This is a genomic window from Limimaricola cinnabarinus (assembly GCF_002723615.1).
GTDB classification, from domain to species: Bacteria; Pseudomonadota; Alphaproteobacteria; order Rhodobacterales; family Rhodobacteraceae; genus Limimaricola; species Limimaricola cinnabarinus_B.
In genome coordinates this window covers 109,293-158,886 of the sequence record NZ_KZ304956.1, presented here as the reverse complement: position 1 = coordinate 158,886, position 49,594 = coordinate 109,293, and the positions used below count along the sequence as shown (strand labels likewise).

55 protein-coding genes, 1 tRNA gene and 1 other RNA gene are annotated in these 49,594 nt (G+C 68.1%); 39 read left to right on the top strand and 18 right to left on the bottom strand.

The annotated features are described in order from the left end of the window. From CJ301_RS08765 to queE, 6 genes are all read left to right on the top strand, one after another. Positions 1 to 999: hypothetical protein (locus CJ301_RS08765; protein ID WP_216823270.1), on the top strand; the 999-nt coding region annotated here is incomplete at its 5' end. A gap of 70 nt (positions 1,000 to 1,069) precedes the next feature. Further along, positions 1,070 to 1,666: an exopolysaccharide biosynthesis protein gene (locus tag CJ301_RS08760; RefSeq protein ID WP_099276411.1), complete on the top strand. Its 597-nt coding sequence runs from the start codon at positions 1,070 to 1,072 to the stop codon at positions 1,664 to 1,666. A 69-nt stretch (positions 1,667 to 1,735) separates the two neighbouring features. Continuing rightward, positions 1,736 to 3,799 carry an NAD(+) synthase gene (locus tag CJ301_RS08755; protein ID WP_099276409.1) on the top strand — a complete coding sequence of 688 codons (2,064 nt, stop codon included), beginning with the start codon at positions 1,736 to 1,738 and terminating at the stop codon, positions 3,797 to 3,799. A 94-nt stretch (positions 3,800 to 3,893) separates the two neighbouring features. Beyond that, entirely contained in the window at positions 3,894 to 4,592 is a 699-nt protein-coding gene (gene queC / locus CJ301_RS08750) for a 7-cyano-7-deazaguanine synthase QueC (protein WP_099276407.1), read from the top strand. After that, on the top strand, positions 4,592 to 4,960 hold the full coding sequence (queD, locus tag CJ301_RS08745) for a 6-carboxytetrahydropterin synthase QueD (RefSeq protein ID WP_099276405.1): 369 nt from the start codon (positions 4,592 to 4,594) through the stop codon (positions 4,958 to 4,960). Before queC ends, queD begins: the two co-directional genes overlap by 1 nt. After that, positions 4,957 to 5,676 carry a 7-carboxy-7-deazaguanine synthase QueE gene (queE, locus tag CJ301_RS08740; RefSeq protein ID WP_173812339.1) on the top strand — a complete coding sequence of 240 codons (720 nt, stop codon included), beginning with the start codon at positions 4,957 to 4,959 and terminating at the stop codon, positions 5,674 to 5,676. Before queD ends, queE begins: the two co-directional genes overlap by 4 nt. Here queE and CJ301_RS08735 read toward each other — a convergent pair. After that, the gene (locus tag CJ301_RS08735) at positions 5,673 to 6,332 is read right to left on the bottom strand and encodes a hypothetical protein (RefSeq protein WP_099276401.1); all 660 of its coding nucleotides are present in this window, start codon (positions 6,330 to 6,332) and stop codon (positions 5,673 to 5,675) included. The two genes, queE and CJ301_RS08735, sit on opposite strands and share 4 nt — an antisense overlap. A 161-nt stretch (positions 6,333 to 6,493) precedes the next feature. Here CJ301_RS08735 and CJ301_RS08730 point away from each other — a divergent pair, with 161 nt between their 5' ends. From CJ301_RS08730 to CJ301_RS08675, 12 genes are all read left to right on the top strand, one after another. Next, complete coding sequence (locus CJ301_RS08730) at positions 6,494 to 7,504, top strand: cytochrome c oxidase subunit II (protein ID WP_099276399.1); 1,011 nt, start codon at positions 6,494 to 6,496, stop codon at positions 7,502 to 7,504. Next, the gene (gene ctaD / locus CJ301_RS08725) at positions 7,501 to 10,071 is read left to right on the top strand and encodes a cytochrome c oxidase subunit I (RefSeq protein WP_162620475.1); all 2,571 of its coding nucleotides are present in this window, start codon (positions 7,501 to 7,503) and stop codon (positions 10,069 to 10,071) included. Before CJ301_RS08730 ends, ctaD begins: the two co-directional genes overlap by 4 nt. A gap of 11 nt (positions 10,072 to 10,082) precedes the next feature. After that, positions 10,083 to 10,511 carry a hypothetical protein gene (locus CJ301_RS08720; protein WP_099276396.1) on the top strand — a complete coding sequence of 143 codons (429 nt, stop codon included), beginning with the start codon at positions 10,083 to 10,085 and terminating at the stop codon, positions 10,509 to 10,511. Further along, positions 10,508 to 11,101: a cytochrome c oxidase assembly protein gene (locus CJ301_RS08715; RefSeq protein WP_099276384.1), complete on the top strand. Its 594-nt coding sequence runs from the start codon at positions 10,508 to 10,510 to the stop codon at positions 11,099 to 11,101. Before CJ301_RS08720 ends, CJ301_RS08715 begins: the two co-directional genes overlap by 4 nt. Continuing rightward, positions 11,098 to 12,249, top strand: coding sequence for a c-type cytochrome (locus CJ301_RS08710; RefSeq protein WP_099276382.1), 1,152 nt, complete (start codon positions 11,098 to 11,100; stop codon positions 12,247 to 12,249). The genes CJ301_RS08715 and CJ301_RS08710 overlap by 4 nt, the downstream gene beginning before the upstream one ends. Positions 12,250 to 12,369: 120 nt before the next feature. Next, on the top strand, positions 12,370 to 13,581 hold the full coding sequence (locus tag CJ301_RS08705) for an ABC transporter substrate-binding protein (RefSeq protein ID WP_099276380.1): 1,212 nt from the start codon (positions 12,370 to 12,372) through the stop codon (positions 13,579 to 13,581). Position 13,582: 1 nt separating this feature from the next. Continuing rightward, positions 13,583 to 14,413 (top strand): ABC transporter permease subunit, encoded by an 831-nt coding sequence (locus CJ301_RS08700; RefSeq protein WP_099276378.1) that lies wholly within the window; start codon positions 13,583 to 13,585, stop codon positions 14,411 to 14,413. Further along, positions 14,410 to 15,207, top strand: a complete 798-nt coding sequence (locus tag CJ301_RS08695; RefSeq protein ID WP_099276376.1) for an ABC transporter permease — start codon at positions 14,410 to 14,412, stop codon at positions 15,205 to 15,207. The genes CJ301_RS08700 and CJ301_RS08695 overlap by 4 nt, the downstream gene beginning before the upstream one ends. Continuing rightward, positions 15,204 to 16,241, top strand: a complete 1,038-nt coding sequence (locus CJ301_RS08690; RefSeq protein WP_099276374.1) for an ABC transporter ATP-binding protein — start codon at positions 15,204 to 15,206, stop codon at positions 16,239 to 16,241. The genes CJ301_RS08695 and CJ301_RS08690 overlap by 4 nt, the downstream gene beginning before the upstream one ends. Before the next feature lie 100 nt (positions 16,242 to 16,341). Then, positions 16,342 to 17,097, top strand: coding sequence for a cytochrome c biogenesis CcdA family protein (locus CJ301_RS08685; RefSeq protein ID WP_099276372.1), 756 nt, complete (start codon positions 16,342 to 16,344; stop codon positions 17,095 to 17,097). A gap of 65 nt (positions 17,098 to 17,162) precedes the next feature. After that, a complete protein-coding gene (locus CJ301_RS08680) occupies positions 17,163 to 18,389 on the top strand; it encodes a hypothetical protein (protein ID WP_162620474.1) in 1,227 nt (408 codons plus the stop codon). Then, the gene (locus tag CJ301_RS08675) at positions 18,386 to 19,741 is read left to right on the top strand and encodes a cytochrome P450 (RefSeq protein WP_099276368.1); all 1,356 of its coding nucleotides are present in this window, start codon (positions 18,386 to 18,388) and stop codon (positions 19,739 to 19,741) included. The genes CJ301_RS08680 and CJ301_RS08675 overlap by 4 nt, the downstream gene beginning before the upstream one ends. A gap of 45 nt (positions 19,742 to 19,786) precedes the next feature. Here the strand turns inward: CJ301_RS08675 and CJ301_RS08670 are convergent, their stop codons facing one another. The 7 genes from CJ301_RS08670 to ssrA form a co-directional block, all read right to left on the bottom strand. Beyond that, the gene (locus CJ301_RS08670) at positions 19,787 to 20,017 is read right to left on the bottom strand and encodes an N-(5'-phosphoribosyl)anthranilate isomerase (protein ID WP_099276366.1); all 231 of its coding nucleotides are present in this window, start codon (positions 20,015 to 20,017) and stop codon (positions 19,787 to 19,789) included. A gap of 23 nt (positions 20,018 to 20,040) precedes the next feature. Then, positions 20,041 to 20,259, bottom strand: coding sequence for a ribbon-helix-helix domain-containing protein (locus CJ301_RS08665; RefSeq protein ID WP_099276431.1), 219 nt, complete (start codon positions 20,257 to 20,259; stop codon positions 20,041 to 20,043). Continuing rightward, positions 20,252 to 20,428: a DUF4169 family protein gene (locus tag CJ301_RS08660; protein ID WP_099276364.1), complete on the bottom strand. Its 177-nt coding sequence runs from the start codon at positions 20,426 to 20,428 to the stop codon at positions 20,252 to 20,254. The genes CJ301_RS08665 and CJ301_RS08660 overlap by 8 nt, the downstream gene beginning before the upstream one ends. Next, positions 20,425 to 21,825 (bottom strand): class II fumarate hydratase, encoded by a 1,401-nt coding sequence (gene fumC / locus CJ301_RS08655; protein WP_099276362.1) that lies wholly within the window; start codon positions 21,823 to 21,825, stop codon positions 20,425 to 20,427. Before fumC ends, CJ301_RS08660 begins: the two co-directional genes overlap by 4 nt. A gap of 77 nt (positions 21,826 to 21,902) precedes the next feature. Then, on the bottom strand, positions 21,903 to 22,346 hold the full coding sequence (locus tag CJ301_RS08650) for an SspB family protein (RefSeq protein ID WP_099276429.1): 444 nt from the start codon (positions 22,344 to 22,346) through the stop codon (positions 21,903 to 21,905). 130 nt (positions 22,347 to 22,476) lie between these two features. Next, complete coding sequence (locus CJ301_RS08645) at positions 22,477 to 23,193, bottom strand: DUF1194 domain-containing protein (RefSeq protein ID WP_367869642.1); 717 nt, start codon at positions 23,191 to 23,193, stop codon at positions 22,477 to 22,479. A gap of 85 nt (positions 23,194 to 23,278) precedes the next feature. Then, positions 23,279 to 23,634, bottom strand: a transfer-messenger RNA (tmRNA) gene (ssrA, locus tag CJ301_RS08640). 127 nt (positions 23,635 to 23,761) lie between these two features. On the opposite strand from ssrA, the gene acuI reads away from it, so the two are divergent. The 8 genes from acuI to CJ301_RS08600 all read left to right on the top strand — a co-directional run bounded on the left by acuI (position 23,762) and on the right by CJ301_RS08600 (position 34,748). Next, positions 23,762 to 24,751: an acrylyl-CoA reductase (NADPH) gene (acuI, locus tag CJ301_RS08635; RefSeq protein WP_099276358.1), complete on the top strand. Its 990-nt coding sequence runs from the start codon at positions 23,762 to 23,764 to the stop codon at positions 24,749 to 24,751. Between the two features lie 124 nt (positions 24,752 to 24,875). Then, positions 24,876 to 26,591, top strand: coding sequence for a BCCT family transporter (locus tag CJ301_RS08630; protein ID WP_099276356.1), 1,716 nt, complete (start codon positions 24,876 to 24,878; stop codon positions 26,589 to 26,591). A gap of 121 nt (positions 26,592 to 26,712) precedes the next feature. Beyond that, the gene (locus CJ301_RS08625) at positions 26,713 to 27,837 is read left to right on the top strand and encodes a mechanosensitive ion channel family protein (RefSeq protein ID WP_099276354.1); all 1,125 of its coding nucleotides are present in this window, start codon (positions 26,713 to 26,715) and stop codon (positions 27,835 to 27,837) included. A gap of 49 nt (positions 27,838 to 27,886) precedes the next feature. Further along, entirely contained in the window at positions 27,887 to 29,299 is a 1,413-nt protein-coding gene (locus tag CJ301_RS08620) for a cryptochrome/photolyase family protein (protein WP_099276352.1), read from the top strand. A 141-nt stretch (positions 29,300 to 29,440) separates the two neighbouring features. After that, entirely contained in the window at positions 29,441 to 29,881 is a 441-nt protein-coding gene (locus CJ301_RS08615; protein ID WP_099276349.1) for a TrgA family protein, read from the top strand. After that, positions 29,878 to 31,011, top strand: coding sequence for an NUDIX domain-containing protein (locus CJ301_RS08610; protein ID WP_099276347.1), 1,134 nt, complete (start codon positions 29,878 to 29,880; stop codon positions 31,009 to 31,011). The genes CJ301_RS08615 and CJ301_RS08610 overlap by 4 nt, the downstream gene beginning before the upstream one ends. 51 nt (positions 31,012 to 31,062) lie before the next feature. Continuing rightward, positions 31,063 to 32,097, top strand: a complete 1,035-nt coding sequence (locus CJ301_RS08605) for a cysteine synthase A (protein ID WP_099276345.1) — start codon at positions 31,063 to 31,065, stop codon at positions 32,095 to 32,097. Continuing rightward, a complete protein-coding gene (locus CJ301_RS08600) occupies positions 32,094 to 34,748 on the top strand; it encodes a DUF3772 domain-containing protein (protein WP_099276343.1) in 2,655 nt (884 codons plus the stop codon). Before CJ301_RS08605 ends, CJ301_RS08600 begins: the two co-directional genes overlap by 4 nt. A gap of 27 nt (positions 34,749 to 34,775) precedes the next feature. Here the strand turns inward: CJ301_RS08600 and CJ301_RS08595 are convergent, their stop codons facing one another. Continuing rightward, complete coding sequence (locus CJ301_RS08595) at positions 34,776 to 35,840, bottom strand: AI-2E family transporter (protein WP_099276341.1); 1,065 nt, start codon at positions 35,838 to 35,840, stop codon at positions 34,776 to 34,778. A gap of 214 nt (positions 35,841 to 36,054) precedes the next feature. On the opposite strand from CJ301_RS08595, the gene CJ301_RS08590 reads away from it, so the two are divergent. The 3 genes from CJ301_RS08590 (at position 36,055) to CJ301_RS08575 (ending at position 38,606) form a co-directional block, all read left to right on the top strand. Continuing rightward, positions 36,055 to 36,144 (top strand) — tRNA-Ser (locus tag CJ301_RS08590). A 164-nt stretch (positions 36,145 to 36,308) separates the two neighbouring features. Continuing rightward, on the top strand, positions 36,309 to 37,565 hold the full coding sequence (locus CJ301_RS08585) for a site-specific integrase (protein ID WP_099276339.1): 1,257 nt from the start codon (positions 36,309 to 36,311) through the stop codon (positions 37,563 to 37,565). A gap of 180 nt (positions 37,566 to 37,745) precedes the next feature. Then, positions 37,746 to 38,606, top strand: coding sequence for a hypothetical protein (locus CJ301_RS08575; RefSeq protein WP_162620473.1), 861 nt, complete (start codon positions 37,746 to 37,748; stop codon positions 38,604 to 38,606). A gap of 86 nt (positions 38,607 to 38,692) precedes the next feature. On the opposite strand, the gene CJ301_RS18710 is transcribed toward CJ301_RS08575, so the two are convergent. The 3 genes from CJ301_RS18710 to CJ301_RS08565 all read right to left on the bottom strand — a co-directional run bounded on the left by CJ301_RS18710 (position 38,693) and on the right by CJ301_RS08565 (position 39,566). Further along, positions 38,693 to 38,860 (bottom strand): hypothetical protein, encoded by a 168-nt coding sequence (locus tag CJ301_RS18710; protein WP_162620472.1) that lies wholly within the window; start codon positions 38,858 to 38,860, stop codon positions 38,693 to 38,695. Positions 38,861 to 38,973: 113 nt separating this feature from the next. Continuing rightward, entirely contained in the window at positions 38,974 to 39,234 is a 261-nt protein-coding gene (locus CJ301_RS08570; protein WP_099276335.1) for a hypothetical protein, read from the bottom strand. A 62-nt stretch (positions 39,235 to 39,296) separates the two neighbouring features. Further along, entirely contained in the window at positions 39,297 to 39,566 is a 270-nt protein-coding gene (locus tag CJ301_RS08565) for a hypothetical protein (RefSeq protein WP_162620471.1), read from the bottom strand. 148 nt (positions 39,567 to 39,714) lie between these two features. Between CJ301_RS08565 and CJ301_RS08560 the strand changes: the two genes are divergently transcribed. After that, entirely contained in the window at positions 39,715 to 40,305 is a 591-nt protein-coding gene (locus CJ301_RS08560; protein ID WP_099276331.1) for a hypothetical protein, read from the top strand. A 5-nt stretch (positions 40,306 to 40,310) separates the two neighbouring features. Here CJ301_RS08560 and CJ301_RS08555 read toward each other — a convergent pair whose 3' ends face one another. The 6 genes from CJ301_RS08555 to CJ301_RS08540 all read right to left on the bottom strand — a co-directional run bounded on the left by CJ301_RS08555 (position 40,311) and on the right by CJ301_RS08540 (position 43,099). Continuing rightward, the gene (locus CJ301_RS08555; RefSeq protein ID WP_099276329.1) at positions 40,311 to 40,676 is read right to left on the bottom strand and encodes a hypothetical protein; all 366 of its coding nucleotides are present in this window, start codon (positions 40,674 to 40,676) and stop codon (positions 40,311 to 40,313) included. After that, positions 40,673 to 41,101 carry a hypothetical protein gene (locus CJ301_RS08550; protein WP_099276327.1) on the bottom strand — a complete coding sequence of 143 codons (429 nt, stop codon included), beginning with the start codon at positions 41,099 to 41,101 and terminating at the stop codon, positions 40,673 to 40,675. Before CJ301_RS08550 ends, CJ301_RS08555 begins: the two co-directional genes overlap by 4 nt. 63 nt (positions 41,102 to 41,164) lie before the next feature. Continuing rightward, positions 41,165 to 41,329 carry a hypothetical protein gene (locus CJ301_RS18705; protein WP_162620470.1) on the bottom strand — a complete coding sequence of 55 codons (165 nt, stop codon included), beginning with the start codon at positions 41,327 to 41,329 and terminating at the stop codon, positions 41,165 to 41,167. Next, positions 41,329 to 41,754 (bottom strand): tellurite resistance TerB family protein, encoded by a 426-nt coding sequence (locus tag CJ301_RS08545; RefSeq protein WP_216823268.1) that lies wholly within the window; start codon positions 41,752 to 41,754, stop codon positions 41,329 to 41,331. Before CJ301_RS08545 ends, CJ301_RS18705 begins: the two co-directional genes overlap by 1 nt. A 176-nt stretch (positions 41,755 to 41,930) precedes the next feature. Then, the gene (locus CJ301_RS18700) at positions 41,931 to 42,434 is read right to left on the bottom strand and encodes a hypothetical protein (RefSeq protein ID WP_162620469.1); all 504 of its coding nucleotides are present in this window, start codon (positions 42,432 to 42,434) and stop codon (positions 41,931 to 41,933) included. Continuing rightward, positions 42,431 to 43,099 carry a helix-turn-helix domain-containing protein gene (locus CJ301_RS08540; RefSeq protein ID WP_099276323.1) on the bottom strand — a complete coding sequence of 223 codons (669 nt, stop codon included), beginning with the start codon at positions 43,097 to 43,099 and terminating at the stop codon, positions 42,431 to 42,433. The genes CJ301_RS18700 and CJ301_RS08540 overlap by 4 nt, the downstream gene beginning before the upstream one ends. A 377-nt stretch (positions 43,100 to 43,476) precedes the next feature. On the opposite strand from CJ301_RS08540, the gene CJ301_RS08530 reads away from it, so the two are divergent. The 9 genes from CJ301_RS08530 (at position 43,477) to CJ301_RS08490 (ending at position 49,402) form a co-directional block, all read left to right on the top strand. Then, entirely contained in the window at positions 43,477 to 43,929 is a 453-nt protein-coding gene (locus CJ301_RS08530; protein WP_099276319.1) for a hypothetical protein, read from the top strand. Between the two features lie 39 nt (positions 43,930 to 43,968). Continuing rightward, positions 43,969 to 44,184, top strand: a complete 216-nt coding sequence (locus CJ301_RS08525) for a hypothetical protein (protein WP_099276317.1) — start codon at positions 43,969 to 43,971, stop codon at positions 44,182 to 44,184. Next, positions 44,181 to 44,375, top strand: a complete 195-nt coding sequence (locus tag CJ301_RS08520; RefSeq protein ID WP_099276315.1) for a hypothetical protein — start codon at positions 44,181 to 44,183, stop codon at positions 44,373 to 44,375. Before CJ301_RS08525 ends, CJ301_RS08520 begins: the two co-directional genes overlap by 4 nt. Further along, positions 44,375 to 45,226, top strand: a complete 852-nt coding sequence (locus CJ301_RS08515; protein ID WP_099276313.1) for a ParB/Srx family N-terminal domain-containing protein — start codon at positions 44,375 to 44,377, stop codon at positions 45,224 to 45,226. The genes CJ301_RS08520 and CJ301_RS08515 overlap by 1 nt, the downstream gene beginning before the upstream one ends. After that, entirely contained in the window at positions 45,223 to 45,771 is a 549-nt protein-coding gene (locus CJ301_RS08510; protein ID WP_099276311.1) for a hypothetical protein, read from the top strand. Before CJ301_RS08515 ends, CJ301_RS08510 begins: the two co-directional genes overlap by 4 nt. Further along, positions 45,768 to 46,097 (top strand): hypothetical protein, encoded by a 330-nt coding sequence (locus CJ301_RS08505; protein WP_162620468.1) that lies wholly within the window; start codon positions 45,768 to 45,770, stop codon positions 46,095 to 46,097. The genes CJ301_RS08510 and CJ301_RS08505 overlap by 4 nt, the downstream gene beginning before the upstream one ends. Next, a complete protein-coding gene (locus tag CJ301_RS08500) occupies positions 46,090 to 46,422 on the top strand; it encodes a hypothetical protein (protein ID WP_099276307.1) in 333 nt (110 codons plus the stop codon). The genes CJ301_RS08505 and CJ301_RS08500 overlap by 8 nt, the downstream gene beginning before the upstream one ends. A gap of 77 nt (positions 46,423 to 46,499) precedes the next feature. Next, a complete protein-coding gene (locus CJ301_RS08495; protein ID WP_254050109.1) occupies positions 46,500 to 47,549 on the top strand; it encodes a DUF7146 domain-containing protein in 1,050 nt (349 codons plus the stop codon). Further along, a complete protein-coding gene (locus tag CJ301_RS08490) occupies positions 47,546 to 49,402 on the top strand; it encodes a DNA primase family protein (RefSeq protein WP_099276303.1) in 1,857 nt (618 codons plus the stop codon). Before CJ301_RS08495 ends, CJ301_RS08490 begins: the two co-directional genes overlap by 4 nt. Positions 49,403 to 49,594: the final 192 nt, after the last annotated feature.

Genomic DNA, 49,594 nt, shown 5'->3' with positions numbered 1-49,594 from the left:
CTGTCCCCGGGACAGGCACCCGAAGCGCCCGCGCTCGCGGTTTCGCCGCTGGGCGCGGCGGCGGCGATCCTCGGGCGCGGCCCGGACCCGCTGGCCCCGGTGGGCGCGCTACGGATCGATGTCGAGACGCCCGCCGGGCACCGGCGCGCGCCCGCGCCCGAGCTTGCGGCGGGGCTGGCGGCGCAGGGCCATGCGCCCGATCGCATCGCCGCAGTGCTGCGCCATGTCGCGGGCCATGACAGCCTCGCCGCCGCCCCCGGCATCGATCACGCGGCGCTGAGGGCCTGCGGGCTCGACGCCGAGCAGATCGCCCGGATCGAGGCGGCGCTGCCCGAGGCGCGCGACCTGCGCGCGGTGATCACGCCCTGGCGGCTCGGGCGCGCCTTCTGCGAGGCCCGGCTCGGTCTCACGCCCGAGGATCTGGCCGGTCACGGGATGGGCCTGTTGGAGCGGTTGGGCTTCGACGCGGCGCGGATCGAGCGGGCGAACCGGCACGTCTTCGGCCATGGCACCGTGCGCGGCGCGCCGGGGATCACGCCCGCGCAGGCGGCGGCCTTCGACACCGAGGGCGGGGATGCGCGGGCGCGGCTGGCCATGGCCGCCATGCTGGCCGGGGTGATCGACGGGCCGGTGACGGCGCTTGTCGCCGCGCATGAGACCGCCACGCTGCCCGCCGCGCAGCGCAGCCTGCGCGCCGCGCGACGGGCCGGGCTGGCGGCGCTGGTGACGATGCCCGGCGGGGCGGGCGAAGAGCGCGAGGCAGTCCCGCAGATCGCGGCGCGGCTGCGCGAGATCATGGCCATGCTGCCGCCGGGCGCGCGCCCGGGCACGGCCCCCGCCGAAGCGATCGCGCTTCTGGACGCCGCCGGGCGCAGCCGCCCCGAGGCGCGCCGCCATGCGCGCGCGCTGCGCGAGCGCCTGCTGGGCCATCTCGTGCCGCGCGCCGCCTCCGCCGCCCCGCGCCGGGGCGAGGGGCAGGCAAGGCCCTTTCCGGGCTGATCCGGGCCGCGCGCGGGAACAGCATCGCCTTGGTGATGTTGGGACCTCGTGACACGACCGGAGGCCGGACATGGGCAGTTCATCGCGCGCGGTAGAGGAGATTCTCGACCGTCTGGAACAGGAGGGCCGCAATGACGATCGCGCCACGGTGGGCGACGTCACCGGCGCGCTGGGCGATCGCGGCTTCGGGCCGTTTCTCTTCGTGCCGGCGCTGATCGAGATCACGCCGATCGGCGGCGTGCCCGGCGTGCCGACGATTCTGGCCCTGATCATCGCGCTCTTTGCCGTGCAGATCGTCATGCAGCGCGACGAGATGTGGCTGCCCGGCTTTCTCGAAAATCGCTCGGTCTCGGGCGACAAGCTCGCCGAATCGGCCGACAAGCTGCGCGGCATCGGCCGCTGGCTCGACCGCTGGTTCCACGGGCGGCTCGAGGCGCTGACCGGACCCAAGGCCAGCCGCATCGCCGGGATCGCGGTGCTGCTCTTGTGCCTGACCGTGCCGCCCTTGGAATTCATCCCCTTCGCCTCGACCGCGCCGATGGCCGCCATCGCCGCCTTCGGCCTTGCCATGACCCTGCGCGACGGGCTGCTGATGGCGCTGGGCTTCGTGCTCAGCCTCGTTGCGGTGGGCGTGGGTTTTGGCATGATCGGCGGTGGCGGCGGCTGAACCGGAAGGCTGGAAACCCGAACCCGCGCGCGGCATGGTCGATGCGCCCGCACAGCTGGAGACGACGAGATGACGATGAAGCCCGAGGGCGCGAAGGCCTTTCATTCCCTGCACCGGCACGGCTTCGTGCGCGTCGCCACCGCGACGCCGCGGGTCCGGCCCGCCGATGTGAGCTTCAACCGCGACGCGGTGATCGCCGAGGCGCGGCGCGCGCATGACGCCCGCGCCGATCTCGTCATCTATCCCGAGCTTTGCGTCTCCTCCTACGCCATCGACGATCTGCACATGCAGACCGCGCTGCTCGACGCCGCCGAGGCGGCGGTGGAGCGGATCGCCAAGGAAAGCGCCAAGCTCGCGCCGGTGCTGCTCATCGGTGCGCCTTTGCGCCACGAGGGGCGGCTCTACAACTGCGCCATCGCGATCGCGCGCGGGCGCATTCTCGGCGTGGTGCCGAAAAGCTTCCTGCCCAATTACCGCGAGTTCTACGAGAAGCGCTGGTTCGCCGAGGGGCGCGGCGTCACCGGGCGGATGATGCGGCTCGGGGGCGCGGAGGTGCCCTTCGGCACCGACCTGATCTTCGAGGCCGAGGATCTGCCGGGGCTCATCTTCCACACCGAGATCTGCGAGGATTTCTGGGCCCCCGTGCCGCCCTCCAGCGCCGCCGCGACCGAGGGCGCGCTGATCCTCACCAACCTCTCGGCCTCCAACATCGTGATCGGCAAATCCGACGACCGCCACGTGCTGTGCCGCAGCCACGGCATGCGCAGCTTCGCCGCCTATGCCTATTCCGCCGCGGGTCCAGGCGAAAGCACCACCGATCTGAGCTGGGACGGGCAGGGGGCGATCTACGAGATGGGCGACCTGCTAGCGCAATCGGGCCGCTTCGACGTGGAGCCCGAGCTGTGCATGGCCGATGTGGACACCCAGCGGCTCTTGGGCGAGCGGATGCGCACCGGCACCTTCAACGATGCGGGCAAGGGGCAGGCCCCCGGTTTCCGCCGCATCCGCTTTGCGCATCAGCCGCATTACGAGGATGCGGGGCTTCTGCGCCCGATCCGCCGCTATCCTTACGTCCCCAACCGCGAGAGCCATCTCGATCTCGACTGCTACGAGGCTTTCAACATCCAGGTCGAGGGGCTGCGCCGCCGGATGGAGTCGATCGGCAACCCCAAGCTCGTCATCGGCATCTCGGGCGGGCTCGACAGCACCCATGCGCTGATCGTCGCGGCCAAGGCCTGCGACCGGATGGGCCTGCCGCGCGACACGATCCTCGGCTACACCATGCCGGGCTTCGCCACCGGCGACGCCACCAAGTCCAACGCGTGGAAGCTGATGCGCGCCATGGGCGTCGAGGCGGCCGAGCTCGACATCCGCCCCGCCGCGCGGCAGATGCTGACGGACATGGATCACCCGTTTTCGGGCGGCGAGCCGGTCTATGACGTGACCTTCGAGAACGTGCAGGCGGGGCTTCGCACCGACTACCTGTTCCGGCTGGCCAACCAGCATGGCGGCATCGTCGTGGGCACGGGCGATCTGAGCGAGCTGGCGCTGGGCTGGTGCACCTACGGCGTCGGCGACCAGATGAGCCATTACAACGTCAATTCCGGCGTGCCGAAGACGCTGATCCAGTACCTGATCCGCTGGTCGATCCGCTCGGGCCAGTTCGACGCGCAGGCCACCACCGACGTGTTGCAGGCGATCCTCGATACCGAGATCTCGCCCGAGCTGGTGCCGCAGGGCGAGGAGGAGGAGCTGCAATCGACCGAGGACCGGATCGGTCCCTATGCGCTGCACGACTTCTTTTTGTTCCACACCATGCGCTACGGCCTGCCGCCCTCCAAGATCGCCTTCCTCGCCTGGCACGCTTGGCGCGACGCGGAGCAGGGGCTCTGGCCGATCGGCTTTCCCGAGGAAAAGCGCCGGACCTACGATCTGCCCGAGATCCGCAAATGGCTGGAGGTCTTCGTGCAGCGCTTCTTCGGCTTCGCGCAGTTCAAGCGTTCGGCCATGCCGAACGGGCCCAAGGTCTCGGCGGGCGGATCGCTCAGCCCGCGCGGCGACTGGCGCGCGCCTTCTGATGCGAGTGCCGCGGTCTGGCTCGAGGAGCTGCGCGAGAACGTGCCCGAAGGCTGATCTTTCCCGTCCGCCCGGGATGCGTTAGACGGGGTCGCCCGGAATGGTCCGGGCACCGGTCGCAGCCTACCCGGTCAAAACAAGGACGGATCAAATGAAAACTTATGTCATCTGCTCGGGCGGGCTCGACTCCGTGTCGCTCGCCCACAAGGTCGCCGCCGAGCACGAGCTCGCGGGGCTGATTTCCTTCGATTACGGCCAGCGCCACTCAAAGGAGCTGGATTTCGCGCGCGCCTGCGCGGAGCGGCTCGGCGTGCCGTTCCACCTGATCGACATGCGCGGGATCGGCGCGCATCTCACCGGCTCGGCGCTGACCGACGATGTCGAGGTGCCCGACGGGCATTACGCCGAAGAGACGATGAAGAGCACGGTCGTGCCGAACCGCAACGCCATCATGCTCACCGTGGCCTTCGGCCTCGCGGCGGCGCAGAAGGCCGATGCGGTGGCCACCGCCGTGCATGGCGGCGACCACTTCATCTACCCCGACTGCCGCCCCGAATTCACCGAAAGCTTCGAGGCGATGCAGCGCCATGCGCTCGACGGCTACGCCGATATCCGGCTCTACACCCCCTTCGTGCGCGCGCCGAAATCGGCGATCGTCACCGAAGGGGCGAAGCACGACACGCCCTTCGCCGAGACGTGGTCCTGCTACAAGGGCGGCGAGAAGCAATGCGGCCGCTGCGGCACCTGCGTCGAGCGGCGCGAGGCGTTCCACCTCGCAGGCGTGGACGATCCGACCGAATACGCCGACCCGGATTACTGGGCCGAGGCCGTGAAGAAGGGGGCGAACTGATGTACACCATCACCAAGGAGTTCCACTTCTCCGCCTCCCACCAGCTATGCGGCCTGCCCGAGGATCACCCCTGCGCGCGGCTGCACGGGCACAACTACATCGCCGTGGTGGAGCTTCAGGCCGAGGAACTCGACGAGAACGGCTTCGTGCTCGATTACAAGGCGTTGAAACCGCTGAAGACCTGGATCGACGATCATCTCGACCACCGGCATCTCAACGAGGTGTTCGGCCATGACCGGGTGACCTCGGAAGTGCTGGCCAAGGAGATCTATGACTGGGCGCGCGCGCGCTGGGCACAGGTCAGCGCCGTGCGCATCTCCGAGACGCCCAAGACATGGGCCGAATACCGGCCCCGGAGCGCGGCATGAGCACGCTCAGGGTATCGGAGATCTTCGGCCCGACGATCCAGGGCGAGGGCGCGCTGATCGGGCAGGCGACGGTCTTCGTGCGGCTGGGCGGCTGCGATTACCGCTGCTCGTGGTGCGACAGCCTGCATTCGGTCGAGAGCGAATACCGCCACACATGGGCGGCGATGGAGACGGACGAGGTTTGGGCCAAGGTGGCGGAGCTGTCCGGCGGGCGGCCCCTCACCGTCACCATTTCTGGCGGCAACCCGGCGATCCAGGATTGCGGCCCGCTGATCGAGAAGGGCCGGGCGCTGGGCTATGGCTTCGCGCTGGAGACCCAAGGCTCGGTCGCGCGCGACTGGTTCTCGCGGCTGGAGCCCTTGGTGCTCTCCCCCAAGCCGCCCTCCTCGGGCGAGACGCCCGACTGGGACCGTTTCGACGACTGCCTGAAGGCTGCGGGAAAGGCGGAGGCGATCCTCAAGATCGTGGTGTTCGACGAGACCGATTACCTCTGGGCCCGCGGCGTGGCGGCGCGCTATCCGGACCTTCCGGTCTATCTGCAGCCCGGCAACCACACCCCGCCGCCGCCAGAGGCCGAGGATGCCGAAATCGACATGGACGGCATCACCGACCGGATGGACTGGCTGGTCAGCCGCACCCTCGCCGATGGCTGGTTCGCGGCGCGGGTGCTGCCGCAGCTGCATGTGCTGATCTGGGGCAACAAGCGCGGCGTCTAGCCCGCGAGGCCGCGCCGCGCCTTGATGAAGGCGCTCAGAAACGCGGCCTCGGCCAGAAGCTTGATGCTTTCCTCCGCGATCTCGCCCAGATCATGGGCGAGATCGGGCCGGGCGGAGATGCCCAGGGACATCACCCAGCTTGCATCGTTGAGCAGCATGTCGAGCGCCACCTGAAGCACCAGCAGCGCCGCGCCGATGCCGAGCCAGCCCAGCATCTGCGGAAAGCGCCGAAGCTCCGAGCGGCAGGCCCACATCACGCCCGCGCCGATGAGCCCGTAGGCAAGGATGATCAGGTCGTCGAGCCGGTCGGTGAGCGGCGTCTCCTCGATGCCCGCGAGACGGTGCAGCAGCCGGTCGAGATTCTCGTGGATCTGGGCGAGATCGTCGAGCGCCAGCCAGACGAAGCCCAGACCGATCGCCAGCCAGACGATGCGCGGATCGCGCCATGACCATCCGGCGCCGGCGCGGCGCAACCGGCCGATGCGCAGGCTCATCGCCGCCGTCAGCGCCAGCAGCGCGGCGGAGGTATAGGTGACGATGCCGCTTTCGCGGAACTGGTTGTCGAGATCGCCCAGCCCGAGACCGACCGCCACGCCCAGCGCGAGGGCGAGGCAGGCGAGGGCGAAGGCGTGGACGGGTCTGATCTTGTCGAGCATGGGGCATCCGCTGAGCTGGGGGCAGGGCGTCTTCGAAGGCGGTGGCCGCCGATTTCCCCGCTGGTCCGTGCCTTTAACGCCGCCGCGCGCTTGACCGCAACGCCGCGCGCCCTCTCATTGTCGTGACCTCCGCCCCCGCGCGCCTCTTTCACGGACGATGCATGACCCGCGACACCCGCGCCCGAAGAGCCCTGCCGCCCGGATCGTCGCGGCTGCTGCTTGCCTCGCCCCTGCTGCTCGCCGCCTGCGAGGGGCGGCAATCGGTGCTGGTCGATGGCGGCGCGGATGCGCGCATCCTGACCGATCTCTTCGTGGTCATGCTGGTGGGCGCGGTGGTGCTGTGGTTCGGCATGAACGGGCTGTTCTACTGGGCCACGCGGCGCAGCCCGGCGCCGCATTCGCAGCGCGTGGCCAACTGGCTGGTGGTCCTCGGCGGCATCCTGTTTCCGACCGTCACGCTCGGCGCGCTGCTGGTTTACGGCCTAACCCTCATGCCCGAGCTGCGCGCCACCGGCGACGGGCCGGTGATCCGCGTGACGGGTGAGCAATGGTGGTGGCGCGTCGAATATGAGCGCGAGGACGGCTCGACCGTCACCACCGCCAACGAGATCCGCCTGCCCGCGGGCGAGCGCTCGACCTTCCTTCTCGACAGCAAGAAGGTGATCCATTCCTTCTGGGTGCCGAGCTTGGGCGGCAAGATGGACATGTTTCCCGGCCGGGTGACCGAGATGACGCTCGGGCCGGAGAAACCCGGCATCTATCGCGGCCAATGCGCCGAGTTCTGCGGCGAGAGCCATGCCTGGATGGCCTTCGAGGCCGAGGTGATGGAGCCCGACGCCTTCGAGGCCTGGCTCGATGCCGAGGCCGAACCGGCGGCGGCCCCCGCCACGCCGGAGGCCGGTCGGGGTGCCGCGCTGTTCCTGACCCAGGGCTGCGGCGCCTGCCACACGGTGCGCGGCACGCCCGCCATGGGGCGGGTGGGGCCGGATCTCACCCATGTCGGCGCGCGCCATTCGCTCGCCGCCGGGCGGCTTGGCACCGGCGTCGAGGATTTCGCCAGATGGGTCGCAAATCCCGGCGCCTGGAAGCCCGGCGCCGAAATGCCCGCATACGACCACCTTTCGGACGCGCAGATCGGCGCGATCGCCGCCTATCTCGAGGGCCTCGAATGACCGACCGCCAAATCCCCGCAGGCGACCTCATGGCCGAGGGGGTCTATCCGCCGACCGAGGAGATGCTGAACGAGCCGGTGCCCGAAGAGGTGCAGAAGCGGCAGAAGGAGAACCTGCGCAAGGCCTGGAAGACGCCCGACGGCTGGCGCTACTGGACGGCGGTGAACAACTCCGAGGTCGGCGCCTGGTACACGATGACCGCCTTCGTCTTCATGCTGATCGCGGGCGTCATGGCGCTCCTGATGCGGTTGCAGCTCTGGGTGCCGGAGAACGACCTCATCTCGGCCGACATGTTCAACCAGCTCTTCACCATGCACGGCTCGGCGATGATGTTCCTCTTTGCCGTGCCGATGTTCGAGGCGATCTCGATCCTGATCCTGCCCGCTTTCCTCGGCGCGCGCGACATGCCGTTTCCGAGGCTTTCGGCCTATGGCTACTGGGCCTTCCTGATCGGCGGCATCTTCGTGATCGGCTCGATCCTGTTTTCCGCCGCGCCCAAGGCGGGCTGGTTCATGTATCCGCCCCTGGCCACGATCGAGCTCGGCATCGGTTCCGACATCTGGCTCCTGGGCCTGTCCTTCATCGAGATCGCCTCGATCGCCGCCGCGGTGGAGCTGATCGTCGGCGCGCTCAAATGCCGCCCGCCCGGCATGCGGGTCAACGTCATGCCGCTTTATGCGTGGTACGTCCTCGTGGTCGGCGGCATGATCCTCTTTGCCTTCCCGCCGCTGATCGCGGGCGATTTCCTGTTCGAGCTGGAGCGCTCGTTCGACTGGCCCTTCTTCGATCACACCCGCGGCGGCGATCCGATGCTCTGGCAGCATCTGTTCTGGATCTTCGGCCACCCGGAGGTCTACATCATCTTCCTGCCCTCGATCGCCATCGCGGCGATGATCGTGCCGACCGTCGCGCGCCGTCCGATCCTGGGCTATTCGTGGATCGTGCTGTCGGCGGTGGGCACCGGCTTTCTGAGCTTCGGGCTCTGGGTGCATCACATGTACACCACCGGCCTGCCCAATATCAGCCTCGGCTTCTTCTCGGCGGCCTCCGAGGCCGTCGTCATCCCGACCGGCATCCAGCTTTTCGCCTTCGTCGCCACGCTGATCGCGGGGCGGGTGAAGATGACGCTGCCGATGCTGTGGATCGCAGGCGCTCTGGCGATCTTCACCGCCGGTGGCCTGACCGGCGTCATGGTCGCGGTCGCGCCCTTCGACTGGCAGGTGCACGACACCTATTTCATCGTCGCGCATCTGCATTACACGCTGTTCGGCGGCATGGTGTTTCCGGTGATCGCGGGGGTCTATTACTTCTTCCCGTTCTTCCGAAAGAAGATGCTCTCCGAGCGGCTCGGGCGCTGGGCCTTCTGGCTGATCTTCACCGGCTTCAACGTCACCTTCCTGCCGATGCACCTCACCGGGCTTCTGGGCATGCCGCGCCGGGTCTATACCTATCCGGGCGGGCTCGGCATCGACTGGCTCAACCAGATCTCGACCGTCGGCGCCTTCGTCATCGCGGCGGGCTTCGCCATCTTTGCCTGGGACATCGTGCGCCCCAAGAAGGACCAGCCGCAGATCGCGCGCAACCCGTGGGGCGGCGGCACGCTGGAATGGAGCCACGAGATCCCCGAGACGAAATGGGGCGTCCGCTCGATCCCGCACATCACGACGCGCTACCCGCTTTGGGACCAGCCCAAGCTGGTCGAGCGGATGGATGCGGGGCGCTACTATCTCCCCGATGCCGAGGAGGGATACCGCGAGACCATCGTGACCAGCGTGATCGACGCGCGGCCCATACAGGTGCAGCGGGTCACCGGCCCGGCCTATATCACCATCATGGCCGCAGCCTTCACCGGCGGGGCCTTCATCTTTCCGACCTTCCACCTCTACACCCCGGCGATCATCTGCGCCGCCTTCGCCGTGGTCTCGATCATCTACTGGCTGTGGACCACGACCGCGCGGCCGCCGGAAAAGGACATGAAGGATGTCGGTCTCGGCCTGAGCCTGCCGACCTATGCGGCGGGGCCGCAGGCGGTGGGCTGGTGGGCGGTCTGGATCACCATGCTGGGCGACGCCACGGCCTTCGCCTCGCTGGTCTTCGGGGTGTTCTTCTACTGGACCTCCAACACCGCCTTCCCGCCGCCCGGCGCCGAACATGCCTCGGGGCTTTTCGTGGCGCTGGCCACCGCGGCCTTCGCGCTCTCATGGGCGCTGACCCGCGGCGCGCGCAGCCTCAACCGCGCGGGGCGGGTCGGGCTGGCACGGGCCGCGCTGGCGGCCGCGCCCTTGCTGACCCTGTCGGGCATGGGCGGCTTCATCCTCTCGGTGCTGGATCTCGACCCGACATCCCATGTCTACCCGGCGATGATGTGGGCGCTGATGGTCTGGGTGGTGGCGCATGGCATCGCGGGCACGATCATGCAGCTCTACTGCCTTGCCGGTTCGCTCTTCGGCAAGCTCACCCCGCGCTACGACGCCGATCTGTGGAACGTCACGCTGTTCTGGCATTTTCTCGGGCTGACGGCGCTGGTCACGGGCGCGATGATCGGCCTCGTGCCGCGGATGATGTGAGGGAGGGGCGCATGGACCGCGACGATCACGACCGCGAACCGCAGCCGCAGCCGCATGGCGACGAGCGCGAGTTCTCCGAAGAGCGCGAAAGCCTGTGGCGGATCGCCTTCGCGCCGACGATCTGGGCGTTTCACTTCATCATCAGCTACGCCGCCGTTTCGGTCTACTGCTTCAAGTTCGGGGCGCTGTTCGACATGAACACCCTGCGCTTTGCGCTGATCGCGATGACCGCCCTCATGCTCGCCGCCATCGCCTGGATCGGCTGGCGCGCCTTTCTGCGCTGGGACGTGCGCGACACGGGCGAATTCACCAACCCCGAGGGCAGCGCCGAGGACCGGCACCAGTTTCTCGGCCATGCGGGTTTTCTTCTGGCGATCGTCTCGTTCATCGGCGTGGTCTACGACACGCTGCCGCTGATCCTGCTGGGCAGCTGCCGATGACGCCCGGCGCGCTCAGGCCGGTGCCGCTGACCCTCGGGCTGGGGCTGCTGGCGGCGATCTGGGTCGCGCCGCGCTCCATGGGGTTCGACGCGCCCTTCGCCGGGCACATGCTGCGGCACATGGCGATCGTGGCGCTGGCGGCACCGCTTCTGGTGCTGGGCTGGCCCGCGCTGGGCCGGGCGCTGGCGCTCGGCCCGCTCATCGCCGCCGCGCTCGAATTCGCGGTGGTCTGGGGCTGGCACCTGCCGCGCGCGCATGGGCTCTCCTACGGCTCCGCGCCGTGGTTCGTGGCCGAGCAGGCGAGCTTTCTCATCGCCGGGCTGCTGGTCTGGGCGGGCTGTCTGCGGGCGGGGCATCCGCTGGCGGGGGCCGGGGGGCTCTTGCTCACCTCGATGCACATGACGCTTCTGGGCGCGCTGCTGATCCTCGCGCCGCGCGATCTCTATGCGGCGTGGTGCGGGCTGATGCCGAACCTCACGGGCCAGCAGATGGGCGGCATGATCATGCTCGGCCTCGGCACGCCGGTCTATCTCGTGGCGGGGCTGTGGCTCACCTCCCGCGCGGTGAATGAAAGGGAGGCCGCGGCATGAAGCAGCGGATGAAGACGGTTCTCTATACGCTGGGCGCGCTGGCCGTGGCGGGGGGGCTCGCCGGGGGCGCGACGGTGGCCTTCGGGCTCTACAACGTCTCGGCGCGGGCGGGGCATCTGCCGCCGACCTACTGGGCGCTGCACACGACCTATCGCAACGCGGTCGATCTCTATTCCGGCGCGCCCGAGACGCCCGCCCCCGATCTCGACGATCCCGCGCTGATCGAGCTTGGCGCGCGGCATGTCGAGAGCGCCTGCGCCATGTGCCACGCGGTGCCGGGAAAGACCCGCAGCGCCACGGTGCGCGGCATGAACCCCGCGCCGCCGCATATCACCGATGCGGTGGGCACGTGGAGCCCACAGGAGCTGCACTGGATCGTCTATGAGGGGGTGAAGATGTCGGGCATGCCGCAATGGCCCTCCTCGCGCGGGGACGACGTCTGGGCCGTGGTCGCCTATCTGCGCGCGATCCAGGAGGGCGAGGTGACGCCCGAGCGGCAGGCCGAAATCACCGCGCGCGCCGCGGCGGACGCGCCCGAGGGGGCGGCATGGTGCGCGGGCTGTCATGTCGAGACGCGGGCGCATGTGCCCCGGCTCGACATCTTCGACGCCGATTACATCGAGGCCGCGCTCATGGCCTACCGCGAGGGGCGGCGCGAAAGCGGCATCATGCAGCACGCGGCCTCCGAGCTGCGGCCCGAACAGCTGCGCGAGCTGGCCGAATGGTTCGCCGGGCGCGAGGCGGCGCCGAAAAGGTCCGGCAGGGCGGACCCCGATAGGCTGGCCTCGGGCGAAGAGCTGGCGCGCGCGGGCACCGACGACGTGCCCGCCTGCACCGCCTGCCACGGGCCGGGGCCGCGCGATCTCGAAGGTTTCGGCGGCGATGCGCTTGAGGGGGATTTCCCGCCGCTGGCCGGGCAGGACGAAGCCTATCTCATCACCCAGCTCAGGCTCTGGCGCGACGGCGTGCGCGGCGGCACCGAGGTCTACAACCTGATGCGCGTCGCGGCGCAGGAGCTGGAGGAAGAGGAAATCGAGGCGCTGGCCGCGTGGTACGCGGCGCTCGATCCGGGCACCGGAGAGATCGCCCCCTCCGCGCCAGCTTCGCGCGACCGGGTCAACCCGATGCGCCTGCCCGCCGATCACTGAGGCGCGCGGATATTGCAAGGGCCTGACATATTGGTGTGTTGCGCCGATACTGCCGCGCGGGCACACAGCCGGGCAGCAGGGCCGGGCGGCACGACCCGGCGGCATCGACGGGAGAACGGCATGAAGCGGATGATGACGGCAATCGGGGCGCTGCTGCTGGCGGGCACGGCCGCGGCGCAGGAGGGCGATGCGCTGCTCGACATGGGCTGGGACGAGATCGTCGAGACGGCGCGCGGCGGCGAGGTCAACATCTTCATGTGGGGCGGGGCCGACAACATCAACGCCTATGTCTCCGACTACATCGGCGGCATCCTCGAAGAGGAATACGACATCACGCTCAACCGCGTGCCGCTCAGCGACACGGCGGAGGCGGTGAACATCGTGCTGGGCGAGGTCGAGGCGGGGGCCGCCGAGGGCGCGGTCGACATGATCTGGATCAATGGCGAGAATTTCCGCACCATGAAGCAGGGCGACCTCGTCTGGTGCGGCTATGTCGACAAGCTGCCCAACGCCGAACTGGTCAATTTCGACAACCCCGCCATCGCCAATGATTTCGGCACGCCCGTGGAGGGCTGCGAGGTGCCATGGAGCCGGGTGCAGTTCGCCTTCGCCCATGACAGCGCCCGCACGCCCGCGCCGCCGCGCTCGATCCCCGAGCTGATCGACTGGATCGAGGCGAATCCGGGCCGCTTCACCTATCCCGCGCCGCCCGACTTCACGGGTGCCGCCTTCGTGCGCCATGTCTTCACCCATGTGGCGGGCGGCGCGGATGCGCTGGTCGGGCCCTTCGACCGGGAGACGTTCGACACGGTGGCCGGAGAGACATGGGAGATCCTCAACGATCTGGAGCCGCATCTGTGGCGCGAGGGGCGGACCTACCCGACCTCGATCACCCAGCTGCAGCAGATGTTCGCCAACCGCGAGGTGGATTTGTTCTTTACCTATGACCCGGCCGAGATCGGTACGGCGGTCGTCAACGGCATCTTCCCCGAGACGATGCAGTCCTACGGGCTGAGCGACGGCACGCTCGCCAACACCAACTACATGGCGATCCCGGTCAATGCCGCGAACAAGGCCGCCGCAATGGTGACGCAGAACCTGCTCTTGTCGGGCGAGGCGCAGCTCGAAAAGGCGCAGCCCGAAATCTGGGGCGCGGCCACGGTGATCGAGCCGGACCGCGCCCCGGACGAGGTGCAGGCGGGTTTCGCGGCGCTGGAGCGGCACCCCTCGGTCGTCTCGATCGAGGAGCTGGGGCAGGCGGCGCTGCCGGAGCTGACCCCCGACTGGACCTCGGCGATCGAGGATGGCTGGATCGAGAACGTCGGCAACTGAGGTGATCGGGCGCGGGCATCCATGGCTGTCGCTCGCGCCCGCGCTTTGCGTGATCGCGGTGCTGTTCGGCGGCGGTCTGGTCTTGGGCCTCGCGGGCTCCTTCGGCATGGGGCGCGGCGGCTGGTCGCTCGACGCATGGGCCGCCGTGCTGGGCGAGGGGCGGGTCTGGCGCTCGCTCGGCCTGTCGCTCTGGATCGCCTTCGCCTCGACCGCGCTCTCCTGCCTGATCGGTCTCGGCGCGGCGCTGCTTCTGCGCCGCCGCTTTCCGGGGCAGGGGCTGGCGCGGCTGCTGTTCCAGATCAACCTCACCATCCCGCATGCGGTGGGCGCGCTGGGCATATTGTGGCTGCTGTCGCAATCGGGGTTCCTCGCGCGGATCGCGGGCGGGGCGGGGCTGATCGATGGGCCGGCGGGCTTTCCGGCATTGACGCAGGACCGCCATGCCATCGGCATCATCGCCCATTACGTCTGGAAGGAGGTGCCCTTCATCGGGCTGATCCTGCTGGCCAACATGCAGTCGATCGGCGACGACCCCGAGGCCGCCGCCCGCTCGCTCGGGGCCTCGCCCTTCGCGGCGATGCGGCTGGTGCTGCTGCCGCTGCTGCGCCCGGCGCTGATCCGCGCGGGCGCCATCGTCTTCGCCTTTTCCTTCGGCGCGTGGGAGGTGCCGGTGCTTCTGGGCCAGAGTTCGCCGCCGGCGCTGCCGGTGCTGGCCTGGCAGCGCTTCACCGATCCCGACCTCGCCGCGCGCCCCGAGGCGATGGCCATCGCCATGCTGATCGCGCTGGTCTCGGCGCTCCTGATCCGCGCGGCCTTCGCGGGGCGCTCGTGAACGCGCGGGCGCGCATGGCGCTGGGCGCGCTGCTGATCGCGGCGCTGATGGCGCCCTTGGTGCCTCTGGCGCTGTGGTCGGTGGCGCGCGGCTGGTTCTTTCCGCAGATCCTGCCCGCGACATGGACGTTTGAGCCGTGGATGCGCGCCTTCGCAGCCCGTTCGGACATTCCGGGCGCGCTGATGACGACGACCTGCATCGCGCTCGCGGCCTCGGCCCTCGCGCTGCTCTTGGGCATCCCCGCGGGCCGGGCGCTCGGGCTCTACCGCTTTCGCGGCAAGACGCTGGTCGAGCTGGCGCTGCTCGCCCCGGTGATCGTGCCGGGCATCGCGGTGGGCCTGGGCATCCATGGCGTCTTCCTGCGGCTGGGGCTGACCAACTCCGCGCTGGGGGTGGTGCTGGTGCATCTCGTGCCGACGCTGCCTTACGTGGTCTTCGTGATGTCGGGCGTCTTTGCCAATTACGACGCCGAGGCCGAGGCGCAGGCAAGGAGCCTCGGCGCGAAACCCCTGCAGGTGCTGTGGCACGTCATGCTGCCCGCCATCGCGCCGGGGGTGATGGTGGCGGGGCTCTTCGCCTTTCTCGTCTCGTGGTCGCAATACATCCTGACGCTGACGATCGGTGGCGGGCGGGTGGTGACGCTGCCCCTGCTGCTTTATGCGCAGGCGGGCGCGGGGCGCAACGATCAGGCGGGCGTGCTGGCGATGCTCAGCCTCGCGCCCGGCCTCGTCATCCTCGCGCTGGTGGCGCGGCAGCTCGCCGGGCGCGGCATGACCATCGGAGGTACGCGGTGACGCGGCTGACACTCGACACCCTCGATCTGCGCCATCCGGGCACGGAACGCCCCGCGCTCGACGCGCTGTCGCTCGAGGTGGCGGATGGCGAGATGGTGGCGCTTCTGGGTCCCTCGGGCTGCGGCAAGACCACGGCGCTGCGCGTCATCGCCGGGCTCGTCGCGCCCGATGCGGGCGAGGTGCGCTTTGACGGCGTCTCGGTCGGGCATCTGCCGCCCGAGCGGCGCGAGGCGGTGCTGGTGTTCCAGTCGGGCCAGCTCTTCGCCCATATGGACGTGGCGGCGAATGTCGGCTTCGGTCTCAGGATGCAGCGCCGCCCGAAGCGCGAGATCGCCGAGCGGGTGGCCGAGGCGCTGGCGCAGGTGCAGCTCGGCGATCTCGGCCATCGCCGCCCGCACGAGCTGTCGGGCGGGCAGCGGCAGCGCGTGGCGCTGGCGCGCGCGCTGGTCCTGAAGCCCGGCCTCCTGCTGCTCGACGAGCCGCTCTCTTCGCTCGACGCGCATCTGCGCGGCGAGATGCGGGCGCTGATCCGGCGGCTGCAACGCGAGACCGGGATCACCACGCTCGTCGTCACACATGATCAGGAGGAGGCGGCGGTTCTGGGCGACCGGGTCGCCCTGATGCTGGGCGGGCGCATCCACCAGATCGGCGCGGGCGCCGCGCTGTGGAACCGGCCCGCCGATCTCGACGTGGCGCGCTTTTTCGGCGGCTGCAACTTCATCTCGGGCCGCTCCTCGGGCGGCGGGTTCGACTGCGCGCTGGGGCGGCTCTTGCTGCCCGAGGGCGCGCCTTCGGGCGAGGGCTGCCTGACGCTGCGGCCCGAGGCGATCGAGCCGGGCGAGGGCGAGAACGCCCTGACGCTGCGGGTGATCGAGACCCGCTTCGAGGGGCTGCTGACGCGGATCACCGCCGAAGGCTCCGGGCTGCGGCTCGAGGCGCTGATGCGCGCGGGCGCGGCGCGCGGCGCCGTGCCGGGGCAGGACGTGCGCTGGCGGCTGCCGCGCGAGGCGCTCTGGGTGCTGCCCGGCGTCTGACCCCCCATGCCTGACACAATGCCGCACAGCGAAGTGAGCCGCGCGGCAGTGACGCCCCTGCGCGCCGCTGATACCCTCGCCGGATCAAAGGAGTGCCCCCATGTTCTCAGCCGAGCTGATCCTCGACGCGACCCTGCTGCCCGCGATGATGATCGCGCTCACGGCGGGGCTTCTGTCCTTCCTGAGCCCCTGCGTGCTGCCGATCGTGCCGCCCTATCTGGCCTATATGGGCGGCGTTTCGGTGACCGATCTTTCGGCCCCGCGCAGCGACCGGCGGCGGGTGATGACGGCGGCGCTGTTCTTCGTGCTGGGCCTGTCGACCGTGTTCCTGCTGCTCGGCGTAGCCTTCTCGGCGCTGGGCCGGGTCTTCCTGCAGTTCCAGGACTGGTTCAACGTGATCGCGGGCGTGACGATCATGATCTTCGGCGCGCATTTCGCGGGCGTGATCCGCATCCCCTTTCTCGACCGCGAGGCGCGGGTTTCGGGCGGTGATCGCGGCGGCTCGGCCTTTGGCGCCTATGTTCTGGGCCTCGCCTTCGCCTTCGGCTGGACGCCCTGCCTCGGCCCCATTCTCGGCACCATCCTCGGCCTGGCGGCGACCGAGGCCGACATGACGCGCGGGGCGACGCTGCTTGCGGTCTATGCCGCGGGGCTCGGGATACCCTTTTTGCTGGTCGCGGCCTTCTTTCCCAAGCTTTCGGGCGCCATGGCCTGGATGAAGCGGCATATGGGCCGGATCGAGCGGACCTCTGGGCTGCTCCTGTGGACCGTGGGCCTGATGATGCTGACCGGGCAATTCTCGGATTTCAGCTTCTGGCTGCTCGAAACCTTCCCCTCGCTCGCGGCGCTCGGCTGAAGCCCTCATTCGGCCTTATGGTGGCCCGCTTCCTGCTCTAACCTGTCACCGAAAGGGGGCAGGCCATGGATGGATCATCGATGCGGCGGGTGCGCAGGCGGCGGGTGTTCTACATCCCCGGTTTCGACCCGATCCACCCGCGCCGCTACCGCGAGCTCTACCGCCGCGAGGGCGCGGCGCAGGCCGCGCTTTCGGGCTTCGATCTCTCGCTTTCGCCTGCCAAGGGGCGCCGCTTCGGCTGGGACGTCGCCGCCCGGATCGAGGGCGGCGAGGTGCGGGCCGAGTTCGAGGTGCTGGTCTGGTCGGACATCGTGCGCGAGCAGATGCAGGGCGGCGTGCTGGCGACCTATGGGCAGCTTCTGCGCACCGCCTGGACCTATATCGCCAGCGGCGCGCTGGGACGGTTGATGCGGCTCAGGAAGGGGCCGGTGATCGCGGCGCTCTACCCGGTGGTGATGCTGCTGGTGCAGCTGGGGCTTGCCTTGGGCCTCGGGGCGCTGGCGGGCGGGGGCGCGGCGCGGCTGGCGCTCTGGGCCGGGCTGCCCGGCTGGCTGGCCTTCTGGCCCGCGCTGGCGGGCGTGGCCGCGGCGGTGCTGCACTGGTTTCGCCGTCACGACCGCCGCTTCTTCGCCTATTACCTCATGCATGACTACGCCTTCGCGGCGCGCTGGCGCGGCGCCAACCCGGCGGCGCTCGAGGCGCGGCTGGCCTTGTTCGAGAACCACATCGCCGCGGCGCTGCGGGAGGATGTCGACGAGGTGCTGGTGATCGGCCATTCCTCGGGCGCGCATCTCGCGGTCTCGGTGCTGTCGGACCTCATCCGCGCGGGGCGGGTGCCCGAGGGCGGCCCGGCGCTCGGCTTCGTGTCGCTGGGGCAGGTGGTGCCGATGATGTCGTTTCTGCCCGAGGCGCGCCGCCTGCGCGCCGATCTCGCCTATCTTTGCGCGCGGGACGAGCTGACATGGCTCGACGTGACGGCGCCGGGCGATGGCTGCGCCTTCGCGCTGTGCGATCCGGTCGCGGTCTCCGGCGTCGCCACGCCCGATCAGCGCTGGCCGCTGGTGATCTCGGCCGCCTTCACCCAGACGCTGAGCCCCGCGCGCTGGCGCGAACTGCGCTGGCGCTTCTTCCGGCTGCATTTCCAGTATCTCTGCGCCTTCGACCGGCCCGGCGATTACGACTATTTCCGCCTCACCGCCGGGCCGCTGACGCTGGCCGAACGCTTTGCCGCCCGCGCGCCCTCGCGCTCCACCATCCGCCGGGCGCTGTCGCCGCATGTCGCCACCGCATGAGCCTGCCGCCCAAACCTGTCCCGCGCGCGCCGCGCGTGTCGCTCTGGCGGCATCTGAAGCTGTTTCGCGCCGACATCCTCTCGGCCCAGCCCGCGCGGATCTACCGCGCTTGGATGGCCGAGTTCCGCACGCCGTTCTTCCGCTCGGTGCTGGTCAACGACCCGGCATTGCTGCGATGCGTGCTGAAGGAGCGACCGCGCGACTTTCCCAAATCCGACAGGATCGGCGCGGGGCTGCGGCCCTTGCTCGGGGCTTCGGTATTCCTGACCAATGGCCCGCTATGGGCGCATCAGCGCCGGATCATCGACCCGGCCTTCGAGCGCGGCCGGCTGAAAGACAGCTTCGGCGCGATGCGCGCGGCCGGGGATGCGGCGGCAGACCGGCTCGCGCCGTTGGCCGATGGCCGCGCGGTCGAGATCGAGCCCCTGGCCAGCCACGCCGCCGCCGACGTGATCTTTCGCACGCTGTTTTCGATCCCGATCGAGCACGGGACGGCGCAGGCGACCTACCGGGAATTTCACGCGCATCAGCGCAGCCAGCCGCTTCTGAACCTCGCGGCCTTCGTGAAGGGGCCGGGCTGGATGCCGCGCCTTCATTCGCGCGAGACGCGGGCCACGGCGCGGCGCATCAGGGGGCTGATCGCGGGGCTTGTCGCCGAGCGCGCGGGCCGCATCGAAGCGGGCGACGCGCCGCGCGATCTCGCCACCCGGATCATGACCACGCCCGACCCTGAGAGCGGCGCGCGGTTTTCGCGCGAGGAGATGGTCGATCAGGTGGCGATCTTCTTCCTCGCGGGCCACGAGACCAGCGCCTCGACGCTGGGCTGGACGCTCTATCTTCTGGCCACCCATCCCGGGATACAGGAGCGCGCGGCGGCGGAGGCGAAGGCGTTTTCCGGTGCGTTCTCCGAGCTTTCCAAGCTGAAGCTCATCCGGGACATCACGCGCGAGACGCTGCGCCTCTACCCGCCGGTGCCGATGATGGTGCGCGAGACGACCCGGCCCGAGCGGTTTCGGAGCCGCGCGCTCGGGCGCGGCACGCAGGTGGTGCTGTCGCCGTGGCACCTGCACCGGCATGAGCGGTTCTGGCAGGACCCCGACGCCTTCGACCCGGACCGCTGGAGCCGGGAGGAGACGAAGGAGAGCGCGCGGCGGGCCTTCCTGCCGTTCAGCGCCGGGCCCCGCGTCTGCCCCGGCGCGGGGTTCGCCATGGCCGAGGCGGCGGTGCTGCTGGCGGCGCTGCTGGCGCGGTATCGCTTCGCGCCGGTCGAGGGCGACGTGCCGGTGCCGGTGGCGCATCTGACGGTGCGGTCGAAGGCCGGGATCAGGCTGCGGGTGACGGAGCGGCGATAGGCAAAACTCTTCGAAGAGTTTTGCACGTTCCTTCGAAGGAACGTGTCATCGCAGGGAGCGCAGCGGTTCGCGGTTGCAGAAGATCACGACCTGACCGGCGTTTTCGATGGCGCGAAACCCGCGCCGCTCGATCTCGTGCAAAAAACGCGAGCGCCCGACGATCCGATCGACATCGCGCAGACTGCGCCGGACGACGCCGCCGGAAGCGGCCGCCCGGGAGGCGAAGAGCTGGCATAGCCAGCGGTCGGGGCTGATCGTGGCGGGCAAGGCGGTCATGCGTCGAGCAAACCAGACGTGTCTTAACGCTCCATGAACCGCCGCAGCACGAAGACCCGGATCGCCGAGGCCAGCCCGACATCGCCGCGGCCCGCGTCGATCTCGGCGGCGAGCCCGTTGATCGTGCGTCCCTCGGCGGCGGCGATGTCGCGGAAGGCGCGCCAGAACACATCCTCCAAAGAGACGCTGGTCCGATGCCCCCTGAGCGTCAGCGACCGCTTGACGGGCCGGCCGTCACTCATCGTCGCGCCGATGCCCGTCGAGCCGCCGGGCAGCATTTTCGGCCTCGGTTGCGTTGCGTGCCTTGTCGGCCTTGCTGCGGCCGAACTTCAAAGCATTGGCATCGGCGCGGGCCGTCTTTTCGGCCCGCGCCTTCTTCTTCCTGAACTGGTTCAGGTTCACCGGCTTCATTTCGGGCCGATCATCTCCTCGGGGCGCACCACGCGCTCGAAGGTCTCGGCATCGACGAAGCCGAGATTGATCGCCTCTTCCTTCAGCGTGGTGCCGTTCTTGTGCGCGGTCTTGGCGACGGTGGTGGCGTTGTCATAGCCGATGGTCGGCGCCAGCGCGGTCACCAGCATCAGGCTTTCGCGCATCAGCTTGTCGATCCGCGCCTCGTTCGCCTCGATGCCCGCGACGCAGTTGTCGGTGAAGGCCACCGAGGCGTCGCCCAAGAGCTGCATGGATTGCAGCACGTTATAGGCCATCATCGGCTTGTAGACGTTGAGCTCGAAATGCCCCTGCGATCCGGCAAAGCCCACGGCGGCGTCATTGCCCATTACATGGGCGCAGACCTGCGTCAGCGCCTCGCACTGGGTCGGGTTGACCTTGCCGGGCATGATCGAGGAGCCGGGCTCGTTCTCGGGCAGCATCAGCTCGCCCAAACCGCAACGCGGGCCGGAGCCCAGAAGGCGGATGTCATTGGCGATCTTGAACAGCGAGCCCGCGACCACGCGCAGCGCGCCCGACATCTCGACCATCGCGTCATGGGCGGCCAGCGCCTCGAACTTGTTGGGCGCGGTGACGAAGGGCAGGCCGGTGATCCGGGCCATGTTCTCGGCCACGGTCTCGCCCCAGCCATGCGGCGTGTTGAGCCCGGTGCCCACGGCGGTGCCGCCCTGCGCCAGCTCGTAGATCGCGGGCAGCGCGGCCTTGATGCGGCGGATGCCCATGGCGACCTGATGCGCGTAGCCGCCGAACTCCTGGCCCAGCGTCAGCGGCGTGGCGTCCATGGTGTGGGTGCGGCCGATCTTGATGATGTCCTTGAAGGCCTCGGCCTTCTCGGCCAGCGCCGCGTGCAGCTTTTCCAGCCCCGGCAGCGTCACGTCGCGCGCGGTGGTGGCGACGGCGATGTGCATCGCGGTCGGGAAGGTGTCGTTCGAGGACTGGCCCATGTTGCAGTGATCATTGGGGTGGACCGGCTCCTTGGAGCCCATCTCGCCGCCCAGCATCTCGATCGCGCGGTTGGCGATGACCTCGTTGGCGTTCATGTTCGACTGCGTGCCCGAACCGGTCTGCCAGACCACGAGGGGGAAATGATCGTCGAGCTTGCCCGCCACGACTTCCGAAGCGGCGGCGATCATCGCATCGGCGATCTTCTCGTCGATCTTGCCGCGCGCCTTGTTGGCCTCGGCGCAGGCCTGCTTGATCACGCCGAGCGCGCGGACGATCGCCACGGGCTGCTTTTCCCAGCCGATCGGGAAGTTCATGATCGAGCGCTGGGTCTGCGCCCCCCAGTAGCGGTCCGCGCGGACCTCGAGCGGGCCGAAGCTGTCGGATTCGGTGCGGGTGGGGGTGGTCTGGCTCATCGCGGTCTCCCTGGTATGCCGTCGCATGCCATCTACCGCGCGGGCCGCCCCCTGGGCAATCGCCTAAATGTCCGGTTTCAGGACTTGCGGAAGCTGTCGAGGCTGACCACCTGGGCCTCGCCCTTCTTGGCGGGCTCCTCCTCGGGCTCGGCCATCTCCTGCATCGGCGCTTCCTCGTCCTCCTCCTCGTCGCTCTCGTCCTGGTTCTCGAAGCGCAGGCCGAACTCGACCGAAGGGTCGACGAAGGTGCGGATCGCGTCGAAGGGGATGTAGAGCGGCTCGGGGCTGTCGCCGAAATTCAGCGTGACGGAAAAGCCCTCATCGGTGACGGTGAGGTTGTCGAACCAGTGCTGGATCACGATGGTCATCTCGCCGGGATAGCGGTCCGAGAGCCAGTCGGCGATCTCGACATCGGGATGCATCGTGTCGAAGGTGATGAAGAAATGATGCTTGCCCGGCAGGCCCTCGACGGCGATGCGCTCCAGCACCTCCTGGATCAGCCCGCGCATCGCGCGATGCATCAGGTTTCCGTAGTCGATCGTGCGGTTGGCAGGGCGGGTCACGTTACGTCATCCTTTCGCGGTCGTGCCAAGCATAGGGGATTCGGAGACGGATGAAAGGGGGCGGGCCACGAGGGGCGGCTTTGCGGCGCTATCGCGCGCGGGGCGCGTGGCTTTGGCGCATCGGCGGCGCGGCGGGCGGGCCGTGGCCCAAGAGCCGGACAAGCTCGCGGCGCAGCTTGAGACGCATGGCGCGCGGGTAGTCGCGATGGCCGCGCGCGGTGATGACGAAGCCGTCGCGTGTCGCCACGTGGCGCAGGTAGAAGCCGGTGATCGCCTGGCCGAGGCTCTCGATGGCCAGCCCGTTGACGGTGACCCCCATCGCCTCGGCCCGCCGCCGCGCCACGCCGACATCGCCGCCGTCATTGGGCGTGCCGTCGCCCGAGACGTCGATCACCCGACGGTGGCAGTCGGGCGCACGCGCCATCAGCCCGAGCGCCGCCTCCAGCGCCTCGGCCGGGGCCGTGCCGCCCATCACGAAGGCCCGCGGCGTGGCCCGGACCTGCTGCGACAGCCGCGCGAGCGCCGCCCGGTCGCGCGGCTGGGTCCAGTCGAAGACGACGCGCTGCTGCCCCGCGGCGGACCATTGCAGCACCGCCAGCGCGACATCGCCGCCCAGCACCGCCTCGATCACCACGGGGTCCTCCATCGCATCGGCGAGGCCGTCGACCTGCAGCCGGTATTCGGCATCGTCGACCGAGTTCGAGACATCCATCGCCAGCACAAGCGCCGTCTCGCAGGCGCGCGACATCGCGGGCGACAGCGCGCAGGCGAGGGCGATGAGCAACAGCCGGGCCATGGCGTCCATGCTGCACCGGCCCGCCCGAAGCTGGCAAGAACCGTCTGACGCCCCCGAAGGCGGGGGTGGCGCGGCATGGCTGGAAAAGGGGGGAAGTGCAGGCTTCTGTTGCCAGGTGCCTGCGAACCCCGCCTAACGCGGCTAGGCGCTAGGGCTTAAGTTTCGGCGGACCGAGACTGCTTAGGCAGCCACAGCCATTGCCGGAGCACGGTTGTCGTTGGCAACTGTACAATTTTGGACCGATATCGGTGGTACCTCACCGAGACAAAGCAGACCTCTTTACACGTTCGTCGATCCTGTTTCGGCCCCATCTGCCCCCAACGAGGGATGTCTGGTGGAGCCGCCGGGTACCGCCCCCGGGTCCGATCCGCTTATTACAGGCGCGTTTATGTCCATAGTCCCCGAAGGGACAGGGCAGATATAGGCGCGCGGGGCGGCGTTGAAAAGGGGGGCCGGGCGCGAAAGACGGCGGGCTTTCCTTCGGGGCCTTCCTTCGCGCCGCATCGCCCCGATTGCGCCGCCCCGCGCGACGTGCATCATGACCGCCAAGACGCTTTTGCCCCGAGGGAGGATGCACATGTTCAAGGCGCTTTTGGTCGAAAAGGACGAGGCGGGCGAGACCCGTGCCTCGGTGCAGGAGCTCGACGAGGCGCGGCTGCCCGAGGGCGAGGTGACCGTGGCGGTGGAATATTCCACCCTCAACTACAAGGACGGGCTGTGCATCGGACCGGGCGGCGGGCTGGTGCGGCAGTATCCGCATGTGCCGGGCATCGATTTCGCCGGTACGGTCGAGGCCTCGGACGATGACCGCTACAAGCCGGGCGACAAGGTGGTGCTGACCGGCTGGCGCGTGGGCGAGGCGCATTGGGGCGGCTACGCCACCCGCGCGCGGGTCAGGGCCGACTGGCTGGTGCCGCTGCCCGAGGGGCTCTCGGCGCGCGACGCCATGGCGGTGGGCACCGCCGGGCTGACGGCGATGCTCGCGGTGATGGCGCTGGAAAGGCACGGGCTCAGGACCGGGCAGGGGCCGGTTCTGGTCACCGGGGCGGCGGGCGGCGTCGGCTCGGTCGCGACCGCGCTTCTTGCCTCGCTCGGCCACGAGGTCGCCGCCGTCACCGGGCGGCCCGAGACCGAGGATTACCTGCGCGATCTCGGCGCGGCCTCGATCGTGCCGCGCGCCGAGCTGAACGAGACGACGAAGAAGCCGCTGGAGAGCGAGCGCTGGGCCGCCTGCGTCGATGCGGTGGGCGGCGCGATGCTGGCGCGCGTGCTGGGGCAGATGCAATATGGCGGCTCGGTCGCGGCGGTGGGGCTCGCGGGCGGGGCGGATCTTCCGGCCAAGGTGATCCCCTTCCTGCTGCGCGGCGTCAATCTTTTGGGCATCGACAGCGTCATGCAGCCCTATGACAACCGCGTCGCAGCCTGGGAGCGGATCGCGCGCGAGCTGCCGATGGAGAAGCTGCGCTCGATGATCCGGCCTGCGCGGCTGGGCGATCTGCCCGAGCTGGGGGCCGAGATCCTCAAGGGGCAGGTGCGCGGCCGGGTGGTCGTCGACGTCGCGGGCTGAGCGCCCGCGGCGCGCGATGCCCCCCGGGGTCGCAATCCGGGCCCGCCTGTGACAGACGCACGAATTCTTGACCTTGGCCCATCGGGCCTAGGTTTTCGTGTGACAACTTGCATTGGGGGTGACGATGACGACGCCGGATACCGATCCAGACGCGACAGAGACGACACGTCTCATAGACGAGACCGATTACGAGGTCGGCCAGGACAACATCCAGACGAAGATCGGCCCCTTCGGGCTCGACATCCACAACCCGGTCTTCCTGATCGCGGGGCTCGGGATCGTCGCCTTCGTGCTGGGCACGCTGATGGTGCCCGAGGCCGCGACCTCCGCCTTCAGCAGCCTGCGCGACTGGCTGACGGGCAATTTCTCGTGGTTCTTCATCCTGGGCGGCAACATCTTCGTGCTGTTCGGGCTTCTGCTGATCGTGACGCCCTTGGGCTCGGTCCGGCTCGGCGGCGCGAGCGCGCGGCCCGATTACGGCTATGCGGGCTGGTTCGCGATGCTGTTCGCCGCCGGCATGGGCATCGGGCTGATGTTCTACGGCGTCTCCGAGCCGCTGTCGCATTTCTCGACCTCGGTGGCCGAGGGAGCGGGTTCGCCCGAAAGCTGGGCGCCGCTCGGCGGCGCGGCGGGCGATCCGCAGGCCGCGCGCGAGCTGGGCATGGCCGCGACCATCTACCATTGGGGCCTGCACCCTTGGGCGATGTATGCGGTCGTGGCGCTGGCGCTGGGGCTGTTTTCCTACAACCAGGGCCTGCCGCTGACCATCCGCTCGGCCTTCTACCCGCTCTTCGGCGAACGGGTCTGGGGCTGGACCGGCCATATCATCGACGTGGTCGCGGTCTTTGCGACGCTGTTCGGCCTCGCCACCTCGCTCGGCTTCGGCGCAGAGCAGGCGCTGGCGGGGATGAACTTCCTGTTCGGCGTGGGCGACACCATCGAGGGCAACCGCTATCTCTTCGGGCTGAGCTATGACAACCCGGTGATCGGCGCGGATGGCGAAGAGATCGGGCGCACCGGCGCCGGGCTCAAGATCCTGCTGATCCTCGGCATCACCGCGGTCGCGCTGGTCTCGGTGGTGGCGGGTCTCGACAGCGGCGTGAAGCGCGCCTCCGAGATCAACATGGTGCTGGCCTTCCTGCTGCTGCTCTTCGTGCTCTTCGTCGGCCCGACCGGCACCATCATCAGCACCTTCTTCGCCTCGCTCTGGGCCTATGTCACCAACTTCCCGGCGCTGAGCCAGCCCTTCGGGCGCGAAGACGCCAACTTCTCCCAAGGCTGGACCGCCTTCTACTGGGCCTGGTGGATCAGCTGGTCGCCCTTCGTCGGCATGTTCATCGCCCGCGTCAGCCGCGGCCGCACGGTGCGCGAATTCATGATCGCGGTGCTCCTCGTGCCCTCGATGGTCTGCGTGCTGTGGATGAGCGTCTTCGGCGGCACGGCGATCACGCAGGTGGTGCAGGACGGCTTTCAGGGCGCGGCCGAGGCGGCGCTGCCGGTGCAGCTCTACGAGATGCTGAGCCAGCTGCCCTTCGCGAGCATCACCTCGCTGATCGGCGTGGTGCTGGTGGTCGTGTTCTTCGTGACCTCGTCGGACTCGGGCAGCCTCGTCATCGACACCATCACCTCGGGCGGCAAGGTCGACGGTCCGCTGCCGCAGCGCATCTTCTGGTGCGTGTTCGAGGGTCTCGTGGCGATCGCGCTTCTCCTGGGCGGCGGCCTCGCGGCGCTGCAGGCGATGGCGGTGGCCACCGGCTTCCCCTTCGCCTTCCTGCTGCTGCTGATGTGCGTGGCGATCTTCATCGCGCTGAAGAACGAGCGCAAGAACCCGCTGCCGTAAGGCAGGATGCGGCGCGCCCCCGATCGGGGCGCGCCGCGCATGGCACCTTTGCGCCGCAACGCGGCGAAAGCGGGGACGGAGGGGCTTTCCGGCGCGGGACACGCGCCTATCATCCCCGCACATGATGCTGTTTCAGAACTTCTCCGACATCGGTCTGGGCTGGCTTCCGGCCTGGGCCGTGATCCTGATCGATTTCGGCCTCGCCATCGCGCTGGCCTGTCTCGTGCATGCGTCGATCTATGCCGGGCTGCGCCGTCTGGCGCAGGGCAGCGAGCTTTTCCGCCGCGAACTGGTATCCAAGACCCGCGGGCCGGCGCGGCTGGCGCTCATCTTCCTGTTCATCGCGCCCGCCGCCGCCGTGGCGCCGCTCTCGCCTTCGGACGAGCAGGGGCTGCGCCACCTCGTCCTGGTGGGCACGATCCTGCTTCTGGGCTGGATCGCGCGGATCGTGCTCGATGTCTGGGCCAAGATACATCTGCGCCGCTTCGCCATCGATTCCGAGGACAACCTGCTCGCGCGCAAGCATGTGACGCAGACCAAGATATTCCTGCGCGTGGCCTCGGTGCTGATCACCATCGTCGCCATCGCCGCGGCGCTGATGACCTTCGACGAGGTGCGCCAATACGGCGTGTCGCTGCTGGCCTCCGCCGGGGCGGCGGGCATCGTCGCGGGCCTGGCGCTGCAATCGGTCCTCAAGAACATCTTCGCGGGCATCCAGCTCGCCATGACCCAGCCCATCCGCATCGACGACGCGCTGATCGTCGAGGGCGAATGGGGCAATGTCGAGGAGATCACCTCGACCTATGTGGTGATCCGCATCTGGGACTGGCGGCGGATGATCGTGCCCTTGAGCTACTTCATCGAGAAGCCCTTCCAGAACTGGACCCGCGAGAATGCGCAGCTGATCGGCACGGTGCTGATCTATCTCGATCATTCCGCCCCCGTGGACCGCATCCGCGACAAGGCGCGCGAGATCGCCGAGGCGAGCGCGCTGTGGGATGGCGGGGTGTTCAACCTCGCCGTCACCGATTTTCGCGAGCGGGTGATGGAGCTGCGGGTGCTGGTCTCGGCGCGCAACGCGCCGCGCGCCTTCGACCTGCGCTGCGAGATGCGCGAGAAGCTGGTGGCCTGGATCCAGGCCGAGATCCCGCAGGCGCTGCCGCGCACGCGCGAGGAGCTGACCATCGAGCCGGGCCGCGCCGGCGCGGCCGAGCATCCGGGCCTGGCGGCGCAACGTCGCGCTTGATCGCCGGGGCGGGGCGCTAGCTCGCGGAAGGACCATGCGAGGAGTGCCCATGACCGCCCCGATCCTGATCTGGCTGCGCCGCGACCTACGGCTTGCCGACCATCCGCTCCTGAGCGAGGCCGTGGAAACCGGCGCGCCGCTGATCCCGGTCTTCCTGCATGACGAGGTGGTCGAGCGGCAGGGGGCTGCGCCCCGCTTCCGGCTCGGGCTCTCGGTCGAGAGCTTCGCGCGCGATCTGGAGGCGCTGGGCTCGAAGCTGATCCTGCGCCGGGGCCGGGCGTTGGACAGCCTGCGCGCCCTGGCCGCCGAAACCGGCGCGCGCGCCGTCTGGTGGAGCCGCGCCTACGACCCCGAGGCGCGGGCGCGCGATGCCGAGGCGATGGAGGGGCTCGACGCCGAAGGCATCGAGACCCGCGATTTCGAAGGCCACCTGCTGTTCGAACCCGAAAGCGTCGAAACCATGACGGGGGGCTATTACAAGGTCTATACCCCCTACATGAAGGCCACGCGCGACCGCGATCCGGGTGCGCCTCTGCCCGCGCCCGCGCGGCTGCCCGCGCCCGAAAGCTGGCCCGAAAGCGAGCGGCTCGAAGACTGGGACATGGCGCGCGACATGAGACGCGGCGGCGCGGTGGTGGCGAAATACTGCGTGGTGGGCGAGGCCGCGGCGCGCGAGAGGCTCGACCGCTTCATCGTCGAGCGGGTCGAGGATTACGGCCTCGCCCGCGACCGCCCCGACATCGAGGGCACGTCGGGCCTGTCGGAAAACCTCACCTATGGCGAGATCTCGATCAGGAGCTGCTACCGCGCGGCATTGCAGGCGCGCGAGGCGGGGGCCGAGGGGGCGGAGCATTTCCGCAAGGAGCTGGTGTGGCGCGACTTCGCCTATCACCTGCTGCACCACACGCCCCGGCTCATCTCGCGCAACTGGCGCGCGGAATGGGACCGGTTCCCGTGGTCCGAGGATGCGAGCAGCGCCGAGGTCATCACATGGCAGCGCGGACGCACCGGCATGCGCTTCGTCGATGCCGCGATGCGCGAGCTTTACGCCACGGGGCGGATGCACAACCGGTCGCGGATGATCGTGGGCTCCTATCTCACCAAGCACCTGATGACGCATTGGAAGATCGGCCATGACTGGTTCGCCGACTGCCTGATCGACTGGGACCCGGCCAACAACGCGCTGGGCTGGCAGTGGATCGCCGGTTCCGGCCCCGACGCCGCGCCCTATTTCCGGGTCTACAACCCCGAGAGCCAGCTGGCGAAATTCGACCCCGAGGGCGCCTATCAACGGGCCTGGATCGCCGAGGGGCAGGAGAACCCGCCCGAGACCGCGCTCGACTTCCTCGCCGCCGCGCCGCGCCGCTGGAAGCTGTCGGCCGACATGCCCTATCCCGACCCCATCGTCGATGCGGGCGAGGGCCGGGCGCGGGCGCTCGACGCCTACCGCGCGCGCGGCTGAGCCGCAGAAGGCGAGGGGGGCCGGGCGATGCCTTTTTCCGACGCTTCGGTGAAAAACCGGCCCGCCGGGCCGGCACCGGCTTTCGCTCGGGTGACGCTGGCGTTACCCAGAGTTGAAGACCCGCGCCGAGGAGCCACACGCATGCCAACTGCCGCCAAGCTCGTCGGAAGCCTGCTCTTCGCGCTTCTGGGCTTTCTCGTCACCCGGCTGGCGGAGCCGATGATGGAGGGGCTCTCGACCGTCTCCTCGGCGGCGATGATCAACGCAGCGATCGGCGCGGGCGTGGGCTGGTTCATCGCCGGGCCGCGGGCGGGCGGCGGCTGGCGCGCCGGGCTCGACAACGGGCTGACCACGACGATCTGCGGCCTGTTTCTGACGATCGGGGCGCAGGGGGCGATCTTCATGCTGCGCATGGCAATGCGCGGGCATTACCGCGACCCGATGGACGCGCTGGAGGCGATGGCTGATTACTGGCTCGCCGTCGCGGCGCGGCTGGCGGTGCCGCAGATCGTGCTGCTGCTGGTGCTGGGCGGCCTTGCCATCGGGCTGCTGCTCGAGGTCACGAGGGCGCGGGCCTCGTGAGGGGCGCGGCGCTGTTTCTCGCCGGTCCGCTGGCCGAGCCGGGCGTCTTCGCCGCCGTGACGGGCCACGCGGAGGGCGGCGCGCCCGCCCGGCTGCCGAACCATGCGCTCATGGGGGGCGGGGAGGCGCCGGTCGCCGTGCCGCGCGGCGGCGGCATGATCGAGGGGCGGCTCGTTTCCATGCCCGAGGGGGCCGCGCGCGACCGGCTCGACAGCTATGCCGCGACGCTGGCGCTGGTTGCGCGCGAGGTCGAGGTTTTGCGCGGCGCGGACCGGCTGCGGGCCGTGCTCTTGGAGGGGGCGGAGACGCCCGCCGGGGCGCAGGGCTGGAACGCCGGGGCATGGCGGGCGCGGCATGGCGCAAGCTGGCCGCTCATCGCCGCCGAGATCGCGGAGCACGCGCCGCCGCTGTCGCCGGGCAGCTTCGCGCGGCAAAGGACGATGATCGAGGTGCGCGCCGCGGCCCGGCTGCGCGCAAGCCGCGATGCGGCACCCGCGACGTTGCGCCGGACGGCCCGGCCGGAGGATTTCGCATGGTGCGCCGATGCGCCGCTGGCGGGGGCGTTCTTCAAGCTGGCGGGGATGCGCATGGATCATCTGCGCTTCGATGGCGGCCGGGCCGAGGCGCTGCCGCGCGAGGTTCTGGTGGGCGTCGATGCGACGCTGGTGCTGCCCTATGATCCGCGCCGCGACCGGGTGCTGCTGGTCGAGCAGTTCCGCACCGGGCCTGCGCGCCGCGGCGCGGCCAACCCCTGGACGCTGGAACCCGTCGCCGGGATCGTCGACCCGGGCGAAAGCCCGCGCGAGGCCGGTCTGCGCGAGACGCGCGAGGAGGCGGGGCTCGTGCTCGACAGCCTGATCCCGATCTTCGGCGGCTACCCTTCGCCCGGCTCGAACACCGATTTCTTCCACTGCTTCCTCGCCCTCGCCGACCTGCCGCAGGAGCGCAGCTGGCGCGGCGGGCTGGCCGAGGAGGACGAGGATCTGCGGCTGCACGCCGTCTCCTTCGACCGCGCGATGGAGCTGGTCGGCACGGGCGAGATCGAGGTGCTGCCCTTGCAGGCGATGCTCTACTGGCTTGCACATCATCGTGTAGAGCTGCGCGCCTCGGCACATCCGCCGGGTGCTTGAGTTTCGGACGCACGCTGCCTATTGCTCGGACAACACAGGAAAGGCTGCCCCATGGACATCAAATCCGACCTCGCCGCCGCCATCGGCAACACCCCCCTCATCCGGCTCAAGGCCGCCTCCGAGGCGACGGGCTGCGAGATCCTGGGCAAGGCCGAATTCCTGAACCCCGGCCAGTCGGTCAAGGACCGCGCGGCGCTTTGGATGATCCGCGACGCGGTTGAGAAGGGCACGCTCAAGCCCGGCGGCACCATCGTCGAGGGCACGGCGGGCAATACCGGCATCGGTCTGGCGCTGGTCGGCGCCTCGATGGGCTTCAAGACGGTGATCGTGATCCCCGAGACGCAGAGCCAGGAAAAGAAGGACATGCTGCGGCTTGCCGGCGCCGAGCTGGTGCAGGTCCCGGCGGCCCCCTACCGCAACCCCAACAACTACGTGCGCTATTCGGGCCGGCTGGCCGAGGAGCTGGCGCGCACCACGCCCGAAGGCGTGCTCTGGGCCAACCAGTTCGACAACATCGCCAACCGGCAGGCGCATATCGACGCCACCGCCCCCGAGATCTGGGAGCAGACAAAGGGCAAGGTGGACGGCTTCATCTGCGCGGTCGGCACGGGCGGCACGCTGGCCGGGACCGGGATGGGGCTTCAGCCCAAGGGCGTGAAGATCGGCCTCGCCGATCCCGAAGGCGCGGCGCTGCACAGCTTCTACACCACCGGCGAGCTGAAATCCGAGGGCGATTCGATCACCGAAGGCATCGGGCAGGGGCGGATCACCGCCAATCTCGAAGGCTTCACCCCCGATTACAGCTACAAGATCCCCGACAGCGAGGCGCTGCCGATCGTGTTCGACCTTCTGAAGCATGAGGGCCTCTGCCTGGGCGGCTCCTCGGGCATCAACGTGGCGGGCGCGATCCGGCTGGCGCGCGAGCTGGGGCCGGGGCACACCATCGTCACCGTGCTGTGCGATTACGGCACGCGCTACCAGTCCAAGCTGTTCAACCCCGACTTCCTGAAGTCCAAGGGGCTGCCCGCGCCGGACTGGCTCGATCGCGGCCCGTCCTCCATTCCGGGCGTCTTCGAGGACGCATGAGCGCCCGCCTTTCGGCGGCTCCGGCGGGGCCGCGTCTCGTGGCCGCGCTGCTGCTGTCGCTTTGGTGCGCGCTGGTGGCGGGGCCCGTCATGGCTCAAGGCATCGCGCCCGTGACGGGCGGGCTGTTCGGCACCGCCGAACCCGAGGCGGCCGAAGAGCAGGCCGCGCCCGACCCCGTCCCCTCCGATGCGCCCGCCGCCAGCGTCGAGGAGGCGCTGAGCCCCGAGGTGGTCCTGCCCGATGAGGGCGAGGCCGCCGGAAACGAGGCGGCCGGCGAAGACGAACCCGGCGAAGCCGAAACGACCCTGACCCCCGCCACGGCCTATGCCGCGGCCGACACGGCGCTGCCCGGCACCGGCCCGCTTGCGGCGGTGCTGGCCGAAGACGGCGTGAACTGGGAAAGCTGGGAGCGCACGGCGGCGCGCAGCGAGGCGCTGTCGCAGCGCGGGCAGGGCTCGGATTTCGCGCTGCAACGGCTGCGCGGCGATCTGGTGGTCTGGCGCGACAGGTTCCAGCAGGCGCGCGGCGCGAATGGCAGCCGCATCGGCACCGTCGAGGCGCAGCTCACCGCGCTGGGCGCCGCGCCCGAAAGCGGCGGCGAGGATGCCTCGATCGCCGAGCGGCGCGCGGCGCTCACCGAGCGGCTGATGCAGCTGCGCGCCCCGGTGCGGCTGGCCGACGAGGCCTATGCCCATGCCGACGGGCTGATCCGCGAGATCGACCGGTTGATCCGCGAACGGCGCGGGCGGGCGCTGGGCGATCGCGGCGTCTCGCCGCTCAATCCCGGCCTGTGGCCCGGCGCTCTCGTGGTGATGTATGAGCGCGCCGAGGCGCTGCGCGCCGAGCTCTGGCGAGGCTGGACCTCGCCCGCCGCGCGCGCCGCGCTCGGGCCGGTCCTGGCCGAGGCGCTGCTGCTGGGGCTGGCGGGCGGGCTTTTGATGCGCGCCGGTCTCTGGGCCCGCCGCCTGCGCCGCCGCATTCTCGAAGCCGACAGGCGCGGCTCGCGCGCGATGGCCTTCGGCGTCTCGCTGGGGCAGGTGGCGCTGCCCTTCGCGGGTCTGGTGCTGATCGGGCGGGCCTTCGATCTTGCGGGAATGGACGGGCCGCGGGCCGGGGCGGTGCTGATGGCGCTGCCGATGGCCGGGCTCGCGGTGCTGCTGGCGCGCTGGCTGGCGGGGCAGTTCTTCGGCCCCGAGGCGGCGCAGCCGATCGCCGGGATCGCGCCCGCGCGGCAAGTCCGCGCCCGGCGGCAGGTGATGCTGCTGGGCTGGGCCATCGCGCTGATGCAGCTGTCGCAGGCGGTGATCGCCAGCGCCGACGCGCCCGACGGCGCCGAGACGGCGCTCCTGTTCCCGCTGCAGCTTCTGGTGGCGGTGCCTTTGTTCATCCTGGGCCGGACGCTGGCGGGGGTGACGCATGACGGCGCGCCCGCCACCGCCCCGGTGACGCCGCAGCCCGAAGCCGCGCGGCGCGACACCACCGGCTTCCGGCAGGGGCTCCTGTCGCTTCTGGGCAAGGTGGCGATGGCCGTGGCCGTGGCCGCGCCGGTCCTCTCGGCGCTGGGCTATGCCGCGCTGTCGGAGGCGCTTTTGGTCCCCGCGATCAAGACGATGATGCTGATCGGCGTGCTGGTGCTGCTGCAAAGGCTCGTCTTCGACCTGTGGACCGTGGCCACCGGCTCCGAGGATCTGGCGCGCGACGCGCTGGTGCCGGTGCTGATCGGGCTGTTCCTGATCCTTGCCACGCTGCCGGTGCTGGCGCTGATCTGGGGCGCGCGGCCCGAGGATCTCTCCGAGGTCTGGACCCGCTTCCGCGAGGGCTATTCCTTCGGCGAGACCCGGCTGCAACCCACCGACCTGCTGTGGCTTCTGGTGATCTTCGTGATCGGCTATGCGTTGACGCGGCTGGTGCAGCGGGTGCTGCGCTCGGTGGTGCTGCCGCGCACCAAGCTCGATCTCGGCGGGCAGAACGCCGTCGCGGTGGGTTTTGGCTATGTCGGCATCACCACCGCGGCGATCCTCGCCATCACCACCGCCGGGCTCGACCTGTCGAACCTCGCCATCGTCGCTGGTGCGCTCTCCGTGGGCATCGGTTTCGGCCTGCAGAACATCGTGTCGAACTTCGTCTCGGGCATCATCCTGCTGATCGAGCGGCCGATAGGCGAGGGCGACTGGATCGAGGTGGGCGGGCAGTCGGGCTATGTGCGCGACATCTCGGTCCGCTCGACCCGGATCGAAACCTTCGACCGCACCGACGTCATCGTGCCCAACGCCGATCTCGTCTCGAACCAGGTGACCAACTGGACCCGCGGCAATTCCGTGGGCCGGGTGATCGTGCCGGTGGGCGTGGCCTATGGCAGCGATCTGGTGCGGGTGCAGGAGATCCTGCAGGAGATCGCGGAGGATCATCCGCTCGTGCTCGCCAACCCGGCGCCGGCGGTGCTGTTCCGCGCCTTCGGCCCCTCGCGGCTGGAGTTCGAGATCCGGGCGATCCTGCGCGACATCAACTTCGTCGTCGCGGTGCAGTCCGAGATGAACAACGACATCGCGCGGCGCTTCGAGGCCGAGGGGATCGAGATCCCCTTCCCGCAGCAGGATCTGTGGCTGAAGAACCCCGAGGCGCTGCACGAGCAGGCCGAGAGCGAGAGCTAGGCCGCGCGCATCCTCCCCCCGGCTGGCCTATTCGGCCGCCCGGGCGTGGGGGGCGGTCTCGCGCGCCTCGGTCTCGGGCTCGGGCAGCCCCTCGCGCGACAGCAGGATCGCCAGCGGGCGCAGCGCCGGGATCTCCGAGCATACGATCATCGCCGCCACGGTGATCGGCACCGACAGGAACATCCCCGGAATGCCCCAGACCGCGCCCCAGAAGGCGAGGGAGATGATGATCCCGAAGGAGGACAGGCGGAGCGCCCGGCCCATCATCATCGGGTCGAGCACATTGCCGTTGATGAACTGGATCACCCCGGTGATGGCGAAGATCGCCCCGGTCATCGCCGGATCGCCGAGCTGCACATAGGCCACCAGCGCCACCATCGCGGTCGCCACGATCGAGCCGATATTGGGGATGTAGTTGAGCATGAAGGTGAGGATGCCCAGCGCCACCGCGAGATCGAGCCCGAACAGCCCCGCCAGCGCCCAGACCATGACGCCGGTCATCAGCGAGACCAGCGTCTTGACCGCGAGGTAGCGGTTCACCCGGCGGATGATCGAGCCGATGATCCGGCCGACCCGGTCGGCCTGCACCGGATCGCCCACGAAATTCACCAGCTTGGTCGAGAACCAGACCCGTTCGGCGAAGAGAAAGCCGACGAAGAGGATGACCAGCACCGTGCCCTGCATCAGGTTGCCCGCCTGGCTGGCCAGCGTGCGGATATAGCCGCCGAACTCCACCGTCTGGACCGAGTTCAGCACCGCCGCCTCGGTGTTCTCGCCCAGCCATGAGAACAGCCGGGCGATCGCCTCCGGCGCGCGGTCGGCATAGCTCAGCGTGGTCAGCAGCACGGTGTTGATCTGCGCCAGCACGACCGAGGTCAGCGTCAGCAGCGCCGCGGCGATGGCGACGACGGCGGCGATCGAGGCGAGCCAGTTGGGAATGGCGAGCGGGCCGATGCGGGCCCGCGCGATGAAGCTGATCGCATCGCTCATCAGCGAGAAGATGACGATGGCGGTGACCAGCGAGATCAGCAGGAACCGCGCCTGCACGAGCAAGAACAGCACCACCGCGAAGGCGATGATGATCAGGGCCACATCCTGCACCCTGTGCGGATCGCGCGGCGAGAGCCGGCGTCTCTCTGGGGCGGGGCGGGGCGGCGCTTGGGGCGGTCGGGTGATCAAGTCGGGTGTCTCGCAGGCTGTTGCCGCCTCACTATGCGGGAGCAGCGGGCCGGTAGCAATCGACGCGCGAAATAGCGCGGCGACGGCCCTTGCAAAGCCCGCCCGGCTTGGCTACTGAGCGCGCAACGGAGCGGTGGCCGAGTGGTCGAAGGCGCACGCCTGGAAAGTGTGTAGGCGGGGAACCGTCTCGAGGGTTCGAATCCCTCTCGCTCCGCCACTTTTCATCCAGTAAAATCCCCATAAGGCGCTGAAAAGGTTCGGTAAATCTCCGGGCCTCGCGAATAGCGTTTTCTCGATTTCCTGATTTGATGCACAAATTGGTGCACTTTTTGGTGCACATGGCCCCTTGTGCTGCCTCGCAAAACCCGCGCATCTGTACCCATGATCTATCTGCGCGGCACTACCTGGTTCATGAGACGGCGGCGACCCAAGCGCTATGCCGCGGTCGATCCTCGCGAGATCCTCAACATCAGTCTGGCGACTGACAGCGAGAGCGTGGCGCGCGAAAAGGAATCGGCCGTCTGGGGCGAGCTGGTCGAGGGCTGGGAGGCGAAGCTCGCCGGCCGTGATGGCGATGCCGAGGCGCGCTACCAAGCCGCCCGCGACCTGGCACAGCAGCGCGGCTTCCGTTTCCGGCGGATTGAGGAGGTGGCCAAGATGCCGACCTCCGAGATCCTTGATCGGGTCGAAGCGATCTCTGAGGTGAAGGGCGAGCCTGATGCGATGGAAGCGGCCGCGCTCCTCGGTACGGTGCGCCCGCCGGCGCTGACCATCAGCCGCGCACTCGAGGCCTACTGGACGCTCGCCCGCGACAAGACGCTGGGCAAGTCGACCGATCAGCTGCGGCGCTGGCGCAATCCGCACATCAAGGCGATCCGCAACCTGATCGGCGTCGTCGGCGATGTCGAGCTCGAGCGGCTGACGCCCGACGATATGCAGGACTTCCGGGACTGGTGGATCGACAAGGTTGAGGAGGGCGACGTAATCCCCGCCTCGGCGAACAAGGACTTCACCTATGTCGGCGCGGTGCTGCGCTTGGTGGCCGCCCGCAAACGCCTGGGCTTCGTGCCTCCGACCCCGGAGCCGATCAAGGCGGGGCGCCAGAACACGCGGCTGCCCTTCTCGGTGGACTGGATCCGCGACAAGATCATCCCCGGCCTCGGTGGGTTGAACAGCGAGGCGCGCGCGATCGTTCTGGTGATGGTCAACACGGGCATGCGGCCGAGCGAGATTGCCAACCTGGGCGGCGACCGGATCCAGCTCGAGGGCAACATCCCGCATGTCCAGGTGCGGCCCGTGGGGCGTCAGCTGAAGAACGATGTCTCTGAGCGTGACGTGCCCCTCGTTGGCGTCTCGCTCGAGGCCATGCGCGGCTGCCCGGAGGGCTTCCCGCGGTATCTCGACAAGGCGGGCCTGTCGGCGACCGTGAACAAGTACCTGCGGGAGAACGGCCTATCCGAGACGCCGCGCCACACGCTCTACGGCCTGCGGCATTCGGTCGAGGATCGGCTGCTGATCGCGGGGGTGGATGAGCGGGTGCGCCGTGACATCCTCGGTCACAGCCTCAACCGGCAGCGCTACGGCGACGGTGGCGGCCTGCCGATGAAGCTGGATGCGCTTCAGCGGATTGCCCTCTGAGTTGTCGCTGCAAATGCTGCGGTCTGCCGTGGTGATGCTGTCCAACAGTATGCGGTGCAAGCGGAAGCAGTTGCTCTCGGTCCAACTTGTTGAAAAGCTGGCAGACATTGGAATCAGTGAGAAAGAGGTCAAGTCGCCAGCAAGCTTTCCCGAGGAAGGCTCAGCGCGACGTAATTTGCAATGTCTGTCAGCCGTTGGATCATCGCGATTGTATTTGGATTAGTCGCCAGCCTAGGGCAGGCCCAAGAACAAGCTAACGATCCCAGCGACACCGCCCCCGAAGAGCAGAACCCAGCCCAGGTGCTGCCTATTCCTTTGCCGGTTGACATTATCGACGATGAGGCCGCCACCGAGACCCGCCAACGCAGCGAACAAGAAGCCCGCGAGAGAGAGATAGCGGATCTTGCTGCCCAACAGGGCATGAACGCCGCCACACAGTCTATCGAGCGCGCCACCTTGGATATGCGGGATTACGCGTTCTATTCCACAGTTGCCGTGTGGATCGGTACTGCGCTCCTGCTTTATACCCTCTGGCTCACTCGCCAAGCTAACCGAGCGGCGCAAGCTGCCGTTAACGTCACCAGAGAGATTGGCGAGGCGCAATCTCGGGCTTACCTGAGCGCAACTCACGCTAGGGCAGTATTCCTGCCCCCAGACGGCGGGTACGGCCTTGAACTCACCATCCGAAATACCGGCCAATCTCCGGCTAGGGGCGTAGCAATCCAAGCAGCCTCTACCGCAATGGAGAATGGTGAGGTCTTGTATAGAGAGAAGTCTGAGGGGATGGTTGATGTGGGGGATGTGGAAGCAGGCTATGAGGCCCCTATCGTTCCGTTCGGCCGCCGTGATCCGACAATCTTTAGAGCGGTAGCCGATGAGCAAAAGAAGCCGATTTTGCACATTGCCGGGGCCATCAAGGGACACGATGTCTTCGGTCGTCCCATAGATCAGCCCTTCTTTTTCTCCGGGATGGTTATTGACGAGGGCAGTGGCCCTGTTTCCAAACTGCACAAAGCCTCCCGCGACTACACACAAGACTAGTGCCTTAATCATCGCTCCCTTCCGGGGCTTGGTGCGTTTGCTACCTAACACCGCAATAGTAAGAAAGAAATAGGCTAGCGCTCTAATCAATGAATCGCCCTCTGAGCCGCGTCGAGCTCGTCGCGCAGCCGGTTGATGACGGGGATGTAATCTTCGCCGCCTGGCGCCTCTGCGATGCGCTCGACCTTCCGCAGCGCGGCCTCGATGCGCGCCGCGCGGGCTTCGATCGGTGAGGGGCGGCGGATAGCGGGCATTTAGAACAGCACCTCGATCAGCTTTGCGACGCCACAGATGATCAGCAGCCACAGGCCGATCCCGATCGGGATGGCGAGAAAGACGCTGGTGCCGGGTGCGATCCGCCTGCGGTTCATGCCCGGGTGCCCTTGTCAATGAGCTTCATCCGCGCCTCTTCCACGCCCAAAGCCTTGCGGCCCTGGGCCACGATCACCGGGGCGATCATGAGCGGGAATAGCATCGAGCCCACGACCTGAAGCGGGGTGCTGTCGATCAGCATGCCCGGGCCGTAGGAGATTGCGGCCATCAGGACCGTTGTTCGGATGGTGCCCGGCAGGGGGCGTCGCCTCGACGGCCAATCGAGAACAAGCGAGATTTTCAGTTCGTTCGCCATTTGAAACTCCTTCTTCTCACCGGCTGTCAGGGGAGGGCGGGCTTGTCTGATCCGGTGATGCTTTACGCCGCACCCCGACGCGTATGCGCCCATTCGAGGAAGGGCTGGCGCGGGCCGTAGATGCTCAGCCATTGCAGGATGAGCATCTGACGCTGCGCTTCCCATATGGCGGCGACCTCGGGGTCAGTGCCGTCAACGAGGTCGGCCAGCATGGCCTTGGCTTCATCCGTGCGGCCCGACTGCAGCGTCTCGAGCGCCAGCTCGATACCGTTTTCGAGGCGGTCCACCTCGTTGAAGCAAAGGCAGGGTGTGCAGGGGCAGGGCTCAGCCATCATGCGTCCTCGCGGCAAGGTTGCAGTTGAGGGCCATAGGAGCCGCAGCTAACGTCAGGTGCAGGCCGCACGCCGCAAACGCGCGACCTGCCACACCCCCTACGCTTTGCAGGACTGCAGGAGGCATGTTCAGAATGAGAGAGAGCAGATGCGCGAAACCACCGAAACCACCCCGCCCGCCGGCGCTACCACCGGGGACCAAAGGAATGCCTCCGGGGATCAAGCCCCCGCGGCCAAAGTAGACCTTCAGCGGTTCGAGCTGCTGCGAAGCGCGCTCTACCATGAGGATCGCGAGGACTGGTACGGGCGCATCAGCCGCGTGACGACGTTCATTGTGCTGCTCTTGGGCAGTGGCGCGGTAGCGGCCTTCGGGGCCAGTCATGAGATCGTTGGACAATTGGCCGGGCTGGCAATTGCCACGCTGTCCGGTGCTAGCTTGGTCTGGGACATGAGCGGTCGCATGCAGACCCATGCCGTGCTCAAGCGCCGTTTCTTCTGGCTGATGGCTGATCTCGAGCGCGGCCGCGATCTCAAGGAAGTTACGGCCGAGGCGACGATGATCTACGCGGACGAGCCGCCGGCGATGTGCGCGGTCAATGCGGTCGCCCATAACCGGGCCGGCCAGAACACTTACGGCAGCGACTTCGATCGCGTCGTGCTTCGCTGGTACCAGCGCCGGTTCCGCCACTGGGCAGCTTTCCGAAGCCTTGAGGAGCCTCAGGTCAAGGCGGCTGCGTGAGACGATCACGGCGCAATCCCCCGTGTCAGCAGCTTAGGCAGGTCTGCGATAAGGGAGATCGCGAAGATCCCTACCATGACGATAGCCACGCCACCGATGAGCGCCGCGAGGCCGGACATGATCCGGTACTCGAGGCTGTCGTCTTCGGGCTGGATGGCCTCGGCGTGGTCGGAGTCGGGCTGAGCGACCAGGCGAGCGCCAGCGTCGATCAGCACGCAGCTGCGCTGCCGTACGTCGTCGAGATTTTCCAGCGCTCCGGCGAGGGTCTCGATCTCGGCCAAAGAGCGGCGATCCTCGACCGAAGCAGGTGGGCGCGGTTCGTTGGCCGGACGGGCGGAGTATGCAAAGGGGATGTCGGGGAGCGCGGTCATGCTGCCGCCTCCCGCTGATGGCAGTGCTGACGCGCGGCATCGCGTACCATCTGGCTGGCAGACCAAAGCATCGCGATCACGGCCGCTTGGCGGCGCAGATCTTCCGGGCCGATGAAAAGGGCCATCTGCGCCCATTCGAGCTGAGCGCGGCGAAGGCCGGGGTCGTGGTCAGGCTGGGGCCAGCCGCCGATCACGCTACGCGCGTCGATATGCCAGTGCATCGCGGCGCTGTCGGCGTCGAAGCCGGGGACCTCGATCCCATGCAACGAGATGATGAAACAGGACCGGCCGCTTTGCGGTGGTGTCTGCCAGCTGCCGCCGGTCTCGATCACTTCATTGGCGATTGTCTCGGTGCGTTCTTCGGGCGTCATGCGGTCGAGCGCATGGACAAGCCGGGTGACGCGGTCGTGCAGTTCGGGGGGCATGTCGTGCTCCTCAAGATCGCGATGTGGCGGGGAAGGGCCGGGCGCGGGCGCCCAGCCAGAGGCTCAGCGCGCGGGGGTCTGCGCGAGGCGCGCAGCCAGCCAGACGAGGCCGACGACCATCAGGTCGAGGATCATGTCGAGAAAGCCGGGCGCGACCAGCTGCGCGGCGGTCAGCGCCACCGCCGCGCTGGTAGTCCAAGCCAGAACATGGCGGTGCAGCCACTCCATCAGACGTAGCTCGACAGCTTGAGCCCGAGCTTGGTCGCGACCTTCTCGAGAACGGCGGTTTCCTTGTCGTCGATCGCGCCGTCGGCTTCGGCGATGTCGAGTGCGGCCATCAGCACCAGCTCGGCATCAGGATCTGCGGCGACCTCCTCGATCTCGCGATAGAGGCCCATCTGGCCGACACGGCCACCATTGGCGCGATCGATCATGCGGGTGATCGAGCCTTCGATCTCGCGCGGCGAAAAGGCGGTGTTCAGGATCTCGTTGGCGGAGACGGCCTTGGCCATCGCCTCGATCTCGCTGTCCTCAATGCTGCCGTCAGCTGCGGCAACCAGAGCGGAGGCGGCGCAGACCGCTTCGAGCATATCGGTCTTGCCCTGCATGCGCTTGGCGCCGGAGGTGAGCTTGGTTTTCAGTGCTGCGAACAATGGGGGTCTCCTCATGTGAACCGCCGCGGGATGCGGCGAATGAGGAGGAAGTTACTGGGGAAGTTTCCCCATAGCAAGGTTAAATAGGGAAGTTTCCCCAAAATGGACTGGATGCCCCTGAGAAGCTGCAGATCGAAGTGGCTGCTTACCGCTTCCGGGGGCCTTCGCTTGTTCGGTCATTCGCCAGCTGAATAAACCCGGTGAACCGCCTCTTCCACAGCCTTAGCGAACGCCGCTTGCCGCTCTGGATCGGAAAGATCAGCAAATAGCGGATCTCCAACCCGTGCGGGATCCTCGATCATGGCGCGTAGCTGTGCCGCCTCATCAACCGCAATTCGTACACAGTTCCACTGCTCCACGGCGCGGCTCGTAGTTTCGGCGCAGCGCTGTGATAGTTCGGCCCCCGCAGGACCCAGTAGGTGCGGCTCATCGATAACGGCCAGCATGTCTAGCGCAACTTGAGTCATGGGAGCGCAGCTTGCCACGCTGGTGAAGGGCACTGTTTCAGCGCGACATTCTTCAAGTGCAGCATCACTGATGATCTGCGTGGTGGCAGGTGTAGCGAAAGCACCAAGAGCAGCAGTAAAAGCGGCTATTATAACTGTTTTTCCCCAATTTCGGTGCCAGGGAGGTGCGTAGCTTTGTTCGATACGACCGGTTGAGTTGATAATCTTGTTCACCCGACCCTCTTCGCTAGATCAGCAGGCCAGTGCAGACGCACCGGCGCCGCCCATTTGAGCTTCACATCGTGCTGGTTCTCGGCGCCTGGGTTAAGCGAGATCAGGTTGAACAGGCCGGGCTCGCTGCCGAGCTTGACCTGTTTGACCCAGCCCAGTCCGCGCTCGCATTCGCAGACGCAGCGCCGTCCGATTGCTTCGGAGGGCACGCCGTCGGCTACGGCACGGGTGTAGAAGAGTAGATCGCCCGCGCTGTAGATCGGCTCCATTGAATCGCCCTCGACCTCGACAGCGACGATGCCGGAGCTGGGCAAGCCCGGCGGCGCCTCGACCTGAGGGCCGTCGCCCTCTTTGCCATAGGCGTCGATCACCGGGACATGCGCGCCGGCACCGACTTTGCCAGCGATGGCGATGGTGTGTGGTAGATCGACCGGAGTATGTGCCGCTGCGATAATCTGATCGACTGACATCTCGACCGCATCTGCGATCTTCAGTGCCGTTGAAAGCTTCGGCGAGGCGGCTTTCTTGCGATAGAGATCTCGGATCGCAGTGGTGCCGAGGCCGGCTCTTTCGGACAGCGGAGATGGCTTGAGGCCTTTCGCCGTCATGACATTTCGTAAGCCCACCAAAAATTCGTCAGATTCTTCCATGTGGGGATATTGCCCCATGTAAGATCCGCCAGTTACGGGGAAGTTTCCCATTGACGAACTGGGGAAACTTCCCCATTTTGCGGGGATGGAACAGTTAATCATCGAGATCGAGGCCTATGCCTCCGCTACCGGCAAGTCGCCGGCATTGGTTCTTAGGGAGGCACTGGGGGCCAGCTGGGGGCAGTGGGATGCATGGGTCGAGGGCAGATCGAGCCCGACGATGAGAAACGTGGATCGACTTAGGTCGTACATGACGGCTCATCCGCCGTCGCCAGCTTCTCCCGCCGCCTGATGCGCCGCCCCATCCTGTTCCTGTGTGCCGTGCTTGTCCCATGCCCTCAATCTGGGGCTTCGAGCGCCGGTGGTCGAGTAAACACCCCTGCGAGGTTTTCACGGTGAGAAACAACCGTCCCGATAGCATCCAGTCCGCGATCGCCGCTGCCTACAAGGCCAATGGCGGGCTTGAGAACACCGCCTCGGATATCGGCGTCTCGACGGCCTTGCTGAGCCTTGGCACCCGCGTCGACGAGAAGCGGCAGGGCGGGCTCGGGGTCAACTATCTCGACCGGCTCAGCCGCATGCACCGGCCCTCGGCACTGCCCCTCGCACAGCATTTCTGCGCGCTCGGCGGCGGTGTCTTCCAACCGCTCGAGGCGAGCGGGCCGGGATGCCTGATCACGCTGAGCGGCGATGCGGCGAAGGAATTCGGCGACGTCGTGGCTTCGGCGCTCAGGGCCAAGCTGAGCATGAGCACGACCGACTGCGACGACACCATCCTGCAGATCGACGAGGCGATGGGGGTCCTGGTGCGGATGCGCGCCGAGGCCGTGAGACAGCGCGGTCGATAAGGCCGCGTTGAACAAAAAAAACGACGAGGAGAGCAGATCATGAAGGCTTCGACGGCCCCTCGGGTCCGGTTTCCGCTCGCGCATCTCGCTGTCGAGGTTGTGTCTGAGCCGGGCAATACACCCTTCTTCGCGCTGATCGCATGCGAGGCTCTCCGGGCCGTCGATCGCAAGCCGATCTTCTCCGGTCCCGTGCCATCCGACATGGCCGCGCAGCTGCGCGCGCTTGCCGATCACCTTGAGGGGGTCAGCGCGTGAGACGGATCTACACCGACGATACCGTACTGAGCTGGCTCGAGCGCCGCCGCGCCGGCCAAACCTGTCTCGCCATCGCCCGGACCGACGGTGCCGACAAGCGCGTCGTGCTGACCACCACGAACCGGGTGCGCGCGGCGGACCTGGCAGAATCCGGCGAAGGTCCGGTGCGGGTGCTGGAGGGCTATTGGTAATGAGTATCTACCGTCCAATCGTCACGGCAGGGCAGCCGATACCGGATGAGATCCCAATCGAGGATCGCCCCAAGATCACCTGGATCCCGATCGAACGACTGGTGATCGACGACCGCTACCAGCGTCCGCTCCTTGAGGCGAACTGGGAGATCATCCACAAGATCGCCCGTAGCTTCACCTGGAAGCGTTTCTCGCCTGTCATGGCCGCCCCGGTCGAGGATGGCCTGCTCGCCTTGATCGACGGGCAGCACCGCACCCATGCCGCCGCGCTTGTGGGGCACACAGCCGTGCCCGGCGCGATCAACCATCTCGATCCCGCGGCTCAGGCCGCTGCCTTCGCCGGGATCAATGGCGAGATGACGCGTGTGCATCCGATCCAAGTGTTCAAGGCCGCGCTGGCGGCGGGTGAGGCTTGGGCTGTCGAGTGTCAGCAGGTGGTAGCTGCGGCCGGATGCCATCTGATGACGGTGCAGGCCAGCAGCGAAAAGCGGCAGGTGCGTCAGGTCTATGCGGTGTCGGCCATCCGGCAGATGGTCGAGGCCGGGCATGGCAGAGCGGTGACCCTGGCGCTGACTGCGCTCTCGCGGAGCACCTTCGGCAGCAATTTCGTCGAAGCCTGGACCAATGAAACGCTGAAGCCGATCCTCGCCGCCGTGATCGCGACGCCGAAGATCCGGCTCGGCCCGCTGATCCCCTTCATCGATCATCTCGACTTGGCACGGATCAATGCCGATGTCGCGCGGCTGCGGACGCAGCCCGGCTATTCGCAGCGCAGCCAGATGGCGCTGCTCACCGAAACGCTGACCGCCATGCTGCAGCGCTGGCATCGCGAAGGAGGCATCCCGTCATGACTATCGACATCCTCGCTGCCCTGCGCGCCGCTGCCGCGGCGCCGGTTTCCACCCCGGTGGGGTCCTCGGACATCCTGGCCGATCTCGCTGCGCTGGACGGCAAGCGACGTCAGCCCAGTCCGCAAATCGCATCGGAAGCGGGAGACGGCCCCCGGCGTTCCCTTCAGCTCCAGATCGAAGCTCGGGTAGAGGCTGCAAACCGTAAGGCGACCTGCGAAACCGAGCGGCGCATGCCTTGGCCCGAGCACTGGTGGGCGGGCACGGACAGCGCCGATGTCGCGCGCTGCCGGACGCTTTGGCAGGAAGTGCTTCGCCAGTGCTTGATGTCCGCGATCGACGTGCATTTGGGCGCGCCGATCAAGGCAAACGATGCCACGCCGGCATGGATCGGTTCGCGCGACTTCGCCATGGTGTGCGATCTGGCCGGTTTTGAGCCTTCCGCCGTGGCCGAACGCCTGCTCGCACGACTGCGCGAGCCCAATGGCGCCGTGGCACTGCGCCGCGAATTGGTCGTCGCCCCGCGTAGCTCGGGGGATCAGGAATGACAAATACCCTCGTAGCGTTCGGATTGGCGGCCATGACGGCAGCCTTCAAGGCAAAGCAGCGACCGCTGACCGAAGGCGAGATCGCCGCCTTCACCGCGCGCGCGGCTGAGCTCGTGCCGGATGATGCTCTGGCACAGGGCGCCGTCGACGTCTTTCTAAGGGATCTGCCCGACGATCACGTGGCGGCCGGTCAGGCGCTGCTCGATTTCATCTGCAGCTGGTCACGGATTCCGACGACCGAAGAGATCCGCCGGGCCGAAACGCTGCTGACGGAAGATCTGCCGCGCGGCTTCGATGCCTGGCAGCGCGAGGCTGGCCATGGCTGAGCGCGCGCGCCACCCGATCGACCGCGCGGCACTGGCGGCGATGATCGAGACCTCGGTGACTTATGCCCTGACCCCCGCTCGTGCGGATGATGTGCGCAACAGCCTGCGGGCGCGGTTGCGCGAGGTGCTGCTGCGCCTTGGCGATCCTAAGGATGAACCGCTGGCGGAGCCGATCGAGCTCGTGCGGGTGCAGGCGGGGCGGGTGGCCCACGGGGCGCCCGGCATCAAGCCGCATCAGGCGGACGAAATGCTGCGCAGCGCGCTGCTGATGCTCTACGCCGGGCGATCTGATGCGGCGCAAGAGCGCCTGACCGGGGGTCTGTGACGATGGATGATCCCCGTTTGGATGAAGCGCGGTTGATCCCCATCGCGGAGGTCGCGCACCGGCTTGATATTCGGGGCTTGAAGCCTGCCGCGCGTGAGCAGATTGGGCCGTGCCCCGTCTGTGGTGGCAAGGATCGGTTCTCGATCAATCCGGATCTCGGCGTCTTCAACTGCCGGCATTGCGGCGGTGGCGATGGCGTGCGCCTCGTCGAGCTGGTGCTGGCCTGCGATTTCAAGGCGGCGCTGGCATGGCTGGTGGGCGAGGCGGAACAGCAGATCGATCCCGAGGTCCGCCGACAGCGCGAAGAGGCGCGCGAGCGCGACAGGGCCAATGCGGAGCGGGTGGCGGAGCGCAAGCGCGCCGAAGCCGTCTCGGCCGCGCGTGCCCTATGGGATGGGGCGGAGCCTGCCCTTGGCTCTCCCGTGGTCGATTACCTGCGGCTGCGCGGCCTGCCAGACACGGTCGCGGCGGCCCCGGCGCCCTGCCTGCGCTATGCGCCGGCTCTGCCCTACATGATCCCGGCCGAGGGGCGTGGCTGGCAGGAGGTCCATCGGGGCCCGGCCATGCTCGCGGCGATCCAGATGCCCTCGGGCCAGTTCTCGGCCGTGCATCGCACCTGGTTCGATCTCGACCGGCCGCAGGGCAAGGCGCGGATCCTGCATGATGGCGAGATACTCGATCGCAAGAAAAGCCTCGGCTCCAAAAAGGGCTGCGCGATCCGGCTGACGCATCACCGGCCCCGGCCGGGCGATTTCGACACGCTGATCATGGGCGAGGGGATCGAGACGACGCTGACCGCACTTGCTGCCGATGCGCTGCCCGGCGCGGCCTATTGGGCCGGGATCGATCTGGGCAACATGGCGGGGCGTCGCGTGCTGCGCGGCAAGGGCATGAAGTATGCCGGGGTCCCCGACCTCGAAGACGACAGTGCCTTTCTGCCGCCGCCATGGATCCGCCGCCTGGTCTTCATCCAGGACGGCGACAGCGACCCGCGCGTGACCCGCGCCCAGCTTCTTTCCGGCCTGCGCCGCGCCCGGGCGCGGATCCGAGGGCTCGACAGCATCTCCATCGTCCATGCGGGCGAGGGACAGGATTTGAACGATATTCTCACGAGGGACCCACAATGACGGATGAGTTTGATCCGCTGCGCGAGGTGCGCGATCGCATCGCCTCGGCCGAAGAGGTCGATATGGGTGATGTGCCGATCGCAGCCGACACCCCGGACCCCGATTATGATCCCGCCGATCCGCGCGATCAAGAAACGGATGCACCGAAGGATCCCGAAGACCCGAACGCCGCCCCGGCGCCGGAGGTCGAAGGATCGGGCTATCCGCTCAACGATGTCGGAAACGGGCGACGCTTCGTGCTCTATCACGGCAGCGACGTGACGCAGGTGCCGCGCGTCGGATGGTTCGGATGGGATGGCACCCGCTGGGCGCAGGACAGCAACGGGTTGGCCGTGCGCCGGCTGGCCCAGTCGGTCAGCGACCGGATGCTAGACGAGGTGCGTCACCTTGCTCTGGAAGACTGGGAGCGCGAACGGCTCGACGCCCTGCCGAATGCCGAGGCGGAGGTGCGTCGGATCCGGGCACTCGAGGAGCGCAGCGATGATGATGAGGCTGCGCTGGCCACGGCACTGCGCAAGGTCGACGCCGCGATCGCGGTTAAGAAGGCACTCGGCAAGCGGAAGACCGAGCACCGTACCTTCGCCAAATCGACCGGCAACACCGGCAAGATCGATGCCATGCTGACCGAGGCGGGCGTGACGCTGTCGAAGACGCTCGACGAGCTCGACGCCGACCCGCTGGCGATCAACATCGCGTCGGGCACGCTGCACTTCGTTGTGCATGAGGCGCAGAGCAAGCCGAAGCGCGCGACTTGGGAAATGCGACCGCACGATCGGGAGGACTACCTGACCAAGTGCATGCCGGTCGAGCATGATCCGGAGGCAAAGGCGCCCCTCTTCGAGGCCTTCCTGCGCCGCATCCAGCCCGACCCGCAGATCCGCGGCTTCCTGCAGCGTTGGTTCGCGCTCTCGATGACGGGCGTCGTGGTGCAGAACCTTGTCTTCTTCTACGGCCACGGGGCCAACGGCAAATCCGTCCTGGTCGATCTCATGGCCCGGATGATGGGCGACTACTCCGCCACGGCGAAGATTGAATCCCTGACCGGCCAGTCGAAGCGCGGCGGCGCGGACGCCACGCCCGACCTGATCCCACTGATGGGCGCTCGCATGGTCCGAGCCTCTGAGCCTGAACAGGGTGAACGTCTGAAGGAAGGCACGATCAAGGAGCTCACCGGCGGCGAGCCGATCCTGGTGCGCGCGCTGCGTGAGGACTTCGTCGAGGTGAACCCCAAGTTCAAGCTGGTGATTTCGGGCAACCACAAGCTCGAGATCCGCGGCACCGATGACGGCATCTGGCGGCGCGTACTGATGGTCCTTTTCGGGGTTCAGATCCCCGAAGAGGAGCGCGATCCGAACCTGGGCAAGAAGCTCTGGGAGGAGCGCGCTGGTATCCTGAACTGGCTGATCGAGGGTCTGGAGGATTACCTCGAGGTCGGCTTGCAGATACCGGAGAGCGTGGCAGAGGCGACCCGCGCTTATCGAGAGGAGAGCGATCCCGTCGGCAGCTTCCTCGATCAATGCTGCGAGGTCACGGGCGATCCCGAGGCCTACACGCGGACCAAGGATCTCGTCACGGCCTTCAACTTCTGGATGGATGAGCGCGGCGACAGCCAATGGACGCCGCGCACGGTACAGCTGCGGCTCAGGTCCAAAGCGGACCACTACCGCGACCGTCGCTCGGGGCTTACCTTCACCGACGGCAAGCGCAGCATCGCGGGCTATCGCGGCCTACTCCTCACGGAAGAGTTCAAGCAGCGTATGGCGGATAGCGCCGGCGGCGGCAGCTATGGCAGCGCGCCGACCTCGTCGTCGTCAGGCGCGGCAAGCGATTGGGCCCCGGACCCCTACTCATGAAAACAGGCGGGAGGATGGGGAGGATGGCGACCCCGGCGGGAGGATGATGCGGCAAAGGGGGTGCGGGGGAAGGATAACCAGATCAATCGCTTGCACCCCGCCGAGGGAGCCGAGGGAGGATAGGGAGGATGATTTTCGCATACGCGTACGCGCGTGTTTCTGGATGCCACAAGACCCGAAGAAGGCCCTTAT

Bases quoted from the DNA above. Each gene is read 5' to 3' on its own strand.
- CJ301_RS18705 (WP_162620470.1), bottom strand. From the start codon at position 41,329: ATGGAGTGGCTGCACCGCCATGTTCTGGCTTGGACTACCAGCGCGGCG.
- CJ301_RS08685 (WP_099276372.1), top strand. From the start codon at position 16,342: ATGTTCTCAGCCGAGCTGATCCTCGACGCGACCCTGCTGCCCGCGATG.
- CJ301_RS08760 (WP_099276411.1), top strand. From the start codon at position 1,070: ATGGGCAGTTCATCGCGCGCGGTAGAGGAGATTCTCGACCGTCTGGAA.
- CJ301_RS08525 (WP_099276317.1), top strand. From the start codon at position 43,969: ATGAAGGCTTCGACGGCCCCTCGGGTCCGGTTTCCGCTCGCGCATCTC.
- CJ301_RS08620 (WP_099276352.1), top strand. From the start codon at position 27,887: ATGACCGCCCCGATCCTGATCTGGCTGCGCCGCGACCTACGGCTTGCC.
- ctaD (WP_162620475.1), top strand. From the start codon at position 7,501: ATGACCGACCGCCAAATCCCCGCAGGCGACCTCATGGCCGAGGGGGTC.
- CJ301_RS08710 (WP_099276382.1), top strand. From the start codon at position 11,098: ATGAAGCAGCGGATGAAGACGGTTCTCTATACGCTGGGCGCGCTGGCC.
- CJ301_RS08510 (WP_099276311.1), top strand. From the start codon at position 45,223: ATGACTATCGACATCCTCGCTGCCCTGCGCGCCGCTGCCGCGGCGCCG.
- CJ301_RS08680 (WP_162620474.1), top strand. From the start codon at position 17,163: ATGGATGGATCATCGATGCGGCGGGTGCGCAGGCGGCGGGTGTTCTAC.
- CJ301_RS08730 (WP_099276399.1), top strand. From the start codon at position 6,494: ATGACCCGCGACACCCGCGCCCGAAGAGCCCTGCCGCCCGGATCGTCG.
- queC (WP_099276407.1), top strand. From the start codon at position 3,894: ATGAAAACTTATGTCATCTGCTCGGGCGGGCTCGACTCCGTGTCGCTC.
- CJ301_RS08660 (WP_099276364.1), bottom strand. From the start codon at position 20,428: ATGAAGCCGGTGAACCTGAACCAGTTCAGGAAGAAGAAGGCGCGGGCC.
- CJ301_RS08755 (WP_099276409.1), top strand. From the start codon at position 1,736: ATGACGATGAAGCCCGAGGGCGCGAAGGCCTTTCATTCCCTGCACCGG.
- CJ301_RS08675 (WP_099276368.1), top strand. From the start codon at position 18,386: ATGAGCCTGCCGCCCAAACCTGTCCCGCGCGCGCCGCGCGTGTCGCTC.
- CJ301_RS08490 (WP_099276303.1), top strand. From the start codon at position 47,546: ATGACGGATGAGTTTGATCCGCTGCGCGAGGTGCGCGATCGCATCGCC.
- CJ301_RS18710 (WP_162620472.1), bottom strand. From the start codon at position 38,860: ATGCCCGCTATCCGCCGCCCCTCACCGATCGAAGCCCGCGCGGCGCGC.
- CJ301_RS08665 (WP_099276431.1), bottom strand. From the start codon at position 20,259: ATGAGTGACGGCCGGCCCGTCAAGCGGTCGCTGACGCTCAGGGGGCAT.
- CJ301_RS08720 (WP_099276396.1), top strand. From the start codon at position 10,083: ATGGACCGCGACGATCACGACCGCGAACCGCAGCCGCAGCCGCATGGC.
- CJ301_RS08625 (WP_099276354.1), top strand. From the start codon at position 26,713: ATGATGCTGTTTCAGAACTTCTCCGACATCGGTCTGGGCTGGCTTCCG.
- CJ301_RS08560 (WP_099276331.1), top strand. From the start codon at position 39,715: ATGCGCGAAACCACCGAAACCACCCCGCCCGCCGGCGCTACCACCGGG.
- CJ301_RS08585 (WP_099276339.1), top strand. From the start codon at position 36,309: ATGATCTATCTGCGCGGCACTACCTGGTTCATGAGACGGCGGCGACCC.
- CJ301_RS08515 (WP_099276313.1), top strand. From the start codon at position 44,375: ATGAGTATCTACCGTCCAATCGTCACGGCAGGGCAGCCGATACCGGAT.
- CJ301_RS08600 (WP_099276343.1), top strand. From the start codon at position 32,094: ATGAGCGCCCGCCTTTCGGCGGCTCCGGCGGGGCCGCGTCTCGTGGCC.
- CJ301_RS08735 (WP_099276401.1), bottom strand. From the start codon at position 6,332: ATGCTCGACAAGATCAGACCCGTCCACGCCTTCGCCCTCGCCTGCCTC.
- CJ301_RS08670 (WP_099276366.1), bottom strand. From the start codon at position 20,017: ATGACCGCCTTGCCCGCCACGATCAGCCCCGACCGCTGGCTATGCCAG.
- CJ301_RS08645 (WP_367869642.1), bottom strand. From the start codon at position 23,193: ATGGACGCCATGGCCCGGCTGTTGCTCATCGCCCTCGCCTGCGCGCTG.
- queE (WP_173812339.1), top strand. From the start codon at position 4,957: ATGAGCACGCTCAGGGTATCGGAGATCTTCGGCCCGACGATCCAGGGC.
- CJ301_RS08555 (WP_099276329.1), bottom strand. From the start codon at position 40,676: ATGACCGCGCTCCCCGACATCCCCTTTGCATACTCCGCCCGTCCGGCC.
- CJ301_RS08540 (WP_099276323.1), bottom strand. From the start codon at position 43,099: ATGGGGCAATATCCCCACATGGAAGAATCTGACGAATTTTTGGTGGGC.
- queD (WP_099276405.1), top strand. From the start codon at position 4,592: ATGTACACCATCACCAAGGAGTTCCACTTCTCCGCCTCCCACCAGCTA.
- CJ301_RS08500 (WP_099276307.1), top strand. From the start codon at position 46,090: ATGGCTGAGCGCGCGCGCCACCCGATCGACCGCGCGGCACTGGCGGCG.
- CJ301_RS08575 (WP_162620473.1), top strand. From the start codon at position 37,746: ATGTCTGTCAGCCGTTGGATCATCGCGATTGTATTTGGATTAGTCGCC.
- CJ301_RS08615 (WP_099276349.1), top strand. From the start codon at position 29,441: ATGCCAACTGCCGCCAAGCTCGTCGGAAGCCTGCTCTTCGCGCTTCTG.
- CJ301_RS08715 (WP_099276384.1), top strand. From the start codon at position 10,508: ATGACGCCCGGCGCGCTCAGGCCGGTGCCGCTGACCCTCGGGCTGGGG.
- CJ301_RS08550 (WP_099276327.1), bottom strand. From the start codon at position 41,101: ATGCCCCCCGAACTGCACGACCGCGTCACCCGGCTTGTCCATGCGCTC.
- CJ301_RS08705 (WP_099276380.1), top strand. From the start codon at position 12,370: ATGAAGCGGATGATGACGGCAATCGGGGCGCTGCTGCTGGCGGGCACG.
- CJ301_RS08505 (WP_162620468.1), top strand. From the start codon at position 45,768: ATGACAAATACCCTCGTAGCGTTCGGATTGGCGGCCATGACGGCAGCC.
- CJ301_RS08570 (WP_099276335.1), bottom strand. From the start codon at position 39,234: ATGGCGAACGAACTGAAAATCTCGCTTGTTCTCGATTGGCCGTCGAGG.
- fumC (WP_099276362.1), bottom strand. From the start codon at position 21,825: ATGAGCCAGACCACCCCCACCCGCACCGAATCCGACAGCTTCGGCCCG.
- CJ301_RS08565 (WP_162620471.1), bottom strand. From the start codon at position 39,566: ATGGCTGAGCCCTGCCCCTGCACACCCTGCCTTTGCTTCAACGAGGTG.
- acuI (WP_099276358.1), top strand. From the start codon at position 23,762: ATGTTCAAGGCGCTTTTGGTCGAAAAGGACGAGGCGGGCGAGACCCGT.
- CJ301_RS08605 (WP_099276345.1), top strand. From the start codon at position 31,063: ATGGACATCAAATCCGACCTCGCCGCCGCCATCGGCAACACCCCCCTC.
- CJ301_RS08630 (WP_099276356.1), top strand. From the start codon at position 24,876: ATGACGACGCCGGATACCGATCCAGACGCGACAGAGACGACACGTCTC.
- CJ301_RS08650 (WP_099276429.1), bottom strand. From the start codon at position 22,346: ATGCATCGCGCGATGCGCGGGCTGATCCAGGAGGTGCTGGAGCGCATC.